General features: G+C 33.3%; 54 protein-coding genes and 1 pseudogene. 13 read left to right on the forward strand and 42 right to left on the reverse strand.

Going from position 1 to position 57,671, the window contains the following annotated elements:
* Window positions 1-69 precede the first annotated feature (69 nt).
* Window positions 70-642, reverse strand: a complete 573-nt coding sequence (locus ACFCYN_RS17510; protein WP_172443810.1) for a DUF1643 domain-containing protein — start codon at window positions 640-642, stop codon at window positions 70-72.
* A 219-nt stretch (window positions 643-861) separates the two neighbouring features.
* On the opposite strand from ACFCYN_RS17510, the gene ACFCYN_RS17515 reads away from it, so the two are divergent.
* Window positions 862-1,650 carry an HAD family hydrolase gene (locus ACFCYN_RS17515; RefSeq protein WP_375950664.1) on the forward strand — a complete coding sequence of 263 codons (789 nt, stop codon included), beginning with the start codon at window positions 862-864 and terminating at the stop codon, window positions 1,648-1,650.
* Window positions 1,651-2,469: 819 nt separating this feature from the next.
* Here the strand turns inward: ACFCYN_RS17515 and megL are convergent.
* The 4 genes from megL to ACFCYN_RS17535 all read right to left on the reverse strand — a co-directional run bounded on the left by megL (window position 2,470) and on the right by ACFCYN_RS17535 (window position 6,375).
* Window positions 2,470-3,666 carry a methionine gamma-lyase gene (gene megL, locus ACFCYN_RS17520; protein ID WP_375950666.1) on the reverse strand — a complete coding sequence of 399 codons (1,197 nt, stop codon included), beginning with the start codon at window positions 3,664-3,666 and terminating at the stop codon, window positions 2,470-2,472.
* Window positions 3,667-3,913: 247 nt separating this feature from the next.
* Entirely contained in the window at window positions 3,914-4,045 is a 132-nt protein-coding gene (locus ACFCYN_RS17525) for a hypothetical protein (protein ID WP_257131687.1), read from the reverse strand.
* Between the two features lie 501 nt (window positions 4,046-4,546).
* Window positions 4,547-5,215, reverse strand: coding sequence for a response regulator (locus ACFCYN_RS17530; protein WP_375950668.1), 669 nt, complete (start codon window positions 5,213-5,215; stop codon window positions 4,547-4,549).
* Window positions 5,216-5,235: 20 nt separating this feature from the next.
* Window positions 5,236-6,375 (reverse strand): sensor histidine kinase, encoded by a 1,140-nt coding sequence (locus ACFCYN_RS17535; RefSeq protein ID WP_375950669.1) that lies wholly within the window; start codon window positions 6,373-6,375, stop codon window positions 5,236-5,238.
* A 182-nt stretch (window positions 6,376-6,557) separates the two neighbouring features.
* Here ACFCYN_RS17535 and ACFCYN_RS17540 point away from each other — a divergent pair, with 182 nt between their 5' ends.
* Window positions 6,558-7,088, forward strand: a complete 531-nt coding sequence (locus ACFCYN_RS17540; RefSeq protein WP_375950670.1) for a CcdC protein domain-containing protein — start codon at window positions 6,558-6,560, stop codon at window positions 7,086-7,088.
* 312 nt (window positions 7,089-7,400) lie between these two features.
* Here the strand turns inward: ACFCYN_RS17540 and ACFCYN_RS17545 are convergent, their stop codons facing one another.
* A complete protein-coding gene (locus ACFCYN_RS17545) occupies window positions 7,401-8,099 on the reverse strand; it encodes an aspartate/glutamate racemase family protein (protein ID WP_375950671.1) in 699 nt (232 codons plus the stop codon).
* A 140-nt stretch (window positions 8,100-8,239) separates the two neighbouring features.
* Here ACFCYN_RS17545 and ACFCYN_RS17550 point away from each other — a divergent pair, with 140 nt between their 5' ends.
* A complete protein-coding gene (locus ACFCYN_RS17550) occupies window positions 8,240-8,782 on the forward strand; it encodes a helicase (protein WP_172443803.1) in 543 nt (180 codons plus the stop codon).
* 130 nt (window positions 8,783-8,912) lie between these two features.
* On the opposite strand, the gene ACFCYN_RS17555 is transcribed toward ACFCYN_RS17550, so the two are convergent.
* Window positions 8,913-9,281 (reverse strand): DUF4180 domain-containing protein, encoded by a 369-nt coding sequence (locus ACFCYN_RS17555; protein WP_172443802.1) that lies wholly within the window; start codon window positions 9,279-9,281, stop codon window positions 8,913-8,915.
* A gap of 237 nt (window positions 9,282-9,518) precedes the next feature.
* Between ACFCYN_RS17555 and ACFCYN_RS17560 the strand changes: the two genes are divergently transcribed.
* The 3 genes from ACFCYN_RS17560 to ACFCYN_RS17570 all read left to right on the forward strand — a co-directional run bounded on the left by ACFCYN_RS17560 (window position 9,519) and on the right by ACFCYN_RS17570 (window position 11,313).
* The gene (locus tag ACFCYN_RS17560) at window positions 9,519-10,190 is read left to right on the forward strand and encodes a phosphatase PAP2 family protein (RefSeq protein WP_375950673.1); all 672 of its coding nucleotides are present in this window, start codon (window positions 9,519-9,521) and stop codon (window positions 10,188-10,190) included.
* A gap of 227 nt (window positions 10,191-10,417) precedes the next feature.
* Entirely contained in the window at window positions 10,418-10,717 is a 300-nt protein-coding gene (locus ACFCYN_RS17565) for a hypothetical protein (RefSeq protein WP_375950675.1), read from the forward strand.
* Window positions 10,718-10,794: 77 nt separating this feature from the next.
* Complete coding sequence (locus ACFCYN_RS17570; RefSeq protein WP_172443799.1) at window positions 10,795-11,313, forward strand: cysteine hydrolase family protein; 519 nt, start codon at window positions 10,795-10,797, stop codon at window positions 11,311-11,313.
* A gap of 57 nt (window positions 11,314-11,370) precedes the next feature.
* Here ACFCYN_RS17570 and manA read toward each other — a convergent pair whose 3' ends face one another.
* The 9 genes from manA to ACFCYN_RS17615 all read right to left on the reverse strand — a co-directional run bounded on the left by manA (window position 11,371) and on the right by ACFCYN_RS17615 (window position 21,432).
* On the reverse strand, window positions 11,371-12,315 hold the full coding sequence (gene manA / locus ACFCYN_RS17575; RefSeq protein WP_172443798.1) for a mannose-6-phosphate isomerase, class I: 945 nt from the start codon (window positions 12,313-12,315) through the stop codon (window positions 11,371-11,373).
* A gap of 23 nt (window positions 12,316-12,338) precedes the next feature.
* The gene (locus ACFCYN_RS17580; RefSeq protein WP_172443797.1) at window positions 12,339-13,211 is read right to left on the reverse strand and encodes an ROK family protein; all 873 of its coding nucleotides are present in this window, start codon (window positions 13,209-13,211) and stop codon (window positions 12,339-12,341) included.
* Between the two features lie 32 nt (window positions 13,212-13,243).
* On the reverse strand, window positions 13,244-14,473 hold the full coding sequence (locus ACFCYN_RS17585) for an MFS transporter (protein ID WP_172443796.1): 1,230 nt from the start codon (window positions 14,471-14,473) through the stop codon (window positions 13,244-13,246).
* A 278-nt stretch (window positions 14,474-14,751) separates the two neighbouring features.
* Window positions 14,752-15,810 carry a BtaManbiosPhlase gene (locus tag ACFCYN_RS17590; protein WP_172443795.1) on the reverse strand — a complete coding sequence of 353 codons (1,059 nt, stop codon included), beginning with the start codon at window positions 15,808-15,810 and terminating at the stop codon, window positions 14,752-14,754.
* A 35-nt stretch (window positions 15,811-15,845) separates the two neighbouring features.
* On the reverse strand, window positions 15,846-16,790 hold the full coding sequence (locus ACFCYN_RS17595) for an MTP-1 family protein (protein WP_375950678.1): 945 nt from the start codon (window positions 16,788-16,790) through the stop codon (window positions 15,846-15,848).
* On the reverse strand, window positions 16,780-18,390 hold the full coding sequence (locus ACFCYN_RS17600) for a glycoside hydrolase family 13 protein (RefSeq protein WP_375950680.1): 1,611 nt from the start codon (window positions 18,388-18,390) through the stop codon (window positions 16,780-16,782). Before ACFCYN_RS17600 ends, ACFCYN_RS17595 begins: the two co-directional genes overlap by 11 nt.
* A 24-nt stretch (window positions 18,391-18,414) precedes the next feature.
* Entirely contained in the window at window positions 18,415-19,245 is an 831-nt protein-coding gene (locus ACFCYN_RS17605) for a carbohydrate ABC transporter permease (RefSeq protein ID WP_098119937.1), read from the reverse strand.
* The gene (locus tag ACFCYN_RS17610) at window positions 19,232-20,110 is read right to left on the reverse strand and encodes a carbohydrate ABC transporter permease (protein WP_375950682.1); all 879 of its coding nucleotides are present in this window, start codon (window positions 20,108-20,110) and stop codon (window positions 19,232-19,234) included. The genes ACFCYN_RS17605 and ACFCYN_RS17610 overlap by 14 nt, the downstream gene beginning before the upstream one ends.
* Complete coding sequence (locus ACFCYN_RS17615) at window positions 20,110-21,432, reverse strand: ABC transporter substrate-binding protein (RefSeq protein ID WP_375950684.1); 1,323 nt, start codon at window positions 21,430-21,432, stop codon at window positions 20,110-20,112. Before ACFCYN_RS17615 ends, ACFCYN_RS17610 begins: the two co-directional genes overlap by 1 nt.
* 455 nt (window positions 21,433-21,887) lie before the next feature.
* On the opposite strand from ACFCYN_RS17615, the gene ACFCYN_RS17620 reads away from it, so the two are divergent.
* The gene (locus ACFCYN_RS17620; protein WP_375950686.1) at window positions 21,888-22,910 is read left to right on the forward strand and encodes a LacI family DNA-binding transcriptional regulator; all 1,023 of its coding nucleotides are present in this window, start codon (window positions 21,888-21,890) and stop codon (window positions 22,908-22,910) included.
* 463 nt (window positions 22,911-23,373) lie between these two features.
* On the opposite strand, the gene ACFCYN_RS17625 is transcribed toward ACFCYN_RS17620, so the two are convergent.
* The 4 genes from ACFCYN_RS17625 to ACFCYN_RS17640 form a co-directional block, all read right to left on the reverse strand.
* Window positions 23,374-23,625, reverse strand: coding sequence for a colicin immunity domain-containing protein (locus ACFCYN_RS17625; protein ID WP_375950688.1), 252 nt, complete (start codon window positions 23,623-23,625; stop codon window positions 23,374-23,376).
* A gap of 28 nt (window positions 23,626-23,653) precedes the next feature.
* The gene (locus tag ACFCYN_RS17630; RefSeq protein WP_375950690.1) at window positions 23,654-24,028 is read right to left on the reverse strand and encodes a cysteine-rich CWC family protein; all 375 of its coding nucleotides are present in this window, start codon (window positions 24,026-24,028) and stop codon (window positions 23,654-23,656) included.
* A gap of 313 nt (window positions 24,029-24,341) precedes the next feature.
* Window positions 24,342-24,980 (reverse strand): chloramphenicol acetyltransferase, encoded by a 639-nt coding sequence (locus ACFCYN_RS17635; protein ID WP_375950692.1) that lies wholly within the window; start codon window positions 24,978-24,980, stop codon window positions 24,342-24,344.
* A gap of 165 nt (window positions 24,981-25,145) precedes the next feature.
* Window positions 25,146-26,072, reverse strand: a complete 927-nt coding sequence (locus ACFCYN_RS17640; protein WP_172443789.1) for an alpha/beta hydrolase family protein — start codon at window positions 26,070-26,072, stop codon at window positions 25,146-25,148.
* A gap of 234 nt (window positions 26,073-26,306) precedes the next feature.
* Between ACFCYN_RS17640 and ACFCYN_RS17645 the strand changes: the two are divergent.
* The 3 genes and pseudogenes from ACFCYN_RS17645 to ACFCYN_RS17655 all read left to right on the forward strand — a co-directional run.
* Window positions 26,307-26,454 (forward strand): annotated as a pseudogene (locus tag ACFCYN_RS17645) (transposase); the annotation flags it as partial.
* A 304-nt stretch (window positions 26,455-26,758) separates the two neighbouring features.
* Entirely contained in the window at window positions 26,759-27,394 is a 636-nt protein-coding gene (locus ACFCYN_RS17650; RefSeq protein WP_172443788.1) for a pentapeptide repeat-containing protein, read from the forward strand.
* Between the two features lie 229 nt (window positions 27,395-27,623).
* The gene (locus ACFCYN_RS17655) at window positions 27,624-28,136 is read left to right on the forward strand and encodes a DinB family protein (RefSeq protein ID WP_375950696.1); all 513 of its coding nucleotides are present in this window, start codon (window positions 27,624-27,626) and stop codon (window positions 28,134-28,136) included.
* 615 nt (window positions 28,137-28,751) lie between these two features.
* Here the strand turns inward: ACFCYN_RS17655 and ACFCYN_RS17660 are convergent.
* The 3 genes from ACFCYN_RS17660 to mobB all read right to left on the reverse strand — a co-directional run bounded on the left by ACFCYN_RS17660 (window position 28,752) and on the right by mobB (window position 30,767).
* Window positions 28,752-29,399 (reverse strand): MOSC domain-containing protein, encoded by a 648-nt coding sequence (locus tag ACFCYN_RS17660; protein WP_172443786.1) that lies wholly within the window; start codon window positions 29,397-29,399, stop codon window positions 28,752-28,754.
* 143 nt (window positions 29,400-29,542) lie between these two features.
* Window positions 29,543-30,199, reverse strand: coding sequence for a molybdate ABC transporter permease subunit (modB, locus tag ACFCYN_RS17665; RefSeq protein WP_172443785.1), 657 nt, complete (start codon window positions 30,197-30,199; stop codon window positions 29,543-29,545).
* A gap of 34 nt (window positions 30,200-30,233) precedes the next feature.
* On the reverse strand, window positions 30,234-30,767 hold the full coding sequence (gene mobB / locus ACFCYN_RS17670; protein ID WP_375950699.1) for a molybdopterin-guanine dinucleotide biosynthesis protein B: 534 nt from the start codon (window positions 30,765-30,767) through the stop codon (window positions 30,234-30,236).
* Between the two features lie 237 nt (window positions 30,768-31,004).
* Here mobB and ACFCYN_RS17675 point away from each other — a divergent pair, with 237 nt between their 5' ends.
* A complete protein-coding gene (locus tag ACFCYN_RS17675) occupies window positions 31,005-31,361 on the forward strand; it encodes a Na-translocating system protein MpsC family protein (RefSeq protein ID WP_172443783.1) in 357 nt (118 codons plus the stop codon).
* 40 nt (window positions 31,362-31,401) lie between these two features.
* Here the strand turns inward: ACFCYN_RS17675 and moaC are convergent, their stop codons facing one another.
* From moaC to dacB, 14 genes are all read right to left on the reverse strand, one after another.
* Complete coding sequence (moaC, locus tag ACFCYN_RS17680; RefSeq protein ID WP_172443782.1) at window positions 31,402-31,884, reverse strand: cyclic pyranopterin monophosphate synthase MoaC; 483 nt, start codon at window positions 31,882-31,884, stop codon at window positions 31,402-31,404.
* A 67-nt stretch (window positions 31,885-31,951) separates the two neighbouring features.
* On the reverse strand, window positions 31,952-32,527 hold the full coding sequence (gene mobA / locus ACFCYN_RS17685) for a molybdenum cofactor guanylyltransferase (protein WP_375950701.1): 576 nt from the start codon (window positions 32,525-32,527) through the stop codon (window positions 31,952-31,954).
* On the reverse strand, window positions 32,524-33,018 hold the full coding sequence (locus ACFCYN_RS17690) for a MogA/MoaB family molybdenum cofactor biosynthesis protein (protein WP_375950703.1): 495 nt from the start codon (window positions 33,016-33,018) through the stop codon (window positions 32,524-32,526). Before ACFCYN_RS17690 ends, mobA begins: the two co-directional genes overlap by 4 nt.
* A 20-nt stretch (window positions 33,019-33,038) precedes the next feature.
* Window positions 33,039-33,275 carry a molybdopterin converting factor subunit 1 gene (moaD, locus tag ACFCYN_RS17695; protein ID WP_172443779.1) on the reverse strand — a complete coding sequence of 79 codons (237 nt, stop codon included), beginning with the start codon at window positions 33,273-33,275 and terminating at the stop codon, window positions 33,039-33,041.
* Window positions 33,272-33,742 carry a molybdenum cofactor biosynthesis protein MoaE gene (locus ACFCYN_RS17700; RefSeq protein WP_375950705.1) on the reverse strand — a complete coding sequence of 157 codons (471 nt, stop codon included), beginning with the start codon at window positions 33,740-33,742 and terminating at the stop codon, window positions 33,272-33,274. Before ACFCYN_RS17700 ends, moaD begins: the two co-directional genes overlap by 4 nt.
* Window positions 33,743-33,780: 38 nt before the next feature.
* A complete protein-coding gene (locus ACFCYN_RS17705; protein ID WP_375950706.1) occupies window positions 33,781-35,070 on the reverse strand; it encodes a molybdopterin molybdotransferase MoeA in 1,290 nt (429 codons plus the stop codon).
* 21 nt (window positions 35,071-35,091) lie between these two features.
* Window positions 35,092-36,108 carry a molybdopterin-synthase adenylyltransferase MoeB gene (locus ACFCYN_RS17710; protein ID WP_375950707.1) on the reverse strand — a complete coding sequence of 339 codons (1,017 nt, stop codon included), beginning with the start codon at window positions 36,106-36,108 and terminating at the stop codon, window positions 35,092-35,094.
* A gap of 209 nt (window positions 36,109-36,317) precedes the next feature.
* Window positions 36,318-37,331, reverse strand: coding sequence for a GTP 3',8-cyclase MoaA (moaA, locus tag ACFCYN_RS17715; RefSeq protein ID WP_375950709.1), 1,014 nt, complete (start codon window positions 37,329-37,331; stop codon window positions 36,318-36,320).
* 37 nt (window positions 37,332-37,368) lie between these two features.
* A complete protein-coding gene (gene fdhD, locus ACFCYN_RS17720) occupies window positions 37,369-38,166 on the reverse strand; it encodes a formate dehydrogenase accessory sulfurtransferase FdhD (protein WP_172443775.1) in 798 nt (265 codons plus the stop codon).
* A gap of 126 nt (window positions 38,167-38,292) precedes the next feature.
* Window positions 38,293-38,772, reverse strand: coding sequence for a helical membrane plugin domain-containing protein (locus ACFCYN_RS17725; RefSeq protein WP_098172437.1), 480 nt, complete (start codon window positions 38,770-38,772; stop codon window positions 38,293-38,295).
* Between the two features lie 12 nt (window positions 38,773-38,784).
* Entirely contained in the window at window positions 38,785-41,712 is a 2,928-nt protein-coding gene (fdhF, locus tag ACFCYN_RS17730; protein ID WP_375950729.1) for a formate dehydrogenase subunit alpha, read from the reverse strand.
* Window positions 41,713-42,114: 402 nt separating this feature from the next.
* Entirely contained in the window at window positions 42,115-43,113 is a 999-nt protein-coding gene (locus ACFCYN_RS17735) for an NAD(P)H-dependent flavin oxidoreductase (protein ID WP_375950712.1), read from the reverse strand.
* Between the two features lie 404 nt (window positions 43,114-43,517).
* Complete coding sequence (locus tag ACFCYN_RS17740; RefSeq protein ID WP_375950714.1) at window positions 43,518-44,444, reverse strand: LysM peptidoglycan-binding domain-containing protein; 927 nt, start codon at window positions 44,442-44,444, stop codon at window positions 43,518-43,520.
* A 396-nt stretch (window positions 44,445-44,840) separates the two neighbouring features.
* Window positions 44,841-47,735, reverse strand: a complete 2,895-nt coding sequence (dacB, locus tag ACFCYN_RS17745; RefSeq protein WP_375950715.1) for a D-alanyl-D-alanine carboxypeptidase/D-alanyl-D-alanine endopeptidase — start codon at window positions 47,733-47,735, stop codon at window positions 44,841-44,843.
* 285 nt (window positions 47,736-48,020) lie between these two features.
* Between dacB and ACFCYN_RS17750 the strand changes: the two genes are divergently transcribed.
* Entirely contained in the window at window positions 48,021-49,475 is a 1,455-nt protein-coding gene (locus tag ACFCYN_RS17750) for a L,D-transpeptidase family protein (RefSeq protein WP_375950730.1), read from the forward strand.
* Between the two features lie 661 nt (window positions 49,476-50,136).
* On the forward strand, window positions 50,137-51,396 hold the full coding sequence (locus ACFCYN_RS17755) for a C40 family peptidase (RefSeq protein WP_375950717.1): 1,260 nt from the start codon (window positions 50,137-50,139) through the stop codon (window positions 51,394-51,396).
* A gap of 144 nt (window positions 51,397-51,540) precedes the next feature.
* Here ACFCYN_RS17755 and ACFCYN_RS17760 read toward each other — a convergent pair whose 3' ends face one another.
* The 5 genes from ACFCYN_RS17760 to ACFCYN_RS17780 all read right to left on the reverse strand — a co-directional run bounded on the left by ACFCYN_RS17760 (window position 51,541) and on the right by ACFCYN_RS17780 (window position 57,202).
* Complete coding sequence (locus ACFCYN_RS17760) at window positions 51,541-51,975, reverse strand: DUF6526 family protein (RefSeq protein WP_172443769.1); 435 nt, start codon at window positions 51,973-51,975, stop codon at window positions 51,541-51,543.
* A 227-nt stretch (window positions 51,976-52,202) separates the two neighbouring features.
* Window positions 52,203-53,318, reverse strand: coding sequence for a GGDEF domain-containing protein (locus tag ACFCYN_RS17765; protein ID WP_375950719.1), 1,116 nt, complete (start codon window positions 53,316-53,318; stop codon window positions 52,203-52,205).
* A gap of 212 nt (window positions 53,319-53,530) precedes the next feature.
* A complete protein-coding gene (locus ACFCYN_RS17770) occupies window positions 53,531-54,613 on the reverse strand; it encodes a Ger(x)C family spore germination protein (RefSeq protein WP_172443767.1) in 1,083 nt (360 codons plus the stop codon).
* Window positions 54,610-55,695 (reverse strand): GerAB/ArcD/ProY family transporter, encoded by a 1,086-nt coding sequence (locus tag ACFCYN_RS17775; RefSeq protein WP_375950721.1) that lies wholly within the window; start codon window positions 55,693-55,695, stop codon window positions 54,610-54,612. The genes ACFCYN_RS17770 and ACFCYN_RS17775 overlap by 4 nt, the downstream gene beginning before the upstream one ends.
* A 19-nt stretch (window positions 55,696-55,714) precedes the next feature.
* Window positions 55,715-57,202 (reverse strand): spore germination protein, encoded by a 1,488-nt coding sequence (locus tag ACFCYN_RS17780; RefSeq protein ID WP_375950723.1) that lies wholly within the window; start codon window positions 57,200-57,202, stop codon window positions 55,715-55,717.
* Between the last annotated feature and the right edge of the window lie 469 nt (window positions 57,203-57,671).

Raw genomic sequence — 57,671 nt, forward strand, 5'->3', positions numbered from 1 at the left:
AAAAATTTACCGCCTGAAATTAAACAAAAAAAAACAACCCAAAAATGAGTTGTTTTTTAGAATTTACTATTAAGGATGTTCCTTTGATGCCCAATCATAAAGAGCTTCAAAATTTAGTTTTTCTAACCAATGCCGTTCAGCTAAAATGAAAGGGTGAATCAATATTTCCTTACGATTTGAGTCATCACAAAAATTATATAATTTATCTTTATAAGGTTCTAAAAGCTCTAGAACTTCTTTTATTCGCCATTTAAACCGCTTACTTGAACCCCAGCCAACAATAATAATATCAGCATTATTGATTGCTAACTTTATTGCCTCATCATTATGCGGGCCAATCTCGCATTCTTTTCCTTTAAGCTTTATTGAATCAGGTTCCATTAATGCAAAAAGATTTACTAGTTCTAGTGAACCGAAGCTACTTTTCTTATAATCTATAAAAAAGTTAAGGCATCTTGACAATATATAATCACTCTTTAGATGATTAGCTCTACAAGGATTAAGTAATACAAGTGTAGCTTTCTTTTTTGACTCATCCCAAGTTCTCGTAAGCGAATATCGCATTAATTTATTTTGTTTATCAAAGACCGCCTTCGTATTAATCTGCATTGAATGACAGTTTACAAAATCCTCAAATGACATATACTCACTCTTTTCATCATTAATTAAAACAAAATCAATAAGGTATTATATTCCGATGAGACGTCCAGTGTACTAAATTATTAATTTAAAATAGATCATGATCAAAATGAACCTACAAAAAAAATTAAAAATTTTAGTAGACTTCCTATTTACTAATTTACATTTTCCTAGTACGATTATGGATAATTTAGACAATTCATATTAAGAAGGAGCTATCTTATGATTAAAGGAATAATTTTTGATTTAGATGATACATTACTGTGGGATCAAAAAAGTATAGAAGTAGCATTTGCCAACACATGTAAACTAGCTACAGAAAAATACGGAATTAACCCGCTTGATTATGAAAAAGCTGTACGTGATTCAGCTAGAAATCTTTATGCATCATACGATACATACGAATTCACTAAATTAATTGGCATTAACCCTTTTGAAGGTCTTTGGGGAAATTTCCTTGAGGAACATGATCAATTCCCAAAAATGAGAGCGAACTCTTCATCATATCGAAAAAATGCATGGACGCTTGCTTTAAAATCCTTTGGCATTGAAGACCAAGAATTTGGACAATTACTCGCTGATACTTTCCCTGAAGAACGTAAAGGAAATCCATTTGTTTACGATGAAACATTTGCTGTGCTCAATCAATTAAACGAAAAGTATAAACTTCTATTACTCACAAACGGCTCACCTGATTTACAGCACACTAAACTTTCAATCACTCCTGAAATTAAAGAATATTTTGATCAAATCCTAATTTCCGGCGACTTCGGAAAAGGAAAACCCGACCCAAGCATATTCGAACATGCTCTCTCATTAATGGAACTTTCAAAAGATGAAGTAATAATGGTCGGTGATAATCTGATGACTGATATTCTAGGATCTAACCGAATTGGTATGAAAAACGTATGGATTAACAGACATAATAAAGAACGAAATGAAGTTATTCCTTCATATGAAATTACTCATTTAGAAGGGCTTTATCCAATTATTGAATCTTTGAATGAGTAAATTATTTTAAAATCTAGCGATTCATTTACTTGGGTTGCTGGATTTTTATGTTTTTTAGTGGGGATTGTATGAGCTATTTTCAATTAATGAGATAAGTCTACCCAGAAAGAAGTTCACATCAAATTGGTATTTTTTAGTCTTTATCGATGCTTTTTTAATAATACTATTACGATTTTGACTAGTTATACCCCCTTTTTGAATCATATTTCTACAAAAAAATCTCCCTAATTTCTCTATGTAGATAGCTTGTTCCAAATATTATTTCAACTAATTAAATTGACCGTTTCAAGGTTTAGGTCCGACCCCTATTTAACTTCACGATTTAAGTCTGTCTAGATGGAAAATGGGGCTATCTTAATGGCATTTTTCAGTTAGAGTTGAATTTATAATCTACATTTATAGATTTTTAGTAGATTTCTTCACTTTTTTAATCGGTTTGGAAGGAATCCAGAGCAAATTTATTCATTATCTACTTTTGAGCAAATATCAAGGTTAGATACCCTTACCGGTATATGTATTAACCGATCTAATTAGTATTACTAGATAATTTAATTGCAGTTTAACTAAATTTATTTGCAGTTTCTCTATTTTTATTTGCACTTCGACCTTTATTTCCACTTTCCACGAGTTTATTTGCAGTTCCCTCTTTCTTATTTGTATCTTCAACAGATTTATTTGTACCCCGACCTTTAGTTCACTTCCTGATTTCTTATTTGCACTTCCCGCTTCCTTATTTGTACTACGACTAAACATACAAATATAAAAAAAGGCTGCCCCTAAAATACTACATTCGGGACAACCTCTATCTATTATCTTAAATTAATATACCTTGTTGCCACTAGACTTAGTAAAAGCTTGCCTTAGATCAGCTACGATGTCTTCCCATGCTTCAAGGCCTACTGACATTCGTAACAAATTATCTGTGATACCCATTTTTTGTTGTAATTCTTTTGGAACGACTGCGTGTGTCATTGTAGATGGATGTTGGATTAATGTTTCGGTATCGCCTAAGCTTACTGCTATTTTTACCATTTTTAATTGATTGATAAATTCCTGTGTTTCTTGTTTCGTACCATGGATGGTAAAGGCGATGACACCGCCACCTTTTTTCATTTGTTTACTGGCAATATAATGGTCTTTATTTTTTGAATCGCCAGGGTAAAACACTTCTTTTACGATTGGATTGGATTGTAGATATGCAACGACCTTCTCAGCGTTTTCACATTGGCGATCCATTCGAACTGCTAGTGTTTTTAACCCTCGAAGTAGCAGCCATGCATCAAACGGAGACATAATTGCTCCGATGTCTTTTCGTATAGGGAGCATTCGTTCAGCTAACTCTTTTGTTTTGCAAACTACGATTCCTGCAACTACATCTCCATGACCACTAATGTACTTCGTGGCACTATGAAGTACAATGTCACATCCTAGCGTAAGTGGCTTTTGTAGATATGGGGAACAAAATGTATTATCAACTACAAGCATTATATTATTTTTCTTAGCTACCTCTACAATCATCTCAATGTCGATTACTTTCATTGTTGGATTAATTGGAGTCTCAATAAATATTACCTTTGTGTTATCTTGAATTAATGCACTTAATTCTTCTTCTGTATCCATTTCACAAAAGTTATGTTGGATACCAAACTTGCTTTCTAGCATTTCTAAATATCCATACGTACAACCGTAAATTCCTTTCGAGCAGATGATGTGATCGCCTGAACTTATTAAAGAGAAAATTGTGGCTGAAACAGCTGCCATGCCAGAACCAAATGCTAAAGCTGCTTCGCCTTCTTCTAGAGCTGCCATTCGTTCCTCTAAAATTTGAACTGTTGGATTTCCAAGCCTTGAATAAATAAAGTCTTCTCTTTCTCCACTAAAAGATTGTTCACCATGCTGTGCTGTTGGAAATGTATACGTTGACGTATGAAATAACGGAGGAGTTAAACTCCCGTGATACTCACTAGTTTTGTACCCTTCGTGTATTAACTTTGTATCAAACCTATTTCCCTTCATTTTTAAATGCCTCCTTAATTAAGTGATTGATTAATTAAAAACGTTAATTAAAGCTAAAACCTCAAAACGAAAGCACTTACAAAATTTTCCACTTTAACTACTTCTAGATATATGAGATCAATACCTTTAAATAAATTATGTAATGAATATAAATGGTCTAGAGAAGATTCAAACACAATAATAGATAATGAAAAAAATAAGTACTCTCTACCTAAGTAGAAAGTACTTATTTTTAAAATTCATTTCGTTAGTCTTCTAGCCACTTAAGTATTTCATCAATCCCAATTGCATCTTCAACTTCTGGAAACTTCTTAATAAAATTTAAATCGGTATCATTTTTTATCAATTCATCAAATTCGTTTGGCTCATGGACGCTCATTGATTACACCTCTTTAGTAAATTTTATTTAATTTTTGTATTGTTAACAAACTTACTTCATTAAATACATATACAATTTTTAATAAAAGAAGTACATCGGACTAACAGAATAAATTATTAATAATATAGTTCGTAGAATATTTATTTTTTCCTCTTTTTTGCAAAAAAAAAATCTAGCCTTTTTTAAATAAAAATAGTTCATAGTCTAGCACAAACTCTCCTGTACAACCATTTAATATAATAGCTATTAAAAATATCATACCGAGTCTATAAATTAAAAAACTTCTACAAAATTTATTACTAAAAATTTTAGCCATATCAATCAAATACGTCTAACTCGAGCTTTTATCCCCAAACTACCCTTTCCAACGCTTTCCTCCGATTTAATTTATAAAGTAATACAAGCCATCATAAAAAGTTTCATTTATAGACTCTGGTTCATTAAAGTAGATGTTATTTCTCTAGGAATAACATCTACTTTTTACATACGAAGTAAACCGGCCTATTTAACCATTCCATTTCTAAGTGCCGTTACGACAACCTGTGTTCGATCTTCACAGCCAAACTTTTGCAATATGCGATGGACATGTGATTTCACTGTACCTTCTGTAATAAATAATTTCTTGCCAATTTGATCATTTCGAAGGCCATATGCCATTTCTTGCAGAATTTCTTGTTCACGATCTGTTAATTTTTCTATTAGTATTGATTCGCCTTCTTTTCCGGGAATCGCAAAACCTGAAACTATCGCTTTCGATAGTGCATCAGCCGCTAGCTTGGTTTTAAAAATTGCTTCACCTCGATATGCTGAGCGAATTGCTTCAAGCATTTCCTCAACATCTGCATCCTTTAATAAAAAACCTATTGCGCCTGAACGAATACCTTGGTAAATATATTCTTGATCATCAAACGTTGTTAGAATAACAATTTTCGTTGTAGGTAATTGTTTCATTATTTCATTTGTAGCATCAATTCCAGAAAGATTTGGCATTTGTATATCCATTAAAATAACATCTGGAAGCTTTTCTTTTGCTATGTTAATTGCTTCTAATCCATCAGTTGCCTCACCTATTAAGTTCATATCATCTTGTAAGTTAATTACATAACGAAAGCCTTGCCGAATCATCGTTTGATCATCTACTAGCAAAACCTTTATTTTTTCATTAGACATATTTCTCACCCTTTCTTTCGTTACAACGGTATTTTTGCAACGATTTCGAAGCCGTGTGGGGTATTTACTGAATACGATAAACTTCCGTGCATTTTTTCAAGTCTTTCTCTCATTGATTTTAATCCAAAGCCTTCACTAATGTTTTGAGCATGATCCAAATAGCCATTATCTCTAATTGTCATATTGATGCATTCAGATTCTGTACGTAGCAATACGTCTAATTTTGTAGCCTTAGAGTGGCGAATCACATTCGTAATTGATTCTTGTAAAATTCTAAATAATATTTTATATACCTCTACATCAAGTTCTACATCACCAATCTCTGCTTGAAAGGAATATTGAATACTTGTAGAAGATTCCATATGTGTAAGTAGAGTTTCTAACGTTCCAACTGCAGATTGAGGGATCTCATCAGCAAGTGAGTGTACAGATTTCCGAATATCTTCTAAACCTTTTCGAGCAACAACTAGCATATCCTTTAAACTTTGCTCAGCTTGATTTGGATCCTTTTTTATCATATATTGCAAAGCTTGCATTTGAACGATTAGAGAAGTCAAACTATGGCCGACCGCATCATGAATCTCTCTAGCAATTCGGTTTCTTTCTTCTAAAATTGCATTTTGCATTACAGTAGAAGATGCTTCCTGTAGTTGACTGTATGCTTTTTCTAAATTAACTAAATGTTGTTTATTCAAATTATACATTTCATTCCGTTGCATTCTACTTTTTACATTTAAGTAAATAATAATCGATATTAAAATATAGGTTAAAACACTCAATAAATCTTGATGGCCAAACCTTGTATAAATTAAGGCAATGATAATCATAACGATTATTGAAGCAATTGGTGTTCTAGATAATGATGACCGGATGATCGTTACGTGAAACATGAAAGCTAAGAAATATAATACATTTATTTCTTTAAACAGGATTAACCCAATCGAAGTTTCAATCGCCATTATACAAAACGCAATGACTAAAGTTATATTCGACCACTTATATTTAGGAATCAATAATATGCATGTTAAAGTAGCCCAAATAGCGAAATAAAGGGCAGTTTTAAGAGGCGGTCCACTAAATAATTTCCCAGTGCTCATGAAAACCAAAATAATAACAGCACCTATAATGGGTCTTAATAAGAAGTTATTCTTCTCTTTCAAATTAAACTGACTCCTCTCATTTACCTATAAAAATTCACTCTTAATTTTAAACAATATTCTTCCTGATTTCCTCTATCTATAGTTATAGACTTTTCGAAAAAAATTCTATCATTTAGAAGTCGTTTCAGAGCAAATAAAAGAATATGATAGGAATATAAATCACACATTAAAGGAGAAAAACAATGAAACAACAATATATGTTTATCGGTATTATTATTTTACTTTTAGCTTATCGGATATTCAAAAGAGTTCGCCGAAGTATCGGATGGCAACAATTAAATAAAAATAGAATGCGCAGAAGTATCGTTATATTCTTAATAATTGGAGCATTAGTCCTATTACAAAGTGGTTTAAAACCGATCATTATAACTTCAGATATAGTTGGTATTTTAATCGGAATTGGGCTTGCTTACTTCGCTTCAATTAAAACAAATTTTGAAATGAGAAATGGCTCATGGTTCTATAATACTAATATTTGGATTAGTGGAACTGTTACTTTACTATTCTTCGGTCGTTTGATTTATCGTATTTATGATATTTATTCAATTGAAAAATTACATGGTGCGACAAATGATGTTTTAACAAACAGATTACAAAGCATGGCATCCGGCTGGTCAGCTGGATTAATGTTAATCATGTTTGCATACTATATCGTCTTTAATTTATTTATGATGAAAAAAGAGAAAAACCTTACTCAAGAGCTTAATGCATAATTAACAGAGGACTTCCATTTGAATAATAGAATGATCATAAATGCGAACAAAATATGAACAATATTGATAAAGTTGTGAACTCCGTTGATATATCATCGAATCTCGTTGATATATCACTAATTCAAGTTGATATATCACTGAATCTCGTTGATATATCACTAATTCACGTTGATATATCACTAAACCTTGATGATCTATCATGAATTCTCATTTATTTCCTCACTTTTTCATATTGATATATGATTTAGCTCAGTTCTAATGGGTTGTAAACTTCAAAAAAATCCCACAAGATTTAATCTTGTGGGATTTTTATTATTTAATCTCTAAAGCAAAATCGACCGCACTTTCAGCATGTATTGTTGTTGTATCAAAAACAGGTATACTACAACTGGACTGAGAAATTAACATCGTTATTTCTGTACAGCCTAAAATAACTGCTTCCGCACCTTGCTCGACTAAATGATCAATTATGTTTAAATAAATTTGTTTTGATTCTTCTTTCACAATACCAAGACAAAGTTCTTCATATATAATATTATGTACAAGTTTTCTTTCAGCATCGTTTGGAACGATCACATCAAGTCCAAATTGATCAATTAATCTTCCTTTGTAAAATTCATGCTCCATCGTAAATGCTGTTCCTAATAGTGCAACTTTTTTAATTCCATTCTTTACAATTTCTTTAGCAGTTGCATCCGCGATATGTAATAAAGGTATCGTAACCGATTCTTCAACTTCTTTAGCCATCTTATGCATTGTATTCGTACAAATAACAAGGCAATCCGCACCACTAGTCTCAAGCTTTTTTGCAATTTCAATCATTATTGTTGTTAACTCATCCCATTTATCTTCAAACTGGAGCGTTTTAATTTCCCCGAAATCGACCGAATACATTAAACTTTTTGCTGAATGATGCCCGCCTAGTTTTTCTTTTACACTTTCGTTCATAATTTGATAATAGAGTAATGAGGACTCCCAGCTCATACCACCTATAAGTCCGATTGTTTTCATCAAGAATCAGCTCCAATTCCTTTTATTTTTGTTTATTAAATTAATTTTAAATTATTAAAACAAGGAAAATAAAAAATAGTATAGAATATTATTACAGTCCATGCCATCATTTGAATTACAGTTATTAGGAGTGACTACATATGCATATTGAAAATAAAAAAGTATACCCAAATTGTCCATTTATTACTAGAAAAGTAGAGATTGGTGGACTTCCAAAATCCCAGTTAATTGAGAAATTGCAACAATATTCTATCTCAATCAACGAGTCTGGTGAGAGGATCCTAGCAGATGATAAATTTACGACATCTGGTGAAAAGTACAATCTCCAGACTGTCGAACTAACGGTTTTTGATCTTGGCTTCGTTGATGGCGCAACAACACCTGAGATTTATAAAAAAGCAGGTGAACTCGGTTTGGCATTATGTCCAATGGAGTTAGGTCCATACTTAAGACTGGCATATTTAGATCAGCCAGAAGGTTTTTTAGGAAATCCAGTGACGCAACATCAAGCTCCACCAGGATCGATTACTGTTGCTTCTGAAGCATTAACTGATGACGTAGATTTTCCGAAGGGCTTTTATATTCGACGAATTAACAACGTGTTATGGTTACGCGGATATCGTGCAGATGATCTTCATGTCTGGAATTCCAACGATCATTTTATCTTTTGTCAAAAAAATTAATTGTGAACTATAAAGAAAAGCGAGTATAATTTGGATCGATCATGAAGATTGCTTAAAAGGTAATTTTTATTATGATCGGATTCACTTTGTATTCGCAAATAACTTTGTAAATCCTGCCCCCTCATACCTACTACTTCGCCTTCGATAATTTATCAATTGCTTCTTGTTCTGTTGAAACAAAGAATACATTGTTCCCCTTATTACACTCATAAATGAAATCTTTAAGTGCTTTACTTGTGTAACCCGAAAAGTCCCCTATGATCGCAAACTTCATATTGTAGTTAACGAACTTTTGAAGCATAGCCCCTGCAAGTTTAGTGCTTAGATTGAAAAAATCTTCTGAAATCGCCTCTTTGTTTAATGCAATACGGTTACTACGATGATCATAAGATATCGTCATAATCATATCTAATGTACTTTGTTCATCAATTAGTATGACCGAATCTGTATGAGCGATTGCTATTACGTGGCTGTTTAATTCTGTCGTTTTTATATTCATTTGTCTTCCCCTTCTTAAATTTTGATTATTTCTACTAGTTTAATACAAAGATTATGTTCCGTGAAGCAATGCTTTGTTAAGATACGATAAAAATTATTATTATTAGAATCCGACTATAGGCTTAGTCGGATTTTCTATTTCCTCAAGTTTCGTCTGCTCCTATTAAGAAAACCTTAAGAAACAATCATCTTTTTCCTTAAGAATTTTTTGTTACTATACAGTCATACGAGGAGGATTATGAAGATGAATAAAAATTTAAAAATTGCTAGCAGCCTGCTTTTTTTGCTGAGCATCCCAGCCATAATGATGATTTATCCGTATTTAAATACTTCAACTCGCGGTGTCCATACATTAGTGACAAGTTTAGATAGAGAGATTCCTGTTGTGAAGATGTTTGTAGTTCCTTATATAGCCTGGATTGGCTATCTAACCATAACGTTAATTTATTTTTGTTTCAAAGATTATAAGCTAGCAATTAAAACAATTCTAGTATTTGACCTAGGATTGTTAGTATGTTTCATTATCTATTATTTTTACCAAACTGTTGTCCCTATACGACCTGAGGTTACAGGTGAAGATTTTTTGTCTCGCATTTTAAAGTATGTATACAAAATTGATCAACCATATAATTGCTTTCCAAGCATTCATGTTATGAGCAGTTATTTAATGATCCGTGCAATTCGCCATTGTTCTTGGAAAAAGTGGTGGATTAATTGGGGAATTAAATGTTTCTCCATCTCGATTATTCTTGCGACATTATTTATTAAACAGCATGCGATTATGGATGTAATCGCAGCAATTTTTTTGGTTAATTGCCTATTTAAAATAGTTGAAAGTGTGAATGAGTGGTTGTTATTGCCAAATAGAAAAGTAAAGACTGTTCGAAATGGACTTACCCCTATTAAGTAGATCGATCATTCTATTAAATTCGTTAGTTGAATTTCAAAACCTGATTAATTACATTATTCATGAATTCTCTTTCAACTAAAACTTGAATAACCTACCGATCCTGAGTCATTTTATTGACTCTTTTTTTATGTAATTAACAGTGAGTTTAGCTCAATAAGAAAAGGGTTTCTTAATTAGAAAAAAGAATACAATGTAGTTGGATATTTTTAGAAAAAGTGAGTGGCAAAATGAGGCAAACGACTTGGAAAGAAATATTTTTGATTTTTAGTCCAGTAATCATACTACCAATCATTTTATTTTTTGTTTTACACTCTTCACCTTCAATTGCATTGAAAACCCATGTATTTTTTAATGGTCATCCTATTTTAGCAATACAGTCTATAGTAGTTGATGACGAAGAGCATAATCAAGGTGATAAAGAATACCTAAAAAAAGAGAAAGCAAAATGTTATTCTTTAAATGATGAAAATTATATCATTCGAAAAAAGGAGTTTCTCTATATAGCTGATTATTTTAGAGATGCTTAAGATTTTTTATAGTAGATATTTCGATTTCACTCTAAAGTATAGCTTTGGTGACCAATTTCTAAAGGAGATGATGATTAATGAAAAAAACAGCGCTTTTCGTAATTGATGTACAGGCATTTATGTTCAATGAATCCGACCCAGTATATAACGGTGAAAAATTATTACATAATATTAAGATATTAATTGATAAGGCACGAGCGTCAAATACACCTATCTTTTATATTCAGCATTCTGAAGAAGGTTCTCCACTTGAATATGGTACTCCAGGGTGGGAAATTCAATCGGATATTGCACCTTCTGAAACTGATATCATTATACATAAAGAAACGCCTGATTCATTTTTCAAGACAAATTTATCAGAAGAACTTAGCAAGCTAGATATCCATCACTTAGTCATGGCAGGTATTCAAACAGAATTGTGCGTAGATACGACGACTCGAAGTGCCTTTGGAAAAGGCTATGAAGTTACTTTAATTACAGATGCTCATAGTACTTGGAATTCAGATGGACTTTCTGCGGAGCAAATCATTCATCATCATAATCAGACCTTACGCTGGATGGCTACTATAAAAACAGCAGAGGAATTTAATTTTTAACATAAAAAAGAATCAGTGCAAATCTGCACTGATTCTTTTTTCAATATTCAAATAGATTCAAGTATGCGAAACTATTATTTCACAGTCCCCATCTAAAACAAACTCGCCAAATCCAACAGGAATGATAAAGTTTGATCCTTTTGTTAAATGATATTCTTCACCACTGTGGATTAGTTTTCCGTTCCCTTTTATAACACTTAAAAGTAAATATTGATCGTTATAAGTTAAATAGGCTTCACCAGTAATATCCCATTTATGGACGGTGAAAAACTCTGAATCTACAAATGTATTAATTTTTATATTTTCTTTTTGTTCTGTTTTAAATTCCACTTGTGCTTCTTGATGAGGTACTGTTGTTACATCGATTGCTTTATCTAAATGCAATTCTCTTACATTCCCTTTTTGATCTTTTCGGTCATAATCGTAAACTCGATAAGTTGTATCAGAGCTTTGTTGTGTTTCTAATACGAGTGTGCCTTCGCATAATGCGTGAATAGTTCCGCTAGGTACATAGAAAAAGTCACCTGGCTTAATCTTTACTCTTCTTAGTAAGTCAGACCATTCACCTTTTTTTATTTGGCTAATTAATTCTTCTTTTGATTGGGCATTATGACCAAAGATCATATCTGCGTCTTCTTTACAATCAAGAATGTACCAGCACTCAGTTTTTCCAAGATCGCCATTTTCGTTTATTTTTGCATACGTATCTTCAGGATGTACTTGAACGGATAAATCCATATTTGCATCTAATATCTTCGTTAATAGTGGAAATACCTGTTCCTTTGGGTGACCAAATAATTCTGGTTGCTTCGTCCATAATTCATTTAATGCCGTACCTGCGAATGGGCCATTTTCAATGATAGAGGCCCCATGAGGATGAGCTGAAATTGCCCAGCATTCACCTGTATTTTTATTTGGTATTTCATAGTTAAAATCCGTTTTTAACGCTGTACCGCCCCAAATTCTTTCTTTAAATACTGGTTTTAAAAATAATGGTTGCATGGTAATTTCCTCCTATAATCTACTTAAACTAGTGCGTTTTTATTTAAAGCATTTTGTGCAAGCATAAGAGCCCCAGTGATTCCAGCGCGATCTCCTAAGCCTGGTAGTACGATATATTCAGATAACTCTGGTAAACTAACATAATCACAGACTAATTCTGTTAAATATTTATAGATGCTATTAAAGACTTGTTTTTGATTCATTACTCCTCCACCAAGAACAATCTTCTTAGGCGATAAGATTAAAATATATTGCATAAGCGCTTGGGCAATATAGTAGCCTTCTAAATCCCATACTTCTTCTCGGTTAACAAGGTTTGCACCATTTACTCCCCAGCGAGCTTCAATTGCTGGACCAGCGGCTAATCCTTCTAAGCAATCACGATGATATGGGCATTTCCCTTCATACTGATCATTTGGATGACGTCTTACTAAAATATGACCCATTTCCGGATGTGTAATCCCTTGGAGTAACTCGCCATTCACTATTGCGCCAGCACCAATTCCAGTGCCAACAGTAATATACAGACAGCTATCTAAACCTTTTGCTGCACCAAAAGTAGCCTCACCTAATGCCGCTGCATTGACATCAGTATTAAATCCAATTGGGACTGAAAAGTGATCTTTAAACACTTGAACAAAAGGATAGTCCTTCCAAGCTGTTTTCGGAGTTGATGTAATATTCCCATAGGTAGCGCTTTCTTTATTTACATCGATTGGACCAAATGAAGCGATTCCAATTGCTCTTATCGGAAATTTATTGAAAAACTCAATCACCATTGGGATTGTTTCATCCGGTATTGTCGTTGGAATTTGAATTCTTTCAATTAAATTGCCATTTTCGTCACCAACTGCACATACAAACTTTGTTCCACCTGCTTCGATTGCTCCTAACATAAATTTCCCTCCAATATAATGTCGCTAAATTTTTATACTTCCTTTGATTGAAGAACGGATTTTGAAAGTGGTTTCTTCCAAATTAAATAAAGAATTGGAATCATCACTACATATATAATCGGAAAGAAGCTAAAGGAAATTGGTAAAAGTGCTTCGAGATTAAAGTATTTCCCCAATGCTAGGAATATAAATACCCCGATTATTCTTCCAATACCGAGCGGAATTTCCCGAATAATAATATAATCCAATCGCTTATTCTTATAATTTGGATCTCGTTCAATTGATTCATAAATCATCGCATTCATTGATGTATTGATCATATTCATCGCTACTGGCGAAACAATGCCGAAAATAATTAATGAAATAAGATAGGGTAGTGAAGAAATTAGAATAGAACTTAGCAAGATACCAATTGCACCAACTGCAAAAATCTTTATTCGATCATTTTGATTCGTTAGTTTAGCTAAAAAATAAAATGCACAAACCGCAACTAGCTGAGCGAACGTGTTATAGATTCCTAGATTTAGCTCACCGCCAGCTACCTTGAACGTCATCATCGTAATTAAAAAGGTCGTGTATACCCCAGATACTACTCCGTCGGAAAACATTACTAAGTACATTTTTTTCCATTCCGGTGAAGGTTTTTTTACAACATCCCAAAAATGGCTTTTTGAAGAAACTGGTTTTCCTTTTACCTTTAATGACGTTAAAAATGCAATAAAGAAGAAAATACATGTACCAGTAAAAACAACATAATACCCTTTCATTCCATTAAATTGAGAAATGATGACTCCTGACAAAAGTGGCGCAATAACCCCTCCGATTGTCATTAAGATCCCTTGGACATACAAAAACTTATCTCTTTGTTCATTAGTTGTTAAATCTAAGATGGCTAAATGAACACCAACATAGTACAAGCTCATTGCCAATCCGTTTAAAAATCCTAGTAATAATATATGTTCATTCAAATTTGCATGGTAAAAAAGCATGATTAAATAGGTGATTAAATAACAGATAAAGCCTAATCGCATCGTAATCATTGGACTTGTTTTTCTAGCAATCCATGCACAAATACCGAAGCAAAGAATAATGGCAACCGACCAATGCAAGCTGAAACGCGCTAATAGTGAGTACGTTTTATCGAGCTTCCATAAAAATACACTTTGAAAGATCCCCGATAACGCTCCTCCAAACGAAAAAAATGTATTCATTAATAAATAGAACTTTAATTCTGTTGAAAAAGATTTAAATATTTGAAGCATTCATGATTCTCCTCTTTTAAGAGGGGCTATTTACAAAGATGACTACTTACCTTCCAAAAATATAAATATTTTTGAGACGCTAGCTCCTAGCCTTTAGCTACCTCTTTATTTAATTTTTCTAGTATCCAGTCATTATTCTTTTTCATCTCTTTATTCCTCCTAAAATTTTTATAAAGAAAAAAGGATGCATAATGGATTTCTTTTACACCATTCCAAAATGTTAGATTGGGAGTAAATTCATTTCCTAGCTTTATGACATCCTTCCTATTAGAGTTAGATTATAAATAAGTTAGTGAATCTAGTATTTCTTGTAAGCTTAATTCAGCACATGCCATTGAAGTGTCTGCCACACCGTAGAACATTTTTACAACATCACCTTCAACTAGTGCCCCACATGAAAAGACTACATTCCCAAAGAATCCTTCTACTTCATAGTCAGCTTCTGGTTGAAGAATCGGTTCGTTTGAACGAGCGATAATTTTAGTTGGATCCTCTAAATCTAGTAAAACTGCACCCATGCAATAACGGTGATCTTCAGTTGCACCATGATATAGCTCCAGCCAACCTTTTTCTGTTTTAAACGGAACAGCTCCTCCGCCCATTCGAGCACTATCCCACATTCCTTCTCTTAAACCTAATAAATGTTTATGATTGCCCCAATATAATAGATTATTAGATTCAGCAATCCAGATTTCAGGTTCACCTACACTTTTCGGTACAGGACGGTGAAGTGCATAATATTTACCATTAATTTTTTCCGGGAAGATTAATACATCTTTATTTTCAGGTGCAAAAATCATTCCATGATGTTCAACTGTTACAAAATCCTTCGTTGAAACCATTGACTCACCAACACCTACAGGTGAAACAGCACTAAAATAGATATAGTATGTATCGTCAATTTGAGTAATTCGTGGATCTTCAATCCCGAATGTTTCTAATTCATTTGAAGGGTATACAAATGGAGTTTCATCGATTGTAAACTGATGGCCATCTTTGCTTCGAGCAATTCGTAAATACGATAGTGAAGTTAAATATGTAAAGCTTTGATTTCCACTTTCACAAATCATACGTACATCTGAAAAATCATATTTCGGGTCATTGACATTAAACTCTAAAATTTCCAGTTCATTTGTAGTTGGATTAAAAACAGGTGATTTGATAATATTTGGATCCTCACTAATTGGACGTTCTGCGACACGTAATAGCATAATAATTTCATCATTATATTTTGCAATGCCTGCATTAAATGCACCGATTACTTCAAAGTCAGGACGATGTGGTTTTACATTTGCAGGTGTTACGACTGGATTTTCCTCATATCTATATACATTCATTATTATTAGCTCCTTTGTTTGTCTATGATTCGTACTTATTGTTCGTATTGTAAAAACGGATCTACTATCGTAATTTTTTGAGCATCTGCATCACTAATGCCAGCGTAAAGTGTAGCTGTGCCATTAGCATGACGAACTAATCCACCGCTGAATACAACATCAATTAAGTCAGGACGTTTCGATGGACCAGGTAAAAAGTGACTTCTTGTCGCGATTAATTCCATCTTTGAAAATGCACCTGATTCAGGATCAAGGCAAAATACCATCGGATAGTAATGACGATTTCCCTCTTCATCAAAATTAGCAATATGACCTAACACGCCAATCTTTCCATTTGATAAAAGATGGGCCTCATTCGCTCCGCCCCACTGCTCATCAATAAATTGAGTTTCAAGTAATGGAGCGTTATTAATCACATCAAGAGTTAAATCTGATAGTGATTGAATTGTTGTCCAACCAATTTTTCCTCTACCACCTTTTTCACCCTGAGGTCTAGTTAATACACCTATCCTTTTATCTTTTAACTCGACTAGACGTAAGTCTTTCATCCCATCTGGACCTTTTGCAAACTCCACTAAATTTGCAATGGAATCACCTTTATAAAAAACGGTTCTCCAACCTAATTGCCCAGCGCTTACTGGATGTGGAAAGATTTGTACGCCTCCAAGCACTAATTCACCAGCGATTCTCGTAAAAAATGGATCTTGTAATTCAAGAGTAAGCGATCCTTCTCTAGGTACCCATTCACCATTTTTTTCAACGAAGAAATAAACAAATGAATGTTCACTATCACGAGATTCAACTCTCCCTGCTATTACTAGTTCACCTTCGTCTTCAAAAGGAGCACTAATATTGTAAACATCATGATTACCAATACCAGTAAAAACGATTTTTTCTGGATTAGTTGGCTGCTTTTTCGTTGTGAAATCCAAAATTAACTCTTCACAAGTTTGAGCATTTTGCTTTTGATTAAATGTCATTCTCTTTTTCTCCTTTTAAAATGAATGCTTCGTTAGGTAAAATCCTTATATCTTTTGTGAATTCTAAGTCTTCCCGCTTAGATGAAAGTAGTAATTCAAATGTTTTATAACCATCAAACATGATTGATTTTGGTTCATCTGAAAAATTTAAAATAACGATTATTTTTTCATCAGAATACGAGCGAATATAATAGAATAATTCTTCTTCATGCTTTAATAATTCATACTGACCTAACTGTAATGATGCATGCTGGCTTCTTAATTTCAGTAAGCTTTTATAAAAAGAAAGAATTGAATTTGAGTTTTGTAGTTGGTCTTCTACATTAATCGAACGATTATGATTTGGGACATTAATCCATGGTTCAACATTCGAGAAACCTACATTGACTTCTGAGTTCCATTGCATAGGTGTACGAGATTTATCCCTCGATTTTTCATTTGCAATTTTTAAAGCTTGTTCTTCTGACGCATTCGATTGCTTTTCTAATTCGTATGCTGTAAGCCCTTGAACATCCTTCATATCTTGGATGTCATCGGTAACCCAATCTCGCATACCTATTTCATCACCATAATAAATAAATGGGACACCTTTAGCTGTAAGCATCAATGTTGCTACTAATTTTGCTCGATCCTCATCTCCACCAAATCTTGAAATAAAACGAGACATATCATGGCTAGAGAAAAACAGAGTAGGGGTTTGCGTTTCATCATAAATTTGCTCTGTTTCATTTACTTGTTGAAAAATCTCTTTTACGTCTAACTCAGCTATACTTCCAATATTAAAATTGAAAACAACATCTAATTTATTAAGCCCTGAGTAATCTCTTAAAATTGATAAATCGTCTGAACCAACCTCACCAACTAAAAACTTATCCTCATAGCGATTTACAAACTCGGCGATTTCAGAAATAATCGGTAAGATTCCATCTTGATCTTTATCATGCAAATGAATTTGCTCATTTTTTTCAATATCAATTGGATTCTCTTTGAACGTATTATTTACCTTTAAGAAATTGATGACGTCTAACCGAAAACCATCTATTCCTTTTTGAAGCCAAAAGTCCATTACATCAAACATTGCTTGCCTTACTTCGGGATTTGCCCAGTTAAAATCTACCTGTTCTTTAGCAAATGCATGATAATAATATTGGTTTGTTAATTCATCAAACTCCCACGCAGTTCCACCAAAAAATGATTCCCAGTTAGTTGGTTCGTCTCTCCAAATATACCAATCTCGTTTTGGATGATTTTTACTGGACTTTGATTCTTTAAACCATTGATGTTCAGTGGATGTATGGTTTAAAACTAAATCAGCAATTACACGAATTCCGCGTTTGTGTGATTCTTGGATAAATAATTCGAAATCCTCCATTGTTCCATAATCGGGATCAATTGAATAATAATCTGAAATATCATATCCATTATCAACCTTAGGTGATGGATAAAATGGAGTTAGCCATATTCCACCAACCCCTAACTCTTTTAAATAGTCGAGTTTTGAGATGATGCCAGTAAAGTCGCCAATTCCATCTCCATTTCCATCTTTAAAGCTCGGCATATATATTTCATAAAAAGTAGTTTGCTTCCACCAATTTGCCATTTCGTTAGAACCCCATTCAATGAATTACTTAAGCGTAAATTGCATACCTTCTTTAAACTTTTTAGCAAATAATAAGAAGATAATAATGATTGGCAATGTTAGTAATACCGCTGCTGCATACATCGGTCCTGGGTAACCTCCATAAGGACCAAACATTTGTGATAATAAAACGTTTAGCGTTAGCATATTGTCACTCTTCGCAACTAACATATCCCATAAAAGCTCTGTCCATCTTTCCATAAATAAGAATAGGAAAATAACAGTTGTAATTGATTTTGACATCGGTAAAACAATTTTAAACATAATTTGCCATTCACTTGCCCCATCTAGCTTTGCTGCCTCAATAAACGTTTCGGGAATTGCCTTAAAAAAGTTTGTGTACATAAAGACTGCCCATAAGCTCATTGCTTTTGGTAAAATCATTCCCCAGTATGAGTCATACATACCTATTTTTTGGATGACAAGGAATGTAGGGATTAATAAAATAATCGCCGGGAAAAACATTTGAAATAAAATAAAGTTATTGATAAAGTTCCTTCCTTTAAAAGGAATTTTAGCAAGTGCATATGCTACCATCACCGCTGTAACCATCATTAATAATGTAGATGCAGCAGAAACAAAGAAACTATTAAAAAATGCATTGATCCAAGGTCTTGGTATTGCTGATTCGCCACCACCTAATAGCCAGCTATAAGATTTCAAAGTAAAGCCTGTTGGAATTAGCTTTCGGTCTACTTGGCTCCAATCAGCAAATGAATTTAAAACCATATAAATATATGGAAAAACCATTACTAGTAAGAGAATCGAGGCAATTAGGTAACGAAACCATAATCCTTTTTTCTTAGTTCCAACCATTTCGTCTTCCCCACATTTCTAAAAGTTTTCGAATAATAAAGATTGATATAAATGTAACAATTGAAGCGATAATCGCAATTGCAGATGCATAACCAGCTTGAAGATTCGAGAATGCTCTAGTAAAGATCTCCATTTGCCATGTATTTGTTGCGAAATTCGGTCCCCCACCTGTTAACTGGTAAACCTCTGTGAAAATACCAAAAGTTACACCAATTGCTAAAATTAATACTGTAAATAATGCAGGATATAATAGAGGGAATGTAATTTTCCAAAAGCGTTGCATTGGCGTTACTCCATCAATTAAAGCTGCTTCATAAACTTCTTTATCTATGCTATCAAAACCGGAAGTTAAGATTAATGCATAGTAACCAGTAAATTTCCAGGCAATAATAACCGCTACTGTGAATAGTGCACCAAATGGTGATCCTAGCCAGTTAATATCTAAACCAAGTGAATTTCTTAAAAACTCGTTAATCGGACTGTTGTATGATAATAGCCCTTTAACAATTAATGAAGAAACTACACCAGAAGCTAAGTACGGTAGAAAAAATCCGATTAAAAATACACCTTTAAACTTTGGTAAACCTTGAACGATTAAAGCTACAATGATTGAAGATGCTACAACCATTGGTACAAATAGCGCCATAAATTTGAATGCGACGAAAAATGCACTTTGTACGCCTGGGCTTTTAAACGCTTCTGTATAATTTTCAATTCCAACAAAACTAAATGTTGGAGCAATTAAATTCCAATCAGTAAATGACAGAAACAATGACCATACTAATGGAATTAAGAAGAAAACAACTGCATAAATAAGATAAGGACTGGCAAATAGCCAGCCCAACCTTCCTTGTTTAGCGCTCATTACTTAAGAGCCCCCTCAATTGCCTCTTTCATATCTTTCCATGCAGTTTTAGAATTTTTTTCACCTTTTACTACAGGATTGAATGCATATTGGCCAATATAAGTTTGAATATCGTTATACTTTGCGTTATCCATTGGTGGAATCGCATTAGGAACGGCTGCTGCATATGGTTGTAATGCTGGATTTTTATCAAAGAACGACTTAAATGTATCATTTGTTGCTAAATCATCTCGTGCTGGTGGTAAGTTCGTTTTCTCAAGCCATTTCAAATCATTTTCAGGATTTGAATACACCCAATTGATAAATTTCATCGCTGCTTTTTGTTGTTCTTTAGTAGCAGAAGCATAAATAACTATGCCTTTTGTATCGGCGAATGTTTTAACATTTTCAGTAGACATACCATCTGGAACTGGTGGTGTAGATAATGCATATGTCTCATTAAACTTCATGTTTGGGAATTTATCTGCCCAATAAGAAATTGTCCAAGGACCGATATCAGTAAAGATGCCTAATCCTGTTTCAAATGGATCTTTAGCTTGTCTTGTTAGTAATGCATTAGATTTTCGTAGGTCGTTCACGAAATCGAATACTTTCTCTCCGGCTTTCTTATCACCTGTAAATTTAGTACCTTCTACGAATTTGTTACCTTCTGATGCTGCATCGTATAACATGAAGAAGTCGAACCATCTTTTCCATGCTGTTGGGTCTGCAAGGTCTGCTTTTGCCCAAACATATTTATCTGGATATTTCTCTTTTAATTTTTTAGCAACCGCTAACATTTCACTATAAGTTTTTGGTGGTTCATTAAATCCTAATTTCTTTAAAATATCTAATCTCCAACCAAATAGCATAGCGTTTGAGTAGATTGGTAGAACGTATTGGTGCTTGTCAGCAAACTGCCAACCCTTCATCGTATTTTCCATGTTACGGTTTTCTTTTACTTTGTCGAAACCATCTAATTCATCTAAAGGAACTAGTGCCTTGCTATCAGCTAACTGGGCTGCAAATCCACGGTTTATGTTTTCAGACATTGTCGGAGCGCTTCCACCTGCAATCGCGGACTGAATACTAGCTTCAGATGTAGGACTTTCTTTCATCGGACTTACATTTACTTTTATGTTTGGATTTTCTTTTGTAAACTGTTCAGCTACGTCTTTCCAATAAACTTGTTGAGTTGGATTTGGTGCAGCCCAAAACTCAATTGTCGTCACGCCATTTTTCGCTCCACCTTTTACTTCCTTATTACCTGTGGAACAAGCAGATAAACCAGCAACAGATAAAGAAGCAGCTAACAAGACTGATGATACTTTTTTCATTTTCATCTAGTATTTCCTCCAATGATTAAGATAAAATCAAATTTCTTTTCAAAAGAAAAACACGTTGACTATTTCTATTTCCATTTATGTATTTACTTCAATCTGAAAGCGCTAACAAATACTCAAAAAAAAGGTATAATAGTTGTTAGGTCATAAATATAAATAGTTATTTGTGCCCTTCCTTTATTTAATCTTCAAATCGCCAAATCACATTACTTAACATTACAAAACTAACAAAACAATAATTTGTAACGTTATTATTTAACTTATAAACTGATTATTCCACCTAAAATAATTTTAGTCAAGTGATTTTTAAATATTTTAATACTTTTATACTTTAATTAATTTAACAAACAACATTACAAATAGTTGCATTACTTTTTTTGTAACGTTACAATATAATTACAATAGACATTTTAGAATAATAATTTAGATAGATTGATTAGAGGAGAAATTTATTAATGGAAAAGAAAGTTACAATGCAAGACATTGCTAAGCGTTTGAACATCTCAAAAAACTCCGTCTCGCAGGCATTATCTGGAAAAGCTGGTGTTAGCGAAGAGACAAGAAAGCTTATACAAGATACTGCAGATGAATTAGGTTATTCTTATTCTAATAATCGTACGCAAAAGCCAATTGAAGAAAAAACAGTCAAAACAATCGGATTAATCGCTTCAGAGCTTGCGTTTTCTTTAACTGGATTTTTTGGTGAAATCTACTTAAGTATCCAAAAAGAATTAAAAGCTAGAGATATGAATTTTTTAATTGAATCAATTGATCAGCATTCGGTTGAAAATTTAATTATGCCTAATTTATTAACAAATCAAGAAATTGATGGATTGTTAATTTTATCTCATATTAGTACAGACTATACTGCAAAAGTTATTAGCTCTGGCATTCCAACCGTATTAATTGATCACCATGAACCATTCCTTCATGCTGATTCAATTTTAACGAATAATCGCTTCGCGGCATTTACAGCTGTTGAGCATTTAATTAAATTGGGACATACAGAAATTAGCTTCGTTGGTGATGTCGATATTTCACCAAGCTACCAAGAAAGATTAGAAGGCTACTTTTTAGCATTAAAACGATATGGAATTAAACCAAACGAAGCATTCCTTTTAAATCATGCTAAAGAAGAACAATCTCACATTAAAGGATTACTAGATCAGTTAACAACTCAACCGACAGCCTATTTTTGTGTAAATGATGGACTTGGATTTCTCATTCAATCAGAATTGCAGCAAAGAGGATTCAATGTACCAGATGACGTATCGATTTGTAGTTTTGACAACGGACAACTGTCTCAAATTGCATCACCAAAAATGACAACGATGGATATCGACTTAAACTTCTTCGGCAAAAAAGCAGTTGAACAGCTATGTTGGAGAATCGAAAACAAAGATGAACCAATACATGAAATTTTATTGCCTACTAGATTGATCATTAGGGAATCTACTGGGGAATTAGGAAAGATTTGAGTTAATAGAGAAGAAAATTAAATATTTAAAGGGACTATGTTTTGTCACTCTTACTTCATTTTGGGGTAAGGGTGTTTTTTTGTTTACTGGTTCTATGAAATTTATATGTTGATTTTTAAACTAAAAAAGATTGTCTAATTAGACAACCTTGGGGAATCTTATACATCTGATGCACTTTGTTAGTTGAATTATTTTTTCAGTAATTTATTCATGTCAAACCATGTTGTAAAAAATGGAATCGGTAATAAATAAATTAAATAAAAAGCTTTTTTCACTAAATCAACCTCTCTTGAACTTTTAAATAAGAGCTTTAATTATAGTAACATATTTTATTTTTCCTGATAGACTATACTGCCATTTTATTTAATAAAAAAAGTCGCACATTAGCAGCTCATGATTTTCGACTAAAGCACCGTGTCAGTTGAACAAGGAAATTACTTTATATCTAACTTATTCAATTTTACTAATGCTTTTTTGCTACTTCTTTTCTTAATTGTTCTTCTGAAATCTCAAAATTCGTTTCTGCACCTGGTTGACACTCATGCCAATAACAATCTGCTGATTCAAATACACCATTTAATATTTCAAATAAATATATATTCATTTTATCATCAGTCTCTTTAAAAGTTTCTAAATATCGAGTCTGAAATTCATCAGCAGTAATTTCCCTTGCTAAAAAATCTTCAATTAGTTTTTTATATTTATATATAATCATAGAATCACACCACTTTTTTAATAAAAAACTATTCTAATTTTCCTAAATAGATCGAGGTGCAACTTAGGTAATTAGCACATTTCTCTTTGAAGCACTTAGTTACTGTTCCTGGTTTAAGATTATCTTTAAACTTCTCATAGCAGTAACATATTTCACCGTCTTGTTTAGGTTCTTTTTTACGACCAAAGACCATAGGTCCGATATCAGCAGGTTTTATGTCTTCTATTCTATTATCTTCTTTGTACTTATCTAAACAGGACTTACATATACAAGATTTTCTTACCTCATCTGATGATATCTGATTAAAGATCTCTCTTGGGAAATACTCATCATTACACCAACAAGTCATCCCACTTGAGCACTTATTCTCATTACCACACATGGGACAGAGCTTAATTGCCATTAAATCCCCTCCTCAATAATCTGGTTTCCAAAAAGAATTATCTTTTTATTCTGTTCAATCATTAAATTACTTTACTAAATTTATCCATTTAATTATATCATTCGTCATTAAATTAAATGGTTATTTTGGCGAATAAAAAAAGAGGTGCCAAAGCAACTCATGTTGTACTATTTAAGCATAAAAAGAACACACCTATTCCAAGATAGTAGCCCTACCTCTGTAATTACATTATTTATTTTTTCTGTTTTCGAGAATTTTGTTATTTCAAGGAGTTGTTCAACTATTGCAATGCTTTTGAATAAGAAGTAATTGACTAAGCCTTGTTTTTCCTTAGCCAACTTACAATACAATCAAGAAATTCCAATGAATATGAGATATCAAAACTTGATGATGCAGAAGTCAAATTTGTTGTTATAGAAGTTATAGTTTCTTCAATATTTTTTGCCTCAATCATATGAACATAATCAGGTACAAAATTGTTAAGGGCTTCATAAAAGCGTTGATGTGGCTTCGCAATCTCTATATGTTTATCGAAATTCCTTCTCTGTCTTGTAGTATCATTATCTTTGCGATACCTCAAACTATGTGTGTCAGTATATAAATAAAAATATTTATCTGGAAAACCAATTCTTCCATTTTTTATTTCAGTTCGGTAAAAATCAGCAATAAAATCTAGACTTTGATTAAATACTTTAAAATCAAAACACCAATTATAACTTAATGGCTGAAAAATATCCCCATCAAGGATTACTGTATCATAATATATACTTTTCTCTTTAGCGATTTGCCACCGTACAACTTGTCGTTCCAAATACCATATGTTAGATTCTGCTTTTGGTCGATTAAATAAGAGGTTAACTTCTGGACTTACATATGTATTAGTGCTTTTGGAAATTTCATTAGAAGTTGTTGTTTTCCCTACCGCACTTGCACCTTCAAAGCATATAATCACTAATTAGTCACCTCTTTAACGTTATTTTATCCTTTTTTTCCATCAAAACTTCTACAACTAAACTACTCGATAGTACAAAAAAAAAGACTACCGAAATAGTCAATATTTGTTAAACTAATGCTCTTCGTAAGTACAATATTAAGAATTAGCACCTTTTGATTTTGCTTATTTTGACAAGATCCATTTTGCTATATCTTCTAAAACATTCCTGTCCACAGATTGAGGAATATTATATTCCTTCCAAATGTCTTTCAACGTACCGAAAACAGCTTTCATAAACAGATGGTTCAAACCGGGATAGAGTTTGAATGTGGCATCGGGGTGGTATTTTAGCATTTCACGATATAGATTGAAATCTTTTTCGACTGAAACTTGTACATCTTTATCACCTTGAACGACGAAAATCGATTTTTTGCTTTGCGATAAATAGTCCTTAGTAGGATGTTGATTCATTTCTTTAAAATACCAAGCATAAACAGAACCGAACAAAATAGTCTGCTGCGCAATCTCATCCGTCATGTCAGATATAGAATTAAACATGTTTTGTAGTTCTTTTACTTGCTTTAAGGCTACCTCTTGTTGAGATGCTTCAAGCTGCTTTATGGAATCCTCATTTTGGTTTAGGATGACTTCTTCAAGCGTTCGAGAAGTGCCGGCTAAGATTATTAATCCTGCCAATTCACCGCCTTCAGCTTCGATTCTAGGAGCAAGTGTTCCTCCTAAACTGTGTCCAATTATGAAAATACGATTTGCATCCACACGTGGATCTTTTTTTAGCATATCGACAGCCTCAATCGCGTCCTCTATGACCTCTTCTTTGACGGAAAGTTTACCACCAAGTTCTTGAACCATCTGCTTACCATGGGCGAAGGTTCGTTTGTCATACCGAATCGATGCAATTCCCTGATTTGCAAGTCCATCCGCAAGGTCTCGAAATAGTTTGTTGGCACCAACGGTTTCATCTTTATCTAAAGCACCGGAACCGTGTACAAATACAACTGCTGGGACTTTTTCAGTATGAGAATCTGGCAATGTCAAAATCCCTTCCAATGGGTAGGCGGCGTTTGCCATAACCGTAACTTGTTCTATCATTTTAAACCTCCTATACAAAATCAGTTTTCAAATGCTCTATTATTCTCACTTTTCAACAATTATAAGTTAACATATATTGGAAGTAAAATGATCGTTACGATAATTAAAATCAACTTTTAAGTCTAAGAAAGTCAAAATAAAAAGCTATTAATTTGATTGAAGCTGAAGAATTAGAGTTTTTTGTCTTCAATGCGCAACATATGAAAGCTGTTCCTGGACGAAAAACTGACCCGATTATGTTCCTGGGCAGCATTAGTTCCAGGACATAATGAAAGTGCTGGTAAAAGGAAATCAACTAAATCAAAAAAGCAATAAGTATTTAAAATCAGCCTTAACTGAAGCCGCACATTCAGTAGGTGCATCCAAAAACTACCTTGGAGCAATTCATGGTAGCTATATAAGAAAATCACAATCTACTTAACCAAAGCCTAGTTAATCGTGCAGATTTGTTTCTTACCTAAGCTAAAAGCAATTCGAAAATACATACTCATGTGATATTTAAATAATAACGAAAGTGACTTTTCATTTTAAAATTAATAATTACTGTCAAATAAATACTAGTTTTTTTTGACACAAATCTTAGAAAATTAAAAGTCTTTTTTTAAAGCTTAAAATTGTTTATAGTTATGTGTAAATATTCTGCTCGATTTAGTTTCATCCTAATTGTTTAAAGTGAGGTATATACAATGAAAATCGATACACCTAATATTCCTAAAGAATTACAATCTAGAAATTTTCATGATATTTTTTATGAAGAAGACCCGGAATTGGGGATGTGTGAAATCACTGGGTCTATTTTTGAAAACGAATCCGTAGATAGAGTTTATTTATATAAAATGGTCATCAAGAATAGTAAATTCACCAATACAGATTTTAGAAATATAAGTATGTCAGATGTATATTTTGAAAACTGTGATCTGTCAAATTGCAATATGACCAATGCTTCCATTCATAAAGTTACCTTTAAGAATTGTAAGTTAGTAGGTGCAAATTTTACTGAATCTAGCCTTGGGAATGTCCAGTTTGACAACTCTGTTTTAAATTTATCTATATTTGGGAATTCAAAACTAGAAAAGGTAATTTTTCATGATTCTATTTTAAAAAGTACTGATTTTTATGATTGTAAATTCAAAAAAATTGATTTTAATAAATGTAATATTGATGGAGTAAACTTTGATCAAACTTCTCTTAAAGGGATTGATATTAGTTCTTCTACATTTAATGAATTAACAGTTTCAATAAATAATTTACATGGCTGTACAGTTTCTTCTAATCAAGCAGTTCAATTCGCAGCATTAATGGGATTAAAAATTAAAGATTAGTAATAGCATTTTTAAATTTGTACAAAATGAGGCCGTCCTAATAGTCAGCATAACTGACAAATAGACGGCCTCTATTTACTTTGTTGGTCTAAATAGAGCTATTCTTTTTTCTATTTAGAGATGATTTTATAATGTCTATTAAAGAAGGTATTTGTATTCATATATTGAATGTTTAGTTACAAGTACGAAAATATATCTACTTTGGAATAGTTTTTAAGGAGGAATCAAATTGAGTGAGATTAATCTAATTATTACATACAAAAACGAGCTTCAAAAATACTCTATGGAACAGCTAAGATTTAAATCTGAAGAATCGGTTTGGTCAATTGGACAAATGTATGATCATTTAATCGTTGTTGCCAATGAATATCTAGATGATATGGAAACTTGTGCCACCTTAAACGAAGAACAATATCTTGGGAAAACAGAGTTTGGTGAACATTTATATAAGATCGGTGGGTTCCCACCAATTAAAATTAAATTGCCGGATGAACTAAATACTCCACCTAATAATTCAGATAGCAATGAGGTACTGATCGATAGAATGGATCAAGTAATTTTAAGGTTAAGCCAATGGGAATCGAAAGTGGGTAATATAAAGCCAAATTACAAAGTCAAACATGGAGGGTTCGGTTGGCTGAATGCAAAGGAATGGTATGAACTGGTTTTTATGCATTTTCGTCATCACTTGCAACAAAAAGATGAGTTAGAGCAAAGCCTAGTTAAAGAGCAGGTGTTTTAACTAGCTTGTTTTCTTATCCAAGTAACGCATGAGTTGGATGGGATGCTTATAATCTATTATATTCAACATTTTTAATCTAAAGAGAACAAAAATAGAGGCTGTCCTTATAGTCAGGATAACTGACACATGGGACTCCTTTTATTTATTATGGCTCTAGTAGCTAAAATGCGGGGTATCTTAGTGGGATTTTGCATTTATAGTTGATTTTATCATCACTATTTTAAAAAAATCAGTTGTTTTCTTTCACTTTTTAATCAGTTTAGTAAGAATTTGAGCTAACTTACTAATCTTCTATTTGTAAGCATCCAGTTTTAGACGATTATTCATTCGAAATACCCCAACCCGTATAGGTAATATTCTATAACATTAAGGATTCTAAAGACTTTATTTGCAGTTTCGTTAATTTTAATTGCAGTTTCACTGATTTCATTTGCAGTTTATACTTTATTTGCAGCTTTAGATTTCTTATTTGCACAACACACCGATTTATTTGCACTTTTCATCAACTTTTTTTGCAGTTTCTCTATTTTCATTTCACCCGACTTTTCTACTCTTCTTATATGTGATGCTTATAAAAAAAGAATGCCCAATAGGACATCCTCTACTTGATAACTATTAAACTAAACTCTCTAATCGCTTATTCAATCTATTTCTCCAATCCTCAGCTAGCTCAGGAACCGCTAATATAGCTTTAATTCCTTCAACATTTTTAGGATTATGGAAATAGATCTCATTACAATATAAAACTGAAATTCTATTTTCTTGTCTTTCAATTAATTCTATTTTTGAATCTTTTCTAATCGTACCTTCTTTTAATACTCGGCATAAATAGCCTGTAAAACCTGTTTCTACGATTCTCTTAAGTGCGACGTTTGTTCTTCTTGTTATTGTGTCACAAGGGATTCTACTTTGTGTAATTTGAATGATTGTATCACCAATTTGGTAGACATCTCCAATGCATACATCCTTTTCTAGCATATTAGTGACTGTGATATTTTCTCCGAATGCTGAAAGTGGTAGTTTTACATTAAACTCTTTTTCCCAAAGAGAATAGTGTTCATATGAATATACACAGACAGCTCGGTCTGGTCCACCGTGATGTTTTAAATCTGCTACTCCGTCACCTTTAAAGCCATCTTTCGTTAAATAAACTTCTTCTATGCCTTCTTTACAGATCCCTGTTATCATTTCTTTATTTTCGCCGTATTGCATTTTACTTGGTAACGCTACTGCAAGGTTAACTAATTCAATTTTATTTGTCATAAGTTCCATCATCTCCTTTTAAGGTTTCTAATGGTAAAGCTCTGTCTTTTTTATACATTTGGAATAATAAGGGAAAACAACCTACTCAAAGCATTATATACTACTTAGGAAAAATAATCCTTATAAGCTTTATTGAGTATAAATCATTTCTGTTTCAACTGTACAACTAATAGCATGATAAACGAAATTAACACCATTGATAGTACCCATAGCCAAGCCATTTTCATATTTCCGGAATCTATTGCTAAATAAATTGCTGTTGGGACAGTTTGTGTTTTTCCTGGTATGTTTCCTGCAAACATGAGTGTAGCACCAAACTCACCTAGTACTCTCGCAACGCTTAAAATACTTCCTGAAATAATGGCTTTGAATGAAAGCGGTATTGAAATAAAGAAAAATACTTTCCATTCACTTGCACCGCACACTCGAGCCGCCTCTTCAATTTCATTATCGACACCTTGAAAGCCGGTTTTAGCAGACTGATACATTAGCGGAAACGCTACAATAATTGAAGCAATTACAGCTGCCCACCATGTAAATACAATTGGTTGTTTAAAGAACCATTCGATCATTTTTCCAAGGAAGCTTTGTCTTCCGAAAATGACTAATAGTAAAAATCCTACAACTGTAGGTGGCAGAACTAAAGGTAACATTAGAATAGTTTCTAATAGTGTCTTACCTTTAAAGGATTTCATAGAGAGAATTCTTCCAGCTATCGTCCCTAAAATAATAACGAGAATCCCTGATACAACCGTAACCTTAAGGGATATCTTAAGGGGAATTAAAAACTCTTCTAACAATTAATCTCCTCTTTTCAAAACAAAACATATTATTTTAATCAATTATGAAATTACCGATTAAAATTCCTTTCATCAAAAACTCTATGTAATTTTCTTCATCACTAAGATGGAAATATTGATAATCTTTCAATCTACTCTCTTCAATATCAACATGACTAATAACACATCTAATATTTGTTAATGAATCGAGTAAATGTAGATCACCCTCATCTCTTATTAATACTACTTTTGAATAATTTTCCCTTTTATAACCTTCAATAAAAATAATATCCGTCGAGAAAAAACGATATAATTCAAGTGTCTTTTTTAAATCCCAATTAATTAAATTTGTTCTTAATTGTAAAACACCATCTCCTTCAACACTAGAAACAATCGCTCCGGAGTTCAAGTGACGAACACTATCTTTACTAGTTAATTCTAAATCAGGTGCACCACCATGACCATGATGTTTGATCGTAGCAGCTAATAATCCCTCGTGCTTTGCCTTTTTAATTAGTTTTTCTGTCAGTGTTGTTTTCCCACTGTTTTGATAGCCTACAATTTGCAAAATGGAATAGTTCTTTTTCATCGCTCTCAATTCCTTTTTATTTATACTCTAATTATAAAAAGCTAACTGAAAAAACACCATCAATACAAAAATCATTTTAGATTTGTGTACCCATGGTGGAATTGTTTCCCCATCAATATTAACTAACATTTAGTAATGCCTTCATTTAGATGTTCACTAAATGTTCAATTTTTCTTTAAATTTTCCAATCATTGTTTTATGATAAGAAAAACAGAATTAAGTTAAGGGGTAGTTGTAATGTCTAAAGTCATCCATGAATTTAATGACTATATTCGAAAACTGCGCAAAGAATTATTTGGTAAAGGTCCTGAAAGAATCCATACAGTTTTAGTTGAAAATATGGCTGTTTCAACTTTATATGGAAACCTTACTCCTACTGAACTATTTATCGCGCAATCTTCCGAAGGCCGTGATATCGTACATAATGCTAGAACGAAGATGATTCAAGATGTTTATGCGAAAAATCATCCAGTTAAATTGGAAGAGATCGTTGGTGCTAAATTTATAAATCTTTTTTCTGATATGAAAGTAGAAGAAGATATTGCCATTTCAGTATTTGTTTTTGATAAAAAATTGGAAAACTTAATTGATTAAATAGTACACACTATTAATCAATTAAGCTTATGTTCCAATCTTATTTATGGAAAAAGTCGCCGCTTTTACCACCAGTTTTTTGAACTAAAAATGTATCTTTTATGACCATACTCTTATCAACGGCTTTACACATATCGTAAAACGTAAGGCCAGCTACGCTTACAGCTGTAAGTGCCTCCATTTCAACTCCAGTTTTCCCACTGCATTTAACTGTCGCACGAATGATTAAATCATAGCCATTTAGTACTTCTACATACTCAAATGTAAAGTCAGTCCCTGAAAGTGCAATAGGATGACACATCGGTATAATGTCAGACGTTTTTTTAGCTCCCATAATTCCAGCAATTTGAGCAACATTTAATGGATCACCTTTTTTAATTAATCCATTTTGAATTGCATCATATAATTCCTTTGAGATTGAAATTGTACTTTGCGCAATTGCTACTCTTGTTGTTATGTCTTTTTCTGATATATCGACCATTTTAGGTCTACCTTCTTCATTCCAATGGGAAAATTCACTCATGATGCTTCCTCCTTTTACGAAACAGATACTAGGGAATAGAAATTACTAGCCTAATCTAGTATTACTCCTACCCGTTTTGCCAATCCTCAGGCTTATTTATATTCTTAAAGATTCGTTCATCTTTTGAAAATGGTACTGTTAATACATTAACCTCATCGAATAGTACCTGAAGCTTTCGATTGTTTTTATCTAAAATTCCCTTCATCTTCCCGATGCAATCACGATGATAGAGTCCAAATAACGATTGAAGTTTATCTGATTGAATCGGAACAATTACATCAACGTTACTGTCCTTAAGCAATGCGATCATTTTTTTTACAAAGTCAGCTGTAATAAAAGGCGTGTCGCAAGCTAAGACAAAATACCAATCAATGTTTTGTATTTTAGAAAATGCATTGTACATTGCATACAGTGGACCTTGGTATTCTTCAGTTTCTCCTTCAATAACAAACTCTAAATCGTTTTTACTAAAATACGGAACTAGTTTTTCGTTTGTCGAAATGATGATCGGTGAAATCGAACTTTCTTCTAATGCTTGTACACTATATTCATATAAAAATTTGTTTTTATACGTTTCAAACATTTTGGGTTTACCGTAACGAGAGGATTTTCCACCTGCTAAAACTACGCCAGCTATTTTCATTGTCTATTTAATTCTTCTACAAAATGTTGGCAAGTCGGTAAAATTAATTTTGTCATCGCTAGGTTCACTGCGTTCTTTGAGCCAGGAATGATGTAGATTGCCTTATCATTAAAACTACCAGCAATTGCTCTACTAAACATCGCTTTTGGTCCGATTTCTGTATAGCTTAATGAACGGAACAGCTCCCCAAATCCTTGCATTTCTTTATCAAGTAATTTTGAAATTGCTTCATACGTAACATCTCTTCTTGTAAAACCTGTTCCACCAGTTAGAATCAGTACTTGAACTTCATCATCTTCACACAATGATCTAACTGTCGAATCAATCAATGCTTTTTCGTCTTTTATAATTTGATAATGATGCACGATATGATTTTGCTCTTCTAATAAAGATTTTATAAGCTTACCGCTCTCATCATTCTCAACAGTTCTAGTATCGCTAATTGTTAAAACTGCGATGTTAACAATTGCTTTTTCATTATGTTTATGCAAAACTCCACCAACTTTCTATTTCATCCTCCACTAACCGGTGGAATAAACGCAACAGTATCGCCATCGCTTACAATTTCTTCATCTGTCACAAAGTCTTCATTTATTGCCGTCATAATTTGATTAAGCTGTGGTAAATCGTATTTATTCATCATCAAATCTTTTAACGCTTTAACTTTTATCCCATTTTCAACTGAAATTGTTAATTCGTCAGTTCCAGCTTTCTCGCGTAAATGAGCAAATAATAATACTTTAATCATTTTGATTCCTCCTTACTTGGTTTTCCACCTTCGTATGCTGTGTTTTCTAGTTGATCACCAATCCACATCGTACCATCTTCCCAAAACTCTTTTTTCCAAATCGGAACAATTTGTTTGATTCGTTCAATTGCATATTCATTTGCTTCATATGCAACTTTACGGTGTGGTGAGGAAACTGCAATAACAACTGCAATATCACTAATCGTTAATTTACCCACTCTATGAGTAATCGCAACGAGTGCATCTGGCCATTTTTGTTTTATTTCATTACCAATTTGCGCAAGCTTTTTTACTGCCATTGATTCATACGCTTGATATTCTAAAGACAGTGTCTTTTTACCTTTTGTTAATTCCCTAACAGTACCGATAAAAAGAGTAATCGCCCCGGCATTTCTGCTTTTAACTTTATCTGAAACTTCTTCAACGACAATTGGTGTATCAACTATAGTAAATAATGATCGTTCCAAGTAAACCACTTCACTTTTCTTAGAATATTAAAGACTACTTATTTATATGAAGGTATAAAATCATGCCAAGGCCATTTACTTCCTTGAGGATCTTCTAATAATAATAAATCCACTGCCATCCCTTTTTCATATTTTCTAGTTCCACCAGGTAAAACGATAAATGCGTCTGTATTAGCTAAGGAAGATACTGCGCTAGATTTATCAAACCCTGCTGGAATTGCGGTTAACCCACCTTCATCGTATACAATTTTCCCTCTTACAAATCTAGTAAAAGGATTCGGTTTCGGGTAATTTTCTCCTAATACCGCACTTACCCTCTTTAAATGAGGAGTTTCATTGAATAAATACGTTTGGATAATCGGTCGAACATATAGTTCAAACCCAACAAAACAAGCAGATGGATTTCCTGATAAGCCGAATAATAATTTGTTGTCTAAATGTGCGACAGTTGTTACACTTCCTGGACGCATAGCAATTTTATTAAATAATACTGTAGCTCCTAATCTAGCATAAATATCTGGTAAATAGTCATAATCACCAACAGATACCCCACCAGTAGTAATCAAGATGTCTACTTGTTCTAACGCATTTTTCACTTCAGAAAAGCAAGTATCCAAGTCATCGCTAAACTTTCCTAAATATTTAGGAATTCCGCCTGCTTTTTGAATTTGAGCGAGAACCATATAGGAGTTACTATTGCGAATTTTACCAGGTTCAAGTGGTTCATTTACATCAAGCAATTCACTCCCTGTTGCAATTACTCCGATTACTGGCTTTTTCGCTACCGGAACTTGGCTATACCCAAATGTTGCTAATAATGCGATTGTTCCTGGATTGATTTCTGTGCCTTTTTTGACAAGAATATCTCCTTTTGACGTTTCCTCACCTTGAAAAGAAATATTATCACCCTTTGGAAATGAACGTTTAATTTCAATAAATGATTTATCTTCCGTTTTCATCTCTTTCACCAATTCAAGCATGACAACTGCTGAACAACCTCGAGGTATTTGAGCCCCAGTCATAATACGCACAGCTTGGAATGGTTCTACTTTATTTGGGAAAACTGAGCCAGCCCCAATTTCTCCTACTACTTCAAAAACTGTAGGATTTTCAGTATTTGTATGAATTGTATCTTCTGCTCTAATTGCAAAACCATCATATGGAGAACGGTCGAAAGCAGGTATATCTTGATCAGCTTTTACGTCATCAGCCAATACTCGACCATACGCTAAATCAATTGAAACCATTTCCTGTGATCCGCGTACAGCAAACTCCATCACTTTACGAACTGCTTCTGCTACCGGTAGTGGTATTCTTTTTTCAACCATTCATCTCAAACCCCTCTTTTATTAACCTAATAAACGATAATATAGTTTCTTAGCTTCTTGTATATTATTTGTGCCATGAACGAAAACCCTTCCATCTAGAAAAATGACAAAACGATAATCTTCTAACTGGCAAGAGATCAAATAAGGATTTCGTTCAACTTTTCCGTGTTGTTTTAATTGATGTTCTAGTTCATTAAAATCATAATTTTTCGTCATTGATGGTCTGATTTGGACCGTATTTCGTCCACAAAGTGTACTTGTTTTCGTTTGATTTTCAAATGATAAATAAGGATATGTCTTATTCAATCCACATGAAGGGCACTCATCTGACTTCAATTTTGTTACTTTAAATGAAAAATGTTGATTATTCCATAAATCAAATATAAGGAATTTTGGATTGACTGCGGAATAATCCTCAACTACTATTTTCAAAGCTTCCGCAACTTGAAATGCTGATACTAATTGAACAGCTGGACTAATAATTCCAGCTGTATCACATGTCGCACCAGGTACAGGTACACCCTTTAATATACAGTTTAAACAAGGCGTTTTACTAGGCAGAATTGTGCAACACATACCTAAACTGCCAACACAAGAACCATATACCCATGGAATTTCATACTTCTGAGATAAATCATTTATGATAAATCGAATATCAAAATTATCTGTTGCATCAATCATCACATCGATATCTTTTAGAAGAATGTCCATATTTTCTGAAGTAGCATCCATTACTAGTGCATTGATGCTCACTTCTGCATTAATTTTATGTAGACGTTGTTTAGCCGCGATTACTTTCGGTAGTTTTTCAAATGCGTCTTCTTCTGTATAAAGTTGTTGCCTCTGCAAATTACTTATTTCAACATAATCTCGATCTATTAAAGTTAGTTTTCCAATTCCGGCTCTAACAAGTGCCTCAGCGCTAGCACTTCCTAACGCACCTGCTCCAACGATTAAAACATGTTTTTTTCTAATCAATTCTTGTCCCTTTTCACCAATAGGAGTAAAAAGTTGCTGACGCGAATAACGTTCTGTCATAAAAATCCTCCACTCAAAAACTTGGTCTAGGAATAAGTTGTTTCCTACCTTTAAATAAAAGCAGCATTAAGAAATCCTCATCATATAAGGAGTTCTGAATGCTGCTTAATTTCCCTGCTTAACTAGCAGAGATACCAATCATCACTTTACATTATTGGAAAGAGTGTTATACAAAAAATTGCATAAACTCCAAACCCCATCGTTTTAAATTAACCGCCTATATGTGACATTTCAATTTTATTTGATGGTTTTTTTGTATTACTTAACCGCTCATCCGAATAGCGATCAGTTCGATTGCTCCATATCGAAAGAATTGATTCTTTTATTTGCTCATCATCTTGATCAGACCTTACCAATTCTCTCAAATCATATCCTTTAGTAGCAAATAAGCAAGTATATAATTTTCCTTCCGCAGAAATACGTGCTCTTGTACAAGTTGAACAAAATGAATCGGTAACTGATGAAATAATGCCAATTTCATCATCACTATCTTTATATCGATATCGATTTGCAACCTCACCTACATAATTAGCTTCAGTCAATTCTAAAGGCATGATTTCATTGATCATGTCTATGATCGTTTTTTTGGATATGACTTCATCGAGCTTCCAGCCGTTATAGTTTCCAACATCCATATATTCAATAAATCGAAGAATATGTTTTTTCTCTTTAAAATACTGTGCCATCGGGATAATATCTTGTTCATTCTTACCTTTTTGAACTACCATATTGATTTTGACTTTCATGCCAATATCAGCAGCTGCTTGAATTCCTTCAAGAACCGATTTTACATTTCCACGTTTACCACTCATATAAGAGAATCGTTCTTCATCTAGTGAATCGATGCTGACAGTAACTCTTTTTAAACCCGCTTCATATAACTCTTTTGCGAACTTTTTAAGTAAAGTACCATTTGTTGTTAAAGCAATATCTTCAACACCATCGATCTTATTTAATCGCTCAATTAATCTAGGTAAACCTTTCCGTAATAAAGGTTCGCCACCGGTAATTCTTATTTTTCTAACGCCTAAAGATACAAAAATACGCGTTAATCTTTCAATTTCATCAAAGGATAGTATTTTATCTTGTGATAAAAAATCATAGTCCGGACCAAAAATTTCTTCAGGCATACAATAACGGCAACGAAAATTGCAGCGATCGGTAACAGATATACGTAAATCCTGTAAAGGTCGTTGGTGTTTATCCAATGCAACATTTTTCATAACCATTGCCTCACTTATCGTTTTAATTCATTATGATTTATTTATCATTTACAATTCTATTTGAATGTGTGTATACATTTAAAGATTTATTTCGAATAAATCCAACTGTCGTAATTCCTAATTCTTCAGCTAATTGAAGTGCTAATTCAGTTGGAGCAGATTTAGTAAGTATTACCTCACAACCAATTTTAGCTACTTTTAGTAAAATTTCAGAAGATAAACGTCCACTAAACACAATAATTTTATCTGAAATACTAATCTTATTTTTAAGACAATAACCATAGATTTTATCTAATGCATTATGTCTCCCAATATCCATTCTATTCAAAACAAATCCATTTAAATCACATAAAGCAGCGTTGTGGACTCCACCTGTATTTTGAAACAAAAGAGCTGATTGTTGCATCTCATTCATTAAACGAAAACAATCTTGAAATGATAGCTCAACATTCACTTCTTTCATTTTTTTTGCTGTCAATGCGTCATTTACAAAAACAAAGCCTTGTCTACTCATCCCACAGCATGATGTGATATATCTTTTACTTTGAATCTCTTTATAATATGGATTAATATTCTTTGTTTTAATATGAACAAAGCCTTCTTTTTCTTGGAACCATATGTCTTCAATATCCTCATATTTCCGGATAATTCCTTCAGATGCCAGAAAACCTACGACCATATCTTCAATATATTCAGGAGTACTGACCATCGTAGCAAATTCTTGTCCATTAATTTTAATCGTGACGGGATATTCTGTGACAACGCTGTCTTCTATATAGTTTGTTTCACCATTTTCAAAGCGGAGAATTTTTCTTCTCACTTCATTTGGTAGCATCGTTTTAGATTCCCTTCTTTAACTATTTGTTTTTCAAAAATATTCATAAGAGATGAACCTCTATTAAAAGGCTCATCTCTTATTATTAAACTCTTTTCTATTAAATACAATGAATTGTTTTTTCTACTATTCTTTTAGACCTTTTCCCATACCTTTTAGAAAATTAATACCGAAACCAACTGCTCGATTTACATCAGGGTCTTTCAAAACTTTTACTAAATCAAGAATGCCTATTTTATCATCCTTTTCAAGATGTTTATTCCCTTCATCAATTCCTTTTGTGACAGAATTGATTAACTTTGTGGTTACCTCAGGGTCAACACTTGAAAGTGCACCTGCAGCACCCATTAGGTTATTGATTATATTCGTTACCGGCTCACGGTTCATTTGTCCTAAAGCAATTTTAGCAATTTTCTCTTTAGACTGAAGCATAGAATTCGCAGCTTCAAGCACACCAGTATCATTTAAATCAGAAACTAAGCTCATAATTTTATTTAACGAATCTTCATTTTCTGCTAATAAATTCTTCAAATCCTCTAGCTTCTGCTCTTTTTGCTCTTCTTTCGTCGGTACGTACTTTTGAATTGTCGTGATTGGCTTTGCCATGTTAATTCCCCTTTATTTTGTCGTTAAGTGGACGTATCCTTCTCGCTCCCATTTACGTTTTACTTCAACCCCATTTTGAGGATTTCGTTTTTTATTACGCGGGTTCGATTTTGGCATTGGACTATTACCTTCTACACGTAGTACTTCCATACGTACTCTCGTTTGCTTATAAGCCGGCGTATTTGTACGGTGATCGGCCGCTGGTCCTGTTAAGAAATTAATAGCAGATTCCTTGTTAGTTGAATTCATCGGTAAGAACAACTCATTTTTTTGAACTCGATCCGTTACTAGTGCAGGCAATTTCAATGCCCCATACGGGGATACTAAACGAACTAATGAGCCATCTTTAATTCCTCGTTCATTGGCAAGCTCAGGTGACACCTCCACAAAAATCTCAGGTACCTTTAATTGAATACCATATGATTTATTCGTCATATTTCCTTCATGGAAATGCTCAAGCATACGGCCATTATTAATTAATAGGTCAAACTCTTCCGGAAACTCAACGGGCTCCATCCAATCGGCTAAAGCAAATCTAGCTTTTTTATCTGGGAAATTAAAACCATCTTCATAAAGAAGTTCTGTACTTGCTCCGTCTAAACTTCCCCAAAGGAAGCTATCCCAGCCTTCTATCACTTCATAACTAGCTTGTGAGAAAAGTGGAGCTAAACTTGCCATTTCACTAAAGATATCGCCTGGATGCTTGTAGCTCCAATTTGCACCTAAACGGTTCGCAATTTCTTGAACAATCCACCAGTCAGCTTTTGATTCTCCTAGAGTAGGTAATGCTTGATATAATCTTTGTACTCGACGTTCAGTATTTGTAAATGTTCCATCTTTTTCAAGTGATGGCGCAGCAGGTAAAATAACATCTGCATATTGCGCTGTTTTCGAGAAGAAAAGATCTTGAACAACGAAGAAGTCTAGTTCCGATAAAACTCCATCAATATGATTTGCATTACAATCAACAAGCGCCATATCCTCACCAACTAAATACATAGCTTTCATAACGCCTTTTTCAATTGATTGAAGCATTTGGATATTATCAAGACCTGGTTTGCCAGCGATTTCAACGCCCCATGCTTTTTCAAACTTTTTACGTGCAGTGTCATCAGTAACATGTTGATAGCCTGGAAGCCAACCAGGAAGAGTCCCCATATCACATGCTCCTTGTACATTATTGTGACCTCGTAACGGATACGCACCTGCACCTGGACGTCGATAGTTTCCTGTAGCAAGCAATAAGTTCGAAATTGCAGCAGATGTATCTGAGCCACCAGTATTTTGTGTAACACCCATTCCCCATAAAATACAAGTTCCATCAGCTTCATGAACCATCTCAGCTATTTGAATTAGAGTTTCCTTTGAAATGCCAGTCACGCTCTCGGCATATTCAAGAGTGTATTTCTCAAGAACGACTTTAAAATCTTCAAAGAAGTGAACATTCTCATAAATAAACTTTAAGTCATGCCAGCCTTGGTCAATAATATATTTTGTTACAGCCATCAGCCATACTTGGTCTGTACCTTGTTTCGGTCTAATAAAAATGTCAGAACGCTCGGCCATTTCATTTTTACGAAGATCTGCAACAATCAGTTTTTGACCATGTAGTTTATGAGCTCGCTTAACTCTTGTCGCAAGGACAGGATGACCTTCCGCTGGGTTTGCTCCGACAATAATAACTAGTCCAGCTTTTGCGATATCCTTAATCGTACCTGCATCTCCACCCATCCCAACTGTACGGAATAATCCATCTGTCGCTGGTGATTGGCAATAACGTGAGCAATTATCAACATTATTCGTTTCGAACACTTGTCTTGCTAGCTTTTGAATTAAATAGTTTTCTTCATTTGTAATTTTTGAAGATGAAATAAAACCAACAGAGCCTTTACCATATTCTTGTTTAATTGAACCTAGTTTACTTGCAACTAAATCAAGTGCTTCATTCCAGCTCGCTTCAACAAATACACCATTTTTTCGAATTAATGGTTTTGTAATTCGTTCTTCCGAATTAACGAAATCCCAACCAAATTTACCTTTTACGCAAGTCGAAATTGCATTTACTGGCGCATCAGAGCTTGGTTGAATTTTTAAGATTTTACGATCCTTCGTCCAAACCTCAAAAGTACATCCAACACCACAGAAAGTACAAACTGTTTTTGTCTTTTCCGTACGAGTTTCGCGCATTGCTGCCTCAACCTCTGAAACCGCGAAAATACCACTATATCCTGGTTCTACTTTTTTTACTAAATCAATCATCGGATCTAGTAATTCTTCGTTTAAGCCCGTCATAAAACCAGCTTCACCAAGCATAGATTTTTCCATTAATGCATTACAAGGACAAATCGTTACACATTGTCCGCAACTAACACATGAAGAATCATTAATTGAAACACCTTTATCCCAAATGACACGAGGACGCTCAGCCTCCCAATCGATTGACAATGTCTCATTTACCTGAAGATTTTGACATACTTCCACGCACTGACCACAAGCAATACATTGGTTTGGATCATATCGATAAAATGGATGTGTTAAATCTACTTCACAAGAAGCAACCTTTGGTTGATAAGGATACTTTTGATGCTCAATACCCATTTCCTCTACTGTATTATGCAGCTTACAATTACCGTTGTTATTATCACAAACCGTGCAATATAGTAAATGATTTTCTAATAAACGATCCATTGCTTCAGTTTGAGCTTCCTTAGCTTTTGGTGAAGACAATTGAATATTCATCCCACTCATTGCTCCAGTTGAACATGAACGTTTTAGCTCTCCATTAATTTCAACAATACAAGTATCACAAGTTTGAATTGGATCGACTTCAGGAACATAACAAATTTGCGGATGACTCATTTCATTTTTATTGATGATTTGTAAGATTGTTGAACCTTGCTCGGCAATTATTTCTTTCCCGTTAATCGTGATTGTAACCATGTTATTTTCCACGGTTTTCCTCCCCTTTTTCCCATAAAGAAAACTCACCGACTGGCAAGCCGTGTATTTCGGCGTAGACAGAGGCGTAGTTGCACTTATACTTAATTCTTCAAATTGGCAACGTCATCGAATACTCTCCTTGCTGCCAATTTTTACGTTTTAACGTATAAAAAAATCCACCACAAAAAACACGTACCCAATGATTAGGCTTTATGTCTTCATGGTGGAATAGTTTATTAGCAAATCGTACTAACAGACCAATCCAATTTTTTGTTTACTAAATTGATAGAGTCATAACATCTCTCATACTATGATTCCATCGCTATAAAATAATTATAATCCTAAAATTATAAATAAACAATAGATTCACAATATGTATATAAAACGCTTACAATTTTTACTTTATTTAACAACAGTAGTCTTTAATTTTTCAAAGTTGTTATTAAGCTTTTCAACAGCCTCATTATACTCTTCTTCTAGCTCATTAATAATATCGGCAACTGAACAAATTTTTGTTATTGCCCCAACACCATGGCCAGCAGACCAAATTTCTTTCCAAGCTTTGGCACTTGATTCGTTTTTCATCCCGTCGAAATCGACTTTATCTTTCTTCTTTAATTCCCCAGGGTCAAGTCCAGCCTTCACAATGCTAGGAATTAACATATTCGCTTTTACGCCAGAAAATGCATCAGTCAGTATAAGATCATCTTGTGTTGCATCGACTAACATTTGACGATATTCATCATTTGCTAAGCTTTCTTTCGCAACAATGAAGCGCGTTCCCATATACGCTAAATCAGCACCTGCAGCTTGAGCAGCTAAAATACTTTTACCTGTCGAAATCGCACCTGCAAGCACAATGATTCCATCCCAGAACGTACGAACACTATCAACAAACGCAAATCCATTTAAATTTCCAGCATGACCACCTGCGCCTGATGCTACTAGAATTAGACCATCAACACCAGCCTCTGCTGCTTTCTTGGCGAATTTAATATCACTCACATCAGAAAACACAAGGCCACCATAACTATGTACAATATCAACTACAACTTTAGGAGAACCTAATGAAGTAATAACAAGCTCTGGCTTATGCTTTTGCAAAAGTTCAATTTCTTCTTGCAATCTACTATATGAGCTATGTACAACCATATTCATTGCCCAAGGAGCAATTTTACGCTCAGGCTCATTTGCGCGCGCCAAGGCAAGATTATCATTTAATTGACCCATCCATTGATCAAGAACCTCAATCGGTCGTGCATTTGGTGCTGGAAATGATCCAATTACCCCATTTAAACAAGCTGCCTCTACTAACTCAGGTCCAGAAACTAAAAACATTGGTGCAGAAATGGCTGGTAACCTAAGTTGAGTCCACCACTTTTCAGGAATTTGTTTATTCATATAAATATCCTCCCTTTTCTTAAGTGAATATTCTGATTATTAATAATGATACATTAGTAAACTATTATTTTCAACTTCGTATCATCAAAAAACTATATTTTCGCTTATAGCGAAACTCTACACTCGCGAATTTGTTATACAAATATATTAATAAGAATAATAAAAACGAACCCAATTAGACTCCAATCCATCTATAAATTCATATTTCATAGTGGATTGAACACAGTACACTTTCATTTATTGATAGAAAATTATTATTAGGATTAACAATCTAAGTGAAGGATTGTAGTAACGATTAAATCAAAAAAATATCATTCTCTCATATATAATCTATTCAACTTTAATAAAAAAACAAAAACACTGGAATCCCTTAATTTGGGAGTTCCAGTGTTTGTTATAGTCTATTAGTTTAATATTGTTACTTTAACTTGTTTTCTTCCAAAATTAATCGCATCTTGTTTATTTGCTACAAACACATCAATACGATGTCCTTTGATCGCTCCACCAGTATCACCAGCGATTGCTTCACCATAGCCTTCTACATACACTTTACTTCCAAGCGGGATAAGATTTGGATCTACAGAAATTACTTTCATGTTTGGATTCTTCTTTAAGTTAATTCCTGTAGCTGTAACGCCGGAACATCCTTTACAAGAAGCTGTATATGCAGTAGCTTCCACTGTAACTACTTTTTTGTTCGTTGCTTTTGGTTTAGATACATTCTTTTTTGGTGCAGTTACATTTACTTTTGGTTTAGATACACTTTCTTTTGGCGCAGCTACTTCCTCTTTTGGTTTAGATGTACTTTCTTTTGGTGCAGCTACTTCCTCTTTTGGTGTAGATATACTTTCTTTTGGTGCAGCTACTTCCTTTGTTGGTGCTGCTGCAGTCTTTGGAGACACTGTTTCTGACGGCTCAGCTGAAGTAGTTTCTGTTTGTGTTGCAGTAGTCACTTCAGATTGAGCAGTATTTTTTACACCTTCAAAGATTAATAGATTTAATCCTGGGTGAATGAGATCAGTATGTAAATTGTTCCATTCTTTAATTTGTGAAACTGTTGTATCATTGTTTTTCGCAATATCCCATAATGTATTACCTTCTTCAACTAGATAATGTTTTTCTGGAGCAATAGTTAGTTCATCACCAGGATGAATTAGGTCTGTAGTTAAACTGTTTAACATTTTTGTATTTTCTACTGATGTATTATTCGTGCGTGATAGATCCCAAAGGGTGTCCCCTTTTTTTACTGTGATAGTTGCAGCCTGTACATTAGCACTTACAGTTACTGAGAGTACAGTAGCTGCTGTGATCGTCATTAATTTTTTAAGCATTTCTTTTACCCTCCATGTTCCTTCATTTGCTAATTTTCCTAATCGTAACATAGATTTTTCAGAAAAAAAGAACAGGGAGATGATAAATCATTTACGTTCATGGCATGTTTATTACAGGAATATATCTAAAATTATGGAATTATCGGCAAAAAAAGGCATTTACTTTAGCCTCTTTTCAAGTTAATTCCCCTGTGCTACTTGGTACTGAGCTCAACTTTTTATTTGCGAAATCAATATTAAAAGATTATTAAATAAATTACATAAATTACATTAAATAATGATATTTGTATTAGAAGCCTCATTTCACCTGATATAAGAATCCTACTTTAAAAAGGCAAAGCCGTCTTCATATCATAAAGACGGCTTTGTTGCGCTTAATAAAAGTTTAATTTTTATCTATTTAAATGAAACTCCAGCTAATGCCGCTCCTATTTGATTTTGAGCATTAGTAAGAATGCTTGAAGAAGAAGTATAACCATTCATCAATATCGCAAAATACAGATGTTCACCATCTTTAGTAGTCACATAGCCTGACAGTCCGCTTACACCTGTAAGAGTGCCAGTTTTAGCATGCAAATTATTTTCAGCAAGTGTTTGTACCATTCGGTTTTTTAATGTGCCATCAACTCCAGCAATCGGGAGAGTTTGATCATATACATCAAAAAAAGGTTCTTTACTCATACCGACAAGCACATTTCCGATTTGACGTGCAGAAAGCATATCATATCTACTTAAACCAGAACCATCTACCATTCTATATGTCGGATCAATACCATACTTTAGTAAACTATCTTTTACAACTTGCGCACCTGCAGAAGAGCTTCCTTCCCCTTTTTTCTCCGCCCCAAGTCGCTTAAGAAGCATTTCGGCATAGAAATTATCACTCTCTTTAGTCATAAAGCCAAGAATATCACGTAGCGGTGGCGAGGATAATTGTGATATTTTCACTTCTCCATTTGTCACAACACCATTTTTTACCTCTGCTCGCTTTCTAAATTTAATACCTGCTTTTTCCATTTCTTCTTTCATTATTGTACCAGCATATAAAGAAGGCTCTTCTATAGCCATTTGTTCACTACCAGGTTGTACACTTAAAGGTAGGTCTCCTTTTAAGTGGATGATGTTTTTACCTCGCTCCTTTTCAACCGTAAATGTATTTTTCGAATCAGCTTGTACTGTTTTCGATTCATTTATTATTTGCACATACTCAGTTTTAGGTTCCAAATTAAAAGCTACTGGTTTCCCAACTTCACTAGGTTTATAGTTTACTTGAACTGAACTCCTATTAATTGATAGTGCACTTAATGGGGCATTATATCCATATGGTTCATCATCCCATGCCCATCCAGTTCCTAGACGCTGTGTGTCATATTGACTTTCATCAATAATCATATCTCCATTGATTTGAGTAATTCCTTTTTTCTTTAAATCCTCAACTAGTCTTGTAATTTTTGTACCGTTCTTTTGGCCAGTAGGATCATCAGACTGCAGTGTTGGATCGCCATATCCTTTTATAATGACATCCCCATCTACTTTGCCATGTTTATTTGGAGGTGCTGTTAAATAAAGTTCCGTTTTGAATGTATAGTCTGGGCCAAGTTCTCTTAGTGCAGTAGCTGACGTCAACAGCTTCATATTCGAAGCTGGTGTTAGTAAATCATCACCATCTCGTTGATAAAGCACTTCTTCTCCATTCTTTCGGTCAAGTGAACCTACAACTATGCCTGTCGTTACACCTTTTAAATTTTCTTGATTCAAGATTGGGTCGATTAGTGTAGAAAGTAAAAATGTATCAGCAATTGATTGAACACCATCACCCGTCTGATTAGGATACTGACTAAGTAAAACAGCAACCGCATCCTGAAATGCCGTAGCTGATGATGACGTACGAACACCATTTAACAATATTGAAAATGCAAGCTTATCGCCATTTTGATCCGTTACATAACCAGATAAACTATTGATGCCGCTCATAGAACCAGTTTTGGCATGCACATTTTTTTCAGCACTCGTTCCGATCATTCGTGATTTAAGCGTTCCATCAACACCTGCAATTGGTAGCGATTGTTCAAATACTTCCTTATACTCTTGTTGAGACACATATTTCAATAACTGTGCCATTTGTTTTGGTGAAATTAAATCCATACGTGATAATCCTGATCCATCGACCTGTCTATAGTTTGTATCGATTTCTGCTTTTTTAAGAAATTCCTCAATAACGTCTGCTCCTGCATTAAAGCTTCCTTCATTTTTAGCAACTACACCTAATTCCTTCAATAGCATTTCCGCATAAAAGTTATCACTCTGCTTATTTAACTGAACAATCAATTCACTCAGAGACTGGGAATTATGTACAAGAATCGGAGTACCTGTTGTAATTTTTGTTTTTTCTACTTTTACTTTTTTCTTTATTAAGTCAATTCCTTCTGCACTCAAAGCTTTCTTCCAAACATTTCCTGCAAAAAGTGCAGGGTCATCTATTGCTACATCTTCAGTATAGACCGATGATTGTTTTCCGATCGTACCACTAATAACAACTGAATTCGACCCACGAGGTCTATCAATTACAATATTATTATTGATCCCCTCAACTATTTTTGCATTGTTATGTATGGTTACATAATCAGTCATAGGATTCATCCCTAATGAAGGCGCTTCTCCTATAGAACCATCTGGAGTAATAGAAAGACTTATCATATTTTCATGCACAGCTAATGAGCTGATTTGAGCGTTATATCCATATGATTCATCGTCCCACATCCATCCTGCTCCAAGTCGATCGTCGTCAAAATAACTATCATCTACCAATATATCGCCGTTAATAGATTTAATGCCCTTGTTTGACATTTCTTTAGCCATATTTCGCATATCTTCTTCTGACAAAGATGGATCACCATATCCTTTAACAATTACGTTACCATGTAGCACCCCTTTTTTGTTAATTTGACCAGTAGTGTACACTTCAGTTTTAAAATGGTGATTTGGAGTTAGTTTATCTAACGCCGCTGCTGTAACAAACAGTTTTAAATTAGAAGCAGGTACAAATGTTTTATCTGCGTCATACTCATCCAACAACTCTCCAGTTCTCGTGTTATATACTACAATACCTGCATGCATACCGACTGTGTTTGAGTTTTTTGATAATTGATCTACTAGTCGATCGATTTGTGGAATAGTCTTGACGATTGTTGACGTATCCGTAGACGTAGCATATGCTGGCAGCGTAAAAACTTGCATTGCAAGTACGGAACTTAACAATAACTTGTTACCGATTCGTTTCATTTTCCTCATATTTCCTCTCCCCTTTTTGTTTAAAGTACAAATATTAAGATTCAAATTATTCCAAAAATATCCTTTTTATTTATTTAAATAAATTAAGTCCTCAAATAAAATCCAAGTTTCTATTTAATCATGCGAAAAAATAATTAGATAAAATTTCCATCCTTGAACAAATAATGACAAAATTCGACTCGATAAAAATGTAAAATAGTAATAACCAAGTAAATTATGTAATATAATTGTAATCTACGGATGCAAAGCTATCATTTAAACTCAGTAACATTTATAAATGGAACAATGGGTACAGGAGGTATTTTTTTGGAAACTACTTTAAATGTTAAAAGAAGTAATAGTAAGCGGAGAAGGTCATTTAATCAAATTATTCCCTGGCATTTCATTTTAATTGGAGTAATCGTTATAATCGCAATCATTGCAATCGGTTATAATCGGGCAAACCATTTTAACGCTCAAATTAAGATTAATGGCATAAAATTAAGTGGATTGAATGCTGAGCAAGCACTTAATAAGTTAAAAACTAGCAAACTTAAAAACATAGTTTATGTAGGTGACACGAAAGTATTGGATGGTAAAGATACAAAGATGAGCTTTACCGAGAAGGATCTGCCGGCTATTAAAAAAGTATTAAAAAAACAGCGTACGTTTTTTCCTTCATCAAAAGCAAAAAATTATTCTTTAATGCCAAGTCAATTAGATGAAAAGCAAATTGATGCAATGAATAAACAAATTGAAGAAAAACTTCTCACTCTTAATAATGGATTAAAAGCGCCACAAGATGCGAAAGTTCATTTGGAACAAGGTAATATTATTGTCTCTAAAAGCATTAACGGTGAACAATATGATGTTGCTAATCTAGTAAAAGACTTCAAACGTCATGAATATTCTAGTGTAATTCATTTAAAACCTATTTACCTACAACCTATTAAAGAAAACAATCAAATTGTGAAAAATGAAAAGAAAGAACTACAAGCACTCCTAGCTCGCACAGTTGATTATAAAGTGCAGGATAAAGTTTATTCTTTAAAAGCAAGCGAATTAATTAAAAATGCGTCTGTATCAAAAGATATGAAAGTCACAATTGACTCTGTTGATCTAAAAAACAAGATTGCTGAAATCGATAAAGCTCAATCTACATTAGATAAAAACTTTCAATTTAAGACTCATTCCGGTTCTGTCATCTCAGTTAAAGGACAAGGCTACGGCTGGGCATTAGATGTGGAGAAAGAATCAAAACAAATTCAATCAGCTTTTGAGTCTGGAGAGAAATCTATTACTGCATCTAACATTTTAGGTCATGGCTGGAACGATGAAGGTTATGGTTATACTACGACCTCAAACAATGGCATTGGTGATACGTATGCTGAAGTGTCGATTTCAGAACAACGTATTTGGCTTTACAAAAACGGTAAATTAGCTATCACAACTAGTGTCGTTACAGGTAAACACATCACTGGTGAGGATACATCAAAAGGAGTATGGTATGTCCTTTATAAGCGAACGCCATCTATACTTAAGGGCTCTCACGTAGGAAGTGGCGCATATGAAGTTCAAGTTGATTATTGGGCACCATTCACAAACAGTGGCCAAGGTTTCCACGATGCTAGCTGGCGAACTAATTGGTCAAATAATGCTTATCTAACTGCAGGTTCAGGTGGGTGCGTTAATACACCACCTAGTATAATGAAAACTGTATTTGATAACCTTAGCACATATGAGCCAGTAGTTATTTATTAAAAGTAGTTAAAGCAGGAAATCCTTGGAGATTTCCTGCTTTTTTATTTGATGGAATTTATTTAAATAAGTTAAGTTATAAAATGTGATGGGGGATCGCAAATAACTCTCGCGATCGCTATTAAATTTCCAGAATGGCAATTAAATATAAAAAATACCCATACCGGTAATAGTATTTTTACTTAATTATCCTCCCTAAGTAGATACTTTCAAATGGAAAGTTAGCAAATTTTCTTTAATTTAATCTAAACTGCTAAAAAATGGCTCGAAATCTACTGCTTTTTCATGAAAAAAACAGAACCTCGTCCCCCCTTCTCAATTACAATTTTAATCGCATCTCTAAGGATCAGCTAACCTGTTTATGGGGAGTCTAATCAAATTAAGTCGACCATAAAATTCCAATAAAAATAGCCATAATCTTAGTAATTATCAAGAAACATCTCATTATTACAAATTTGTCCAATTTATTATATTTTGATTATTTACCCCTTATTAAGTGAACTCACATATGAGGTTATGTTAGAATTTAGACTTAATGTGTTCTCACATTCTTAATTAATTAATTACCAAATTCATGTATATCTAAGATTTGCCCTTACTAGTCTTTGAGGTAAGGGATTTTTCTTTGTTGTATTTAGGTATTGGGAAGAGGGAAGGTTTAATAATGAAGTCGAAGTCAGGATACACCTTAATTACGTTAAATTTAAAAAAAGAGAGAAAAAAGAAGAGAACAATGAACCAAGTGGCATTAGTAGGACTTGCCTCAACATTTGTAGCCATTCAAGTTCCAAACACTACAGAAGCTGCCACGTCAATTGATCCTAAGAAAACACTGCAATCTAGTGCGCAAACTTTTTCTGAAAACACAAATACATATAAATCAAGTGGTAATGGTGTCCGCATTAGATCTGGGGCCGGTACTTCTTATCAAATTTTAGGTAGTGTTAATAAAGGGCAAAGTATTGATGTAATCTCATATTCCAATGGCTGGTATAAGGTAAAAGTTAATGGGATATCAGGATATATGAGTGCATCTTATGTTGCAAAAGTAACCGAATCGAATAGTAGTACTAATCAAGTAGTCACTTCGGGAAACTATATTTCTACTGGTAATGGAGTACGCATTAGAACTGGGGCCGGTACAAATTATCAGATTATAGGTAGTGTTAATAAAAATCAAAAACTAGATGTGATTTCAAGCTCTAATGGCTGGTATAAAGTTAAAGTTAATGGCTTAACAGGGTATATGAGCGCATCTTATGTTGCAAAAGTAACTGAATCAAATAGTAATACTAACAGTAATCCGGTCGTTAGCACTGGGAACTACATTTCTACAGGAAGTGTCAACATAAGATCTGGGGCTGGTACTTCTTATCAGATTTTAGGTATCGTAAATAAAAATCAAAAACTAGATGTGATCTCTAGCGTAAATGGTTGGTACAAAGTTAAAGTTAATGGCTTAACAGGGTATATTAGTGCATCTTATGTTGCAAAAGCAACAAATACAAGTTCAAATTCAAATAACTCTCAACCAGATAACTCTCAAACGTTTGATGTACAAAGTTTAATAACCTATTCAAAAAAGTATTTAGATGTACCTTATGTTTGGGGTGGAGCAACTCCATCTGGATTTGATTGTAGTGGATTTATTTCATATGTATTCAAAGAATTTGGCGTGTCACTTCCAAGAACAAATGTTGCAGGTTATTGGTATAATAACTCAAACTTAAAAACTGTAAATAATGCACAACCTGGAGATTTAATCGTTTTCAAAGATACATATACTTATGGGCCTTCTCATATGGGTATTATGATTAATAGCACAGAGTTTATCCATGCAAGTAGCAGTTCAGGTGTAACAATTTCTAATATAAACAATACATATTGGGACCAACATTTTTTAGGATTTAAAAGATTTCAATAAGGTTTGAAAACTATTTAAATTTATAAGACTTAATAGAAAAAGTTCAACTTTACTTGTTCAGTAAAAAGTACCCTATTAAATAGACCGATTTAAACAGTCTACTATATAGGGTACTTTTGTTTATCTTTTAGCATTTAAATAGTATTAAACTCGATACTCATCCGCGCGCCAATTTTTAATACTCTGTTTAATTTCTTTGGAAGATAATCCTTCATTTACTGCTTTTTCACTTAACTCGACAAACTCCTCATCGCTTGCAAATCGTAATGCTATGATCTGCCCCATTGTTGTTTTTGGATTTAACGGTTTACCTGTTAACGTAAAATGACGGAAATTTTCTTCCATACGAATGACACGGTCTTGTACTTTATTCGAGTACATTCTTGTGAGTAAAAATGAAATAACTAATAAAAGTGAGGTAAATAGAATAAATACCGCTAGCCAAATATGATCACAATTTTTTATCGCAATACATAAGTTAACGATTGAACCAATAATTGTGATTAATGCTAGTGGTGCACCAAAAAAGTGAAATAGTGGGTGATATCGAACATGTTGATCTAAGCTTTGCTGTTTCATATGTATATCTCTCCTTTAAAAATATATTATGTTCCCTATTCTATCATTATTATTCGAACTGCATATTTATCATTAAAGAATTTTTATATACTAAAAAAATCTAGTAAACCTTAAATTTAGGCTTTCTAGATTTTTTTCAAATTATTTTCATTTCTACTATATATGAATAAAAAACATCTAGTAAGGACATTATCGAAAATGGCAGTATAGATGTTTTTCTAATCATATTAGCAACTCACTTGATCTCTTCCATTATGCTTTGATTTATATAAAGCTTGATCAGCTTGTTTAATCAACTTTTTAATATCTTGTTCACTTTCGGCAACTAATGATGCCACACCAATGCTTAAGGTTACTAACTTTTCCTCAGAATCTTCATGTTCAATCTTTAGTTTTTTTACATTTTTACATATACGAATCCCTATTTTCATTGCATCGTCAAGATTTGCTTTCGGTAACAAAATAGAAAATTCCTCTCCGCCATACCTTGCAACTATACCTGACGAACTAGTTGTATCTGATTGCAGACATAATGCGATCTTCTTTAAGCATTCATCACCTTTTGGATGGCCATATAGATCGTTATATTTTTTAAAATAATCAACGTCAATCATTAATAAAGACATTGGTATTGAACTTTCATAAGATTTGGAGCAAAAATTCAAAAATTGTTTATCAAAAAATCTACGATTATATAACCCTGTTAAACCGTCAACATTTGCAATGTTTTCCATCTTCTTTAATTTCATTTCAGTATTTCGTGTTTGATATGCGATAAAGTAACTTAATAATAAAGCTGGCACAAACATTAAAATCCAATATCCCATCGTTTGAAGTAATCTCCCTAATACAATCTCACCAATCGGCGCTAAAACCCATTTATCGAATAAATAAAAGCCATAACATCTTACGAGTATGATTAGAGGAGTTAGTATAAAAAAACGTTTCTTTTCTGACCATTTTTGATAATTCATTAAAAAACCTATTAATAAAATAATCAATAATAATGAAGTATCTAATTTATAAGAATAACTATATCCATTAAAAAAATAAAACACGACTAAATCGAATAAAAACATCGTTACTAATGTTACATTTCCAAAAAAAATTGCAGCAATTTCTATGCCAAGTGCTCTTATTTGGATATTAGTACCGTGATCTGTAACAATTGGAAATTTGATTAGCACGATTGTCAATAAACTTAATAAAACCCCTATAATAAATTCATGTAATTTTGATTTCCCTGTTAATCTTTCCCTTGCCCCTCCCCATAAAACAGAAGAAGTTAAATAAAAAAAACTAATAATAATCGTATAAGTAATAAAAATATTTTTAAAAAGCATATTCCCTCCAGGGATTACCTTTAATAAAAGTTGATTTGTAATCTTGTATTCATACTTAATGTTTACGCGTTATTATATTAGCATAATTCTTAATTACTTTGTATACAATTTAAAACCAATTGGAATACCATTTTTTTCAAAATATAAATAGAAGCGTCTTTAGTCAAATCTGACCACAAGACGCCTCTGTATTACCCATCCTGACTTTAGTATTATTCAACAACTCCTGTATGAAGAATATCTAAATTAACCTTTACTTTTATTTTTGCGCTAGAATATTCTTTATTCCATTTTTTCAAATTAAAGTTTCTTTGATGTGCTTCTAATTTTGAACCTAATCCAATTGGATCAATATTCTTTTCTTGAAGAAGCGAAATTAGCCCATTTGCATTTTTTTCAATATCCTTTTGAATTGCTTTAGTTAATTGTTTAATATGTTTAGGAAAGAATATTGGTTTGTCACCAGTATATTCTTGAATTCTTGCATTCATATTCAGATAAATTGTAAATTCTGGTTTCCCTTTTTTGATTTTAACACTATATTTACTTTTGGAAGTTAAATTATCAATTGCTACATATTCCCCGTCAATTTTGAACTGATGTAAGCCTTGTTTATAATGTTCCATCATCCCTTTAAAAATGAAGGTATATTTCCATGGTATGATCGTAATGAGTTTATCCTGTTTAAATACAGCAATTCCAGTTAATTTGATTTTATCGTTTACAACTTTTAAAACAGGTAAATATGCATCCTGCCCTACTTCAAAATATTGATAGATAAACGTTGCGAAATCCGTATAAGGAAAAGGTCCCGTCTGAGAATTATGTAGAAGTAGATCATAGATATATAGTGCTATGTTTTCCTTTGTATACTGTTTTAATGAAAGTAAATCAGCTGTTTCCCCATCAACTATTGCAAGTTGTATCATATTTCCGACAGCTGGGTCACGATTAAACGTATCGATAATTGGAAAGAACCCTTTTTTTGCTAAGTCTAAACTAAAAGTAACAACACGAAGCTGACCCGAAATTAATCGATACCTTATTTGACTATCTAGTCTTTCTCTTACTTTTTTTATCGTTTCTCCATCTGCAGAAGAAACACTAAACTCAGTCTGTCCTGTTGGTCGAAAGACAGGAAAAACAACGGTTCCTTTAATTTGTTTTGGATTTACTAAGTCAAATCCTGCAGCTTCAATAATATTTAGTTGATTGACATTCGTTGATGGCACAAGTGAACAACCATTCAAACATATAGTAATACAAATAATAACGATAAGAAGGGAATTTTTCATAGCGTTTTCCTAGACTTTGTAGTGATGAAGATTATTGAAAATAATGGTATGTAAACATAAAAAAGGTATAATGCAATTTTACTTGTATAATTAGTAAATGCATCTATTTGATAGCGAGTTTCAAGTAATTGACAAACAACAAGACTAATTATACTGATCAAGATTAATGCATACTTTTGCTTCCATTTAAAAATTAACTTTAATCCTCTACTTGTGCTCCATAATGATAAGGCTAAAATGGAAATAACTTTGATTAAGAAACTGGAAATTAATATATATTCAAATCTTTCTAAAAAAGGAAAATGGATTAACATGGCAATATATATTCTCGACCAGATTATATGTTGAATTTGTTTTTCACTTAAAAGTAAATATGTAGTAAATGCTGATAGTGTAAAAACTAATGTTGAAAAAGCAACCCCAAACTGAGCAAATTTTTGTGAGGTATTTCCATTTCGAATGAAAGGAAAAACCATTAGTAAAATTTCAAACCCTGCCATTGTATAAACTGTCTGCTTTGCTGCCAATAATAGATCTTTAAATGAGTGATCAAGAAAAGGGAATATATTATCCATATGGACATATTTATGTGGCAAATGAAACAACAAAGCATAAAGCAGTGCTGTAAAGATTCCCGATAAAAAGGCAATTCCAACTACTACTCGAAATCCGCCTGATATGATGTAATACAATAAAAATAAAATAATAGTAGCCAATACCCATGTTGCAAGAGTTGGAAACATCCAAACTTGAACGATTTCAATATATAGTCTTAAAACAGAAATAGATAAAAGAAGATAATAAACCATAATGACTAAGCTAAAGGTTGAACCGATAATATTTCCAAACAATTGCTTATGAGCATCAATAATATCTCCTTTTGCAGCAATTAATAATTTATACATAAACCACACAACTGCATGAACTAAAATTCCAGCAATTATTACACTAATCCACGCATCATACCCAGCATATTTTGCAATAATTCGTTGAAATCCTAAAACACCTACTCCTATTTGAGAGCTTGTAATAATAAAAAACAGGAGATATGGTGATACCTGTTGTCTTCTATAAGTTGCCATGATCAAATCTCCTCATTTTTTATTCATCAAAGTCACTTGGTGGACCTGGCTGTTTACTATCATTTGTTGACCGAAATAAACTAGCTGGTCTTAAAGTTGTAGGTCTCTTTTTTTGAACAGCAAATGGCAATCTAACCCATAAATCAAATGCAGTCGTTTTTCTAAAAGGGTAAGCCCCAATATACGGTCTTCCTAAAGATGTTAATCGGAGTAAATGAGTTATTAAATAAATAAATCCCATAAAAATCCCTAAAAGGCCAATTAATTGCGCCATTAAAATAACAGGAAATTTAATAAATCGAATTGTATTATTAAACTTATAAATGGCAGATGTGTATGAAGCAAGTGTTCCTAGCCCAACAAGAATTAAAAGAATATTACTTGTTAACTTCGCTTCAACAACCGCTTGCCCAATAACAATACCACCTACGATCCCAAGTGTTTGCCCGATTTTTGACGGCAAACGAAGCCCCGCTTCCTTCACTAACTCGATTGTAATTTCTAAAAATAACACCTCAATAATTGGAGGAAATGGCACTGATGCTCTTGATAGGATTAAAGATTCAAGTAGGCGAGGTGGAATCAGTTCATAATGATAAGTCAAAATAGCAACATAAAAAGGTGTTATAAAGATCGAAAGTGCAAAACCAAACATTCTTATCAAACGGAAAAATGTAGCCAGTACCCAATTGACATAATAGTCTTCCATTGCGATAAAAGTTTCATCGATCAACGCAGGCGTCAACAACGCATTTGGTGAGCCATCCACAATAATAACAATTTTCCCTTCAACTAACCCTGCGACTGCACGATCAATTCTTTCAGTAGGAATGGATTGTGGAAAAATTGAATGTGTATTATCCCCGATCATAGATGAAATAAAAGAACTATCTGGAATATGATCATATTGAATATCGTTAATCCGCTGAGTTACTGTATTTACATTTTCTTCATCAGCAATTTCGCTTAAATAGATTACCGCAACACCGGTTTTCGATAATGTTCCTACCTTAAATTCCCTTATATGAAGTTCAGAAATAGGTAATTTTTTTCGAATTAAATTTATGTTGATAACCAAATCTTCTACAAATCCAATCTGTGGACCTAAAGTAGTAGATTCCATTAAAGGCGGACCAATTGTTCTTGAAATGTTGTTTGCAACATCAACAAGTAAACACTCGGTTTTATTATCCCCGTACTGAATTGACACATATCCTTCAAGAAGTTTTTCGATTACGACAGAATTATCCGTAGTTACAATCAGTTCTTGAACTGGAATTTGAGATTTTAATTGTTGTAATGTTAGATTCTTTGTTAAATACGGAAGTACTTCCTCATGCATGATCTCAGATCTAATTAACGTTCGAAAAAAGTAGATACGATAAACACTTTTATCTTCCACATCACTTGAAGTTGTAAAGAAAGTGAAATCATCTGATTTCGATAATTCTTCAATCCAATTTTTTTGAGAAGAATTCTCTTTCACACGATTATTATTATTTCTCATACTGTTCCCCTAGTAGGTTTTATTTTATAATTTGAAACAGGAATGGAAATTATTCAATTTTATGGAAAAAAATAACATGACGTTATTCTTACGCAGACTGCACATAAAAAAGAGGCTGTCCTAAGAATAGTGGAACTGACTGGGCCGCACTTTTTTTCAGTCTTAAAACTGGATGTTGGAAAATGGAGGGTATCTTAGGGGTGTTTCTTATTTATAGTTGATTTGTTTATCCATATTTTTTAATATATAACGGATCACTCAATTTTTTTTAGTCGGTTTAATTAGAAATAGAGGAAACTTAACATTTTCCTTTTATACATAGCCACTATTGCCCCTTTATTAAGGTGAAATACGGTATATACCCCTAACCGGTATAGGTAATATTCTATCTAATTTAGGATTCTAAGAAATTTAATTGCAGATTCACTAATTTTATTTGTAGCTTCCCTATTTTTATTTGTAGCTTCTG

This window comes from Gottfriedia sp. NPDC056225, assembly GCF_042267765.1.
GTDB lineage: Bacteria > Bacillota > Bacilli > Bacillales > Bacillaceae_G > Gottfriedia.

What these genes read in the sequence shown, in the direction of transcription:
- ACFCYN_RS17510 (WP_172443810.1), bottom strand. Translation starts at nt 642, where the DNA reads ATGTCATTTGAGGATTTTGTAAACTGTCATTCAATGCAGATTAATACG.
- ACFCYN_RS17515 (WP_375950664.1), top strand. Translation starts at nt 862, where the DNA reads ATGATTAAAGGAATAATTTTTGATTTAGATGATACATTACTGTGGGAT.
- megL (WP_375950666.1), bottom strand. Translation starts at nt 3,666, where the DNA reads ATGAAGGGAAATAGGTTTGATACAAAGTTAATACACGAAGGGTACAAA.
- ACFCYN_RS17525 (WP_257131687.1), bottom strand. Translation starts at nt 4,045, where the DNA reads ATGAGCGTCCATGAGCCAAACGAATTTGATGAATTGATAAAAAATGAT.
- ACFCYN_RS17530 (WP_375950668.1), bottom strand. Translation starts at nt 5,215, where the DNA reads ATGTCTAATGAAAAAATAAAGGTTTTGCTAGTAGATGATCAAACGATG.
- ACFCYN_RS17540 (WP_375950670.1), top strand. Translation starts at nt 6,558, where the DNA reads ATGAAACAACAATATATGTTTATCGGTATTATTATTTTACTTTTAGCT.
- ACFCYN_RS17545 (WP_375950671.1), bottom strand. Translation starts at nt 8,099, where the DNA reads ATGAAAACAATCGGACTTATAGGTGGTATGAGCTGGGAGTCCTCATTA.
- ACFCYN_RS17550 (WP_172443803.1), top strand. Translation starts at nt 8,240, where the DNA reads ATGCATATTGAAAATAAAAAAGTATACCCAAATTGTCCATTTATTACT.
- ACFCYN_RS17555 (WP_172443802.1), bottom strand. Translation starts at nt 9,281, where the DNA reads ATGAATATAAAAACGACAGAATTAAACAGCCACGTAATAGCAATCGCT.
- ACFCYN_RS17560 (WP_375950673.1), top strand. Translation starts at nt 9,519, where the DNA reads ATGAAGATGAATAAAAATTTAAAAATTGCTAGCAGCCTGCTTTTTTTG.
- ACFCYN_RS17565 (WP_375950675.1), top strand. Translation starts at nt 10,418, where the DNA reads ATGAGGCAAACGACTTGGAAAGAAATATTTTTGATTTTTAGTCCAGTA.
- ACFCYN_RS17570 (WP_172443799.1), top strand. Translation starts at nt 10,795, where the DNA reads ATGAAAAAAACAGCGCTTTTCGTAATTGATGTACAGGCATTTATGTTC.
- manA (WP_172443798.1), bottom strand. Translation starts at nt 12,315, where the DNA reads ATGCAACCATTATTTTTAAAACCAGTATTTAAAGAAAGAATTTGGGGC.
- ACFCYN_RS17580 (WP_172443797.1), bottom strand. Translation starts at nt 13,211, where the DNA reads ATGTTAGGAGCAATCGAAGCAGGTGGAACAAAGTTTGTATGTGCAGTT.
- ACFCYN_RS17585 (WP_172443796.1), bottom strand. Translation starts at nt 14,473, where the DNA reads ATGCTTCAAATATTTAAATCTTTTTCAACAGAATTAAAGTTCTATTTA.
- ACFCYN_RS17590 (WP_172443795.1), bottom strand. Translation starts at nt 15,810, where the DNA reads ATGAATGTATATAGATATGAGGAAAATCCAGTCGTAACACCTGCAAAT.
- ACFCYN_RS17595 (WP_375950678.1), bottom strand. Translation starts at nt 16,790, where the DNA reads ATGACATTTAATCAAAAGCAAAATGCTCAAACTTGTGAAGAGTTAATT.
- ACFCYN_RS17600 (WP_375950680.1), bottom strand. Translation starts at nt 18,390, where the DNA reads ATGGCAAATTGGTGGAAGCAAACTACTTTTTATGAAATATATATGCCG.
- ACFCYN_RS17605 (WP_098119937.1), bottom strand. Translation starts at nt 19,245, where the DNA reads ATGGTTGGAACTAAGAAAAAAGGATTATGGTTTCGTTACCTAATTGCC.
- ACFCYN_RS17610 (WP_375950682.1), bottom strand. Translation starts at nt 20,110, where the DNA reads ATGAGCGCTAAACAAGGAAGGTTGGGCTGGCTATTTGCCAGTCCTTAT.
- ACFCYN_RS17615 (WP_375950684.1), bottom strand. Translation starts at nt 21,432, where the DNA reads ATGAAAATGAAAAAAGTATCATCAGTCTTGTTAGCTGCTTCTTTATCT.
- ACFCYN_RS17620 (WP_375950686.1), top strand. Translation starts at nt 21,888, where the DNA reads ATGGAAAAGAAAGTTACAATGCAAGACATTGCTAAGCGTTTGAACATC.
- ACFCYN_RS17625 (WP_375950688.1), bottom strand. Translation starts at nt 23,625, where the DNA reads ATGATTATATATAAATATAAAAAACTAATTGAAGATTTTTTAGCAAGG.
- ACFCYN_RS17630 (WP_375950690.1), bottom strand. Translation starts at nt 24,028, where the DNA reads ATGGCAATTAAGCTCTGTCCCATGTGTGGTAATGAGAATAAGTGCTCA.
- ACFCYN_RS17640 (WP_172443789.1), bottom strand. Translation starts at nt 26,072, where the DNA reads ATGATAGAACAAGTTACGGTTATGGCAAACGCCGCCTACCCATTGGAA.
- ACFCYN_RS17650 (WP_172443788.1), top strand. Translation starts at nt 26,759, where the DNA reads ATGAAAATCGATACACCTAATATTCCTAAAGAATTACAATCTAGAAAT.
- ACFCYN_RS17660 (WP_172443786.1), bottom strand. Translation starts at nt 29,399, where the DNA reads ATGACAAATAAAATTGAATTAGTTAACCTTGCAGTAGCGTTACCAAGT.
- mobB (WP_375950699.1), bottom strand. Translation starts at nt 30,767, where the DNA reads ATGAAAAAGAACTATTCCATTTTGCAAATTGTAGGCTATCAAAACAGT.
- ACFCYN_RS17675 (WP_172443783.1), top strand. Translation starts at nt 31,005, where the DNA reads ATGTCTAAAGTCATCCATGAATTTAATGACTATATTCGAAAACTGCGC.
- moaC (WP_172443782.1), bottom strand. Translation starts at nt 31,884, where the DNA reads ATGAGTGAATTTTCCCATTGGAATGAAGAAGGTAGACCTAAAATGGTC.
- mobA (WP_375950701.1), bottom strand. Translation starts at nt 32,527, where the DNA reads ATGAAAATAGCTGGCGTAGTTTTAGCAGGTGGAAAATCCTCTCGTTAC.
- moaD (WP_172443779.1), bottom strand. Translation starts at nt 33,275, where the DNA reads ATGATTAAAGTATTATTATTTGCTCATTTACGCGAGAAAGCTGGAACT.
- ACFCYN_RS17705 (WP_375950706.1), bottom strand. Translation starts at nt 35,070, where the DNA reads ATGGTTGAAAAAAGAATACCACTACCGGTAGCAGAAGCAGTTCGTAAA.
- ACFCYN_RS17710 (WP_375950707.1), bottom strand. Translation starts at nt 36,108, where the DNA reads ATGACAGAACGTTATTCGCGTCAGCAACTTTTTACTCCTATTGGTGAA.
- moaA (WP_375950709.1), bottom strand. Translation starts at nt 37,331, where the DNA reads ATGAAAAATGTTGCATTGGATAAACACCAACGACCTTTACAGGATTTA.
- fdhD (WP_172443775.1), bottom strand. Translation starts at nt 38,166, where the DNA reads ATGCTACCAAATGAAGTGAGAAGAAAAATTCTCCGCTTTGAAAATGGT.
- ACFCYN_RS17725 (WP_098172437.1), bottom strand. Translation starts at nt 38,772, where the DNA reads ATGGCAAAGCCAATCACGACAATTCAAAAGTACGTACCGACGAAAGAA.
- fdhF (WP_375950729.1), bottom strand. Translation starts at nt 41,712, where the DNA reads ATGGTTACAATCACGATTAACGGGAAAGAAATAATTGCCGAGCAAGGT.
- ACFCYN_RS17735 (WP_375950712.1), bottom strand. Translation starts at nt 43,113, where the DNA reads ATGAATAAACAAATTCCTGAAAAGTGGTGGACTCAACTTAGGTTACCA.
- ACFCYN_RS17740 (WP_375950714.1), bottom strand. Translation starts at nt 44,444, where the DNA reads ATGCTTAAAAAATTAATGACGATCACAGCAGCTACTGTACTCTCAGTA.
- dacB (WP_375950715.1), bottom strand. Translation starts at nt 47,735, where the DNA reads ATGAGGAAAATGAAACGAATCGGTAACAAGTTATTGTTAAGTTCCGTA.
- ACFCYN_RS17750 (WP_375950730.1), top strand. Translation starts at nt 48,021, where the DNA reads ATGGGTACAGGAGGTATTTTTTTGGAAACTACTTTAAATGTTAAAAGA.
- ACFCYN_RS17755 (WP_375950717.1), top strand. Translation starts at nt 50,137, where the DNA reads ATGAAGTCGAAGTCAGGATACACCTTAATTACGTTAAATTTAAAAAAA.
- ACFCYN_RS17760 (WP_172443769.1), bottom strand. Translation starts at nt 51,975, where the DNA reads ATGAAACAGCAAAGCTTAGATCAACATGTTCGATATCACCCACTATTT.
- ACFCYN_RS17765 (WP_375950719.1), bottom strand. Translation starts at nt 53,318, where the DNA reads ATGCTTTTTAAAAATATTTTTATTACTTATACGATTATTATTAGTTTT.
- ACFCYN_RS17770 (WP_172443767.1), bottom strand. Translation starts at nt 54,613, where the DNA reads ATGAAAAATTCCCTTCTTATCGTTATTATTTGTATTACTATATGTTTG.
- ACFCYN_RS17775 (WP_375950721.1), bottom strand. Translation starts at nt 55,695, where the DNA reads ATGGCAACTTATAGAAGACAACAGGTATCACCATATCTCCTGTTTTTT.
- ACFCYN_RS17780 (WP_375950723.1), bottom strand. Translation starts at nt 57,202, where the DNA reads ATGAGAAATAATAATAATCGTGTGAAAGAGAATTCTTCTCAAAAAAAT.